At 38.0% G+C, this 57,671-nt stretch carries 60 protein-coding genes (1 of these 60 running past the window's edge); 43 read left to right on the top strand and 17 right to left on the bottom strand.

Features of this window, described 5'->3' with window-relative positions; translation table 11 throughout:
* Positions 1-674 carry the 5' portion of a sodium/glutamate symporter gene (gene gltS / locus BJK46_RS07005; RefSeq protein ID WP_063278985.1) on the bottom strand. It extends 538 nt beyond the left edge of the window, so 674 of the gene's 1,212 nt are visible here — the first part of the coding sequence; its start codon is at positions 672-674; the stop codon falls past the left edge of the window.
* Positions 675-845: 171 nt separating this feature from the next.
* Complete coding sequence (locus BJK46_RS07000; RefSeq protein ID WP_015729572.1) at positions 846-1,706, bottom strand: AraC family transcriptional regulator; 861 nt, start codon at positions 1,704-1,706, stop codon at positions 846-848.
* 134 nt (positions 1,707-1,840) lie between these two features.
* Here BJK46_RS07000 and BJK46_RS06995 point away from each other — a divergent pair, with 134 nt between their 5' ends.
* The 5 genes from BJK46_RS06995 (at position 1,841) to BJK46_RS06975 (ending at position 6,010) form a co-directional block, all read left to right on the top strand.
* Positions 1,841-2,626, top strand: a complete 786-nt coding sequence (locus tag BJK46_RS06995) for a hypothetical protein (RefSeq protein ID WP_063278984.1) — start codon at positions 1,841-1,843, stop codon at positions 2,624-2,626.
* Positions 2,627-2,817: 191 nt separating this feature from the next.
* Positions 2,818-3,138, top strand: coding sequence for a PadR family transcriptional regulator (locus BJK46_RS06990; protein ID WP_014613115.1), 321 nt, complete (start codon positions 2,818-2,820; stop codon positions 3,136-3,138).
* On the top strand, positions 3,135-3,692 hold the full coding sequence (locus BJK46_RS06985) for an HAAS signaling domain-containing protein (RefSeq protein ID WP_070407365.1): 558 nt from the start codon (positions 3,135-3,137) through the stop codon (positions 3,690-3,692). Before BJK46_RS06990 ends, BJK46_RS06985 begins: the two co-directional genes overlap by 4 nt.
* Positions 3,689-4,504 (top strand): DUF4097 family beta strand repeat-containing protein, encoded by an 816-nt coding sequence (locus BJK46_RS06980; RefSeq protein ID WP_096533459.1) that lies wholly within the window; start codon positions 3,689-3,691, stop codon positions 4,502-4,504. Before BJK46_RS06985 ends, BJK46_RS06980 begins: the two co-directional genes overlap by 4 nt.
* A 171-nt stretch (positions 4,505-4,675) precedes the next feature.
* Complete coding sequence (locus BJK46_RS06975; RefSeq protein ID WP_014613118.1) at positions 4,676-6,010, top strand: Na+/H+ antiporter NhaC family protein; 1,335 nt, start codon at positions 4,676-4,678, stop codon at positions 6,008-6,010.
* Positions 6,011-6,090: 80 nt separating this feature from the next.
* On the opposite strand, the gene BJK46_RS06970 is transcribed toward BJK46_RS06975, so the two are convergent.
* The gene (locus tag BJK46_RS06970; RefSeq protein WP_020219785.1) at positions 6,091-6,699 is read right to left on the bottom strand and encodes a DNA-3-methyladenine glycosylase; all 609 of its coding nucleotides are present in this window, start codon (positions 6,697-6,699) and stop codon (positions 6,091-6,093) included.
* A 179-nt stretch (positions 6,700-6,878) separates the two neighbouring features.
* Here BJK46_RS06970 and BJK46_RS06965 point away from each other — a divergent pair, with 179 nt between their 5' ends.
* The 5 genes from BJK46_RS06965 (at position 6,879) to BJK46_RS06945 (ending at position 11,505) form a co-directional block, all read left to right on the top strand.
* A complete protein-coding gene (locus BJK46_RS06965; RefSeq protein ID WP_100006710.1) occupies positions 6,879-7,565 on the top strand; it encodes a DUF805 domain-containing protein in 687 nt (228 codons plus the stop codon).
* Between the two features lie 258 nt (positions 7,566-7,823).
* Complete coding sequence (locus BJK46_RS06960; RefSeq protein ID WP_014613121.1) at positions 7,824-8,714, top strand: ABC transporter ATP-binding protein; 891 nt, start codon at positions 7,824-7,826, stop codon at positions 8,712-8,714.
* 1 nt (position 8,715) lies between these two features.
* Positions 8,716-9,960, top strand: coding sequence for an ABC transporter permease (locus tag BJK46_RS06955; RefSeq protein ID WP_014613122.1), 1,245 nt, complete (start codon positions 8,716-8,718; stop codon positions 9,958-9,960).
* Positions 9,961-10,112: 152 nt separating this feature from the next.
* Entirely contained in the window at positions 10,113-10,445 is a 333-nt protein-coding gene (locus tag BJK46_RS06950; RefSeq protein WP_015729565.1) for a YnfA family protein, read from the top strand.
* A gap of 34 nt (positions 10,446-10,479) precedes the next feature.
* Complete coding sequence (locus tag BJK46_RS06945; protein WP_014613124.1) at positions 10,480-11,505, top strand: aldose epimerase family protein; 1,026 nt, start codon at positions 10,480-10,482, stop codon at positions 11,503-11,505.
* A 71-nt stretch (positions 11,506-11,576) separates the two neighbouring features.
* Here BJK46_RS06945 and BJK46_RS06940 read toward each other — a convergent pair whose 3' ends face one another.
* Positions 11,577-12,236 carry an MOSC domain-containing protein gene (locus BJK46_RS06940; protein WP_014613125.1) on the bottom strand — a complete coding sequence of 220 codons (660 nt, stop codon included), beginning with the start codon at positions 12,234-12,236 and terminating at the stop codon, positions 11,577-11,579.
* Positions 12,237-12,361: 125 nt separating this feature from the next.
* Here BJK46_RS06940 and rpiA point away from each other — a divergent pair, with 125 nt between their 5' ends.
* Complete coding sequence (rpiA, locus tag BJK46_RS06935) at positions 12,362-13,057, top strand: ribose 5-phosphate isomerase A (RefSeq protein ID WP_014613126.1); 696 nt, start codon at positions 12,362-12,364, stop codon at positions 13,055-13,057.
* A 109-nt stretch (positions 13,058-13,166) separates the two neighbouring features.
* Here the strand turns inward: rpiA and hutG are convergent, their stop codons facing one another.
* Positions 13,167-14,096, bottom strand: coding sequence for a formimidoylglutamase (gene hutG / locus BJK46_RS06930; RefSeq protein WP_014613127.1), 930 nt, complete (start codon positions 14,094-14,096; stop codon positions 13,167-13,169).
* A 405-nt stretch (positions 14,097-14,501) separates the two neighbouring features.
* On the opposite strand from hutG, the gene sdpC reads away from it, so the two are divergent.
* Positions 14,502-15,386, top strand: a complete 885-nt coding sequence (sdpC, locus tag BJK46_RS06925) for a peptidoglycan release complex CPBP-like subunit SdpC (RefSeq protein WP_014613128.1) — start codon at positions 14,502-14,504, stop codon at positions 15,384-15,386.
* Between the two features lie 188 nt (positions 15,387-15,574).
* Here sdpC and BJK46_RS06920 read toward each other — a convergent pair whose 3' ends face one another.
* Positions 15,575-16,456, bottom strand: a complete 882-nt coding sequence (locus BJK46_RS06920) for a LysR family transcriptional regulator (protein ID WP_037542368.1) — start codon at positions 16,454-16,456, stop codon at positions 15,575-15,577.
* A 199-nt stretch (positions 16,457-16,655) separates the two neighbouring features.
* On the opposite strand from BJK46_RS06920, the gene BJK46_RS06915 reads away from it, so the two are divergent.
* The 7 genes from BJK46_RS06915 (at position 16,656) to BJK46_RS06885 (ending at position 25,813) form a co-directional block, all read left to right on the top strand.
* Positions 16,656-17,960, top strand: coding sequence for a YjiH family protein (locus BJK46_RS06915; protein ID WP_014613130.1), 1,305 nt, complete (start codon positions 16,656-16,658; stop codon positions 17,958-17,960).
* 21 nt (positions 17,961-17,981) lie between these two features.
* A complete protein-coding gene (gene hutU, locus BJK46_RS06910; RefSeq protein ID WP_161193175.1) occupies positions 17,982-19,646 on the top strand; it encodes a urocanate hydratase in 1,665 nt (554 codons plus the stop codon).
* Positions 19,643-20,884, top strand: a complete 1,242-nt coding sequence (gene hutI, locus BJK46_RS06905) for an imidazolonepropionase (RefSeq protein WP_103263454.1) — start codon at positions 19,643-19,645, stop codon at positions 20,882-20,884. Before hutU ends, hutI begins: the two co-directional genes overlap by 4 nt.
* Before the next feature lie 534 nt (positions 20,885-21,418).
* Positions 21,419-22,609 carry a SulP family inorganic anion transporter gene (locus tag BJK46_RS06900; RefSeq protein ID WP_240621150.1) on the top strand — a complete coding sequence of 397 codons (1,191 nt, stop codon included), beginning with the start codon at positions 21,419-21,421 and terminating at the stop codon, positions 22,607-22,609.
* Entirely contained in the window at positions 22,599-23,735 is a 1,137-nt protein-coding gene (locus tag BJK46_RS06895) for a M20 peptidase aminoacylase family protein (protein WP_014613134.1), read from the top strand. Before BJK46_RS06900 ends, BJK46_RS06895 begins: the two co-directional genes overlap by 11 nt.
* A 162-nt stretch (positions 23,736-23,897) precedes the next feature.
* Entirely contained in the window at positions 23,898-25,199 is a 1,302-nt protein-coding gene (locus BJK46_RS06890; protein WP_100006708.1) for a Na+/H+ antiporter NhaC family protein, read from the top strand.
* 104 nt (positions 25,200-25,303) lie between these two features.
* The gene (locus BJK46_RS06885) at positions 25,304-25,813 is read left to right on the top strand and encodes an SRPBCC family protein (RefSeq protein ID WP_020219778.1); all 510 of its coding nucleotides are present in this window, start codon (positions 25,304-25,306) and stop codon (positions 25,811-25,813) included.
* A gap of 115 nt (positions 25,814-25,928) precedes the next feature.
* On the opposite strand, the gene BJK46_RS06880 is transcribed toward BJK46_RS06885, so the two are convergent.
* Positions 25,929-26,456: a hypothetical protein gene (locus tag BJK46_RS06880; RefSeq protein WP_015729557.1), complete on the bottom strand. Its 528-nt coding sequence runs from the start codon at positions 26,454-26,456 to the stop codon at positions 25,929-25,931.
* Positions 26,457-26,645: 189 nt separating this feature from the next.
* Here BJK46_RS06880 and BJK46_RS06875 point away from each other — a divergent pair, with 189 nt between their 5' ends.
* From BJK46_RS06875 to BJK46_RS06855, 5 genes are all read left to right on the top strand, one after another.
* Positions 26,646-27,566: a bile acid:sodium symporter family protein gene (locus tag BJK46_RS06875; RefSeq protein ID WP_015729556.1), complete on the top strand. Its 921-nt coding sequence runs from the start codon at positions 26,646-26,648 to the stop codon at positions 27,564-27,566.
* Between the two features lie 178 nt (positions 27,567-27,744).
* Positions 27,745-28,023, top strand: a complete 279-nt coding sequence (locus BJK46_RS06870; protein WP_014613139.1) for a hypothetical protein — start codon at positions 27,745-27,747, stop codon at positions 28,021-28,023.
* Between the two features lie 79 nt (positions 28,024-28,102).
* The gene (locus BJK46_RS06865; RefSeq protein WP_015729555.1) at positions 28,103-28,933 is read left to right on the top strand and encodes a VOC family protein; all 831 of its coding nucleotides are present in this window, start codon (positions 28,103-28,105) and stop codon (positions 28,931-28,933) included.
* 45 nt (positions 28,934-28,978) lie between these two features.
* Complete coding sequence (locus tag BJK46_RS06860; RefSeq protein ID WP_014613141.1) at positions 28,979-29,623, top strand: HAD family hydrolase; 645 nt, start codon at positions 28,979-28,981, stop codon at positions 29,621-29,623.
* Positions 29,620-29,811: a hypothetical protein gene (locus BJK46_RS06855; RefSeq protein ID WP_014613142.1), complete on the top strand. Its 192-nt coding sequence runs from the start codon at positions 29,620-29,622 to the stop codon at positions 29,809-29,811. Before BJK46_RS06860 ends, BJK46_RS06855 begins: the two co-directional genes overlap by 4 nt.
* Positions 29,812-30,025: 214 nt before the next feature.
* On the opposite strand, the gene BJK46_RS06850 is transcribed toward BJK46_RS06855, so the two are convergent.
* The 3 genes from BJK46_RS06850 to BJK46_RS06840 all read right to left on the bottom strand — a co-directional run bounded on the left by BJK46_RS06850 (position 30,026) and on the right by BJK46_RS06840 (position 31,480).
* Positions 30,026-30,208, bottom strand: coding sequence for a hypothetical protein (locus BJK46_RS06850; protein WP_014613143.1), 183 nt, complete (start codon positions 30,206-30,208; stop codon positions 30,026-30,028).
* A gap of 6 nt (positions 30,209-30,214) precedes the next feature.
* Entirely contained in the window at positions 30,215-30,550 is a 336-nt protein-coding gene (locus BJK46_RS06845) for a hypothetical protein (RefSeq protein ID WP_015729553.1), read from the bottom strand.
* Between the two features lie 87 nt (positions 30,551-30,637).
* Positions 30,638-31,480, bottom strand: a complete 843-nt coding sequence (locus tag BJK46_RS06840) for a formate/nitrite transporter family protein (protein ID WP_037542374.1) — start codon at positions 31,478-31,480, stop codon at positions 30,638-30,640.
* Positions 31,481-31,846: 366 nt separating this feature from the next.
* On the opposite strand from BJK46_RS06840, the gene BJK46_RS06835 reads away from it, so the two are divergent.
* Positions 31,847-33,235, top strand: a complete 1,389-nt coding sequence (locus BJK46_RS06835) for an amino acid permease (RefSeq protein ID WP_014613146.1) — start codon at positions 31,847-31,849, stop codon at positions 33,233-33,235.
* A gap of 195 nt (positions 33,236-33,430) precedes the next feature.
* Here the strand turns inward: BJK46_RS06835 and BJK46_RS06830 are convergent, their stop codons facing one another.
* Complete coding sequence (locus tag BJK46_RS06830; RefSeq protein WP_031253762.1) at positions 33,431-33,784, bottom strand: hypothetical protein; 354 nt, start codon at positions 33,782-33,784, stop codon at positions 33,431-33,433.
* A gap of 143 nt (positions 33,785-33,927) precedes the next feature.
* On the opposite strand from BJK46_RS06830, the gene BJK46_RS06825 reads away from it, so the two are divergent.
* On the top strand, positions 33,928-34,659 hold the full coding sequence (locus tag BJK46_RS06825) for a CPBP family intramembrane glutamic endopeptidase (RefSeq protein WP_014613148.1): 732 nt from the start codon (positions 33,928-33,930) through the stop codon (positions 34,657-34,659).
* Positions 34,660-34,712: 53 nt separating this feature from the next.
* On the opposite strand, the gene BJK46_RS06820 is transcribed toward BJK46_RS06825, so the two are convergent.
* Positions 34,713-35,414 (bottom strand): helix-turn-helix transcriptional regulator, encoded by a 702-nt coding sequence (locus BJK46_RS06820; RefSeq protein WP_014613149.1) that lies wholly within the window; start codon positions 35,412-35,414, stop codon positions 34,713-34,715.
* A gap of 452 nt (positions 35,415-35,866) precedes the next feature.
* Here BJK46_RS06820 and BJK46_RS06815 point away from each other — a divergent pair, with 452 nt between their 5' ends.
* The 10 genes from BJK46_RS06815 to BJK46_RS06770 all read left to right on the top strand — a co-directional run bounded on the left by BJK46_RS06815 (position 35,867) and on the right by BJK46_RS06770 (position 46,803).
* A complete protein-coding gene (locus tag BJK46_RS06815; RefSeq protein WP_065520375.1) occupies positions 35,867-36,661 on the top strand; it encodes an inositol monophosphatase family protein in 795 nt (264 codons plus the stop codon).
* A 127-nt stretch (positions 36,662-36,788) separates the two neighbouring features.
* Complete coding sequence (locus BJK46_RS06810; protein ID WP_014613151.1) at positions 36,789-37,742, top strand: LCP family glycopolymer transferase; 954 nt, start codon at positions 36,789-36,791, stop codon at positions 37,740-37,742.
* 229 nt (positions 37,743-37,971) lie between these two features.
* Positions 37,972-38,679, top strand: coding sequence for a DUF969 domain-containing protein (locus tag BJK46_RS06805; protein ID WP_014613152.1), 708 nt, complete (start codon positions 37,972-37,974; stop codon positions 38,677-38,679).
* A complete protein-coding gene (locus BJK46_RS06800) occupies positions 38,660-39,586 on the top strand; it encodes a DUF979 domain-containing protein (protein WP_037542383.1) in 927 nt (308 codons plus the stop codon). Before BJK46_RS06805 ends, BJK46_RS06800 begins: the two co-directional genes overlap by 20 nt.
* 24 nt (positions 39,587-39,610) lie before the next feature.
* A complete protein-coding gene (pcp, locus tag BJK46_RS06795; protein ID WP_014613153.1) occupies positions 39,611-40,252 on the top strand; it encodes a pyroglutamyl-peptidase I in 642 nt (213 codons plus the stop codon).
* 196 nt (positions 40,253-40,448) lie between these two features.
* The gene (gene fdhF, locus BJK46_RS06790) at positions 40,449-43,385 is read left to right on the top strand and encodes a formate dehydrogenase subunit alpha (RefSeq protein ID WP_014613154.1); all 2,937 of its coding nucleotides are present in this window, start codon (positions 40,449-40,451) and stop codon (positions 43,383-43,385) included.
* On the top strand, positions 43,385-43,852 hold the full coding sequence (locus tag BJK46_RS06785; protein ID WP_014613155.1) for a helical membrane plugin domain-containing protein: 468 nt from the start codon (positions 43,385-43,387) through the stop codon (positions 43,850-43,852). The genes fdhF and BJK46_RS06785 overlap by 1 nt, the downstream gene beginning before the upstream one ends.
* A gap of 754 nt (positions 43,853-44,606) precedes the next feature.
* Positions 44,607-44,849, top strand: a complete 243-nt coding sequence (locus BJK46_RS06780) for a hypothetical protein (protein WP_015729544.1) — start codon at positions 44,607-44,609, stop codon at positions 44,847-44,849.
* A 27-nt stretch (positions 44,850-44,876) separates the two neighbouring features.
* Positions 44,877-45,656: an N-acetylglucosaminidase gene (locus BJK46_RS06775; RefSeq protein ID WP_015729543.1), complete on the top strand. Its 780-nt coding sequence runs from the start codon at positions 44,877-44,879 to the stop codon at positions 45,654-45,656.
* 19 nt (positions 45,657-45,675) lie between these two features.
* Positions 45,676-46,803 carry an FAD-dependent monooxygenase gene (locus BJK46_RS06770; RefSeq protein ID WP_103263586.1) on the top strand — a complete coding sequence of 376 codons (1,128 nt, stop codon included), beginning with the start codon at positions 45,676-45,678 and terminating at the stop codon, positions 46,801-46,803.
* Between the two features lie 200 nt (positions 46,804-47,003).
* On the opposite strand, the gene BJK46_RS06765 is transcribed toward BJK46_RS06770, so the two are convergent.
* The 4 genes from BJK46_RS06765 to BJK46_RS06750 all read right to left on the bottom strand — a co-directional run bounded on the left by BJK46_RS06765 (position 47,004) and on the right by BJK46_RS06750 (position 49,563).
* A complete protein-coding gene (locus BJK46_RS06765) occupies positions 47,004-47,966 on the bottom strand; it encodes a 2-hydroxyacid dehydrogenase family protein (RefSeq protein WP_099986782.1) in 963 nt (320 codons plus the stop codon).
* A 63-nt stretch (positions 47,967-48,029) separates the two neighbouring features.
* Positions 48,030-48,344, bottom strand: coding sequence for a DMT family transporter (locus BJK46_RS06760; protein ID WP_014613160.1), 315 nt, complete (start codon positions 48,342-48,344; stop codon positions 48,030-48,032).
* Positions 48,341-48,667, bottom strand: a complete 327-nt coding sequence (locus BJK46_RS06755) for a DMT family transporter (RefSeq protein WP_015729540.1) — start codon at positions 48,665-48,667, stop codon at positions 48,341-48,343. Before BJK46_RS06755 ends, BJK46_RS06760 begins: the two co-directional genes overlap by 4 nt.
* 317 nt (positions 48,668-48,984) lie before the next feature.
* Entirely contained in the window at positions 48,985-49,563 is a 579-nt protein-coding gene (locus tag BJK46_RS06750) for a CHAP domain-containing protein (protein WP_014613162.1), read from the bottom strand.
* Between the two features lie 670 nt (positions 49,564-50,233).
* On the opposite strand from BJK46_RS06750, the gene BJK46_RS06745 reads away from it, so the two are divergent.
* From BJK46_RS06745 to BJK46_RS06735, 3 genes are all read left to right on the top strand, one after another.
* Positions 50,234-51,310, top strand: coding sequence for an NAD/NADP-dependent octopine/nopaline dehydrogenase family protein (locus BJK46_RS06745; protein ID WP_014613163.1), 1,077 nt, complete (start codon positions 50,234-50,236; stop codon positions 51,308-51,310).
* Between the two features lie 25 nt (positions 51,311-51,335).
* On the top strand, positions 51,336-52,733 hold the full coding sequence (gene nhaC / locus BJK46_RS06740; protein ID WP_103263585.1) for a Na+/H+ antiporter NhaC: 1,398 nt from the start codon (positions 51,336-51,338) through the stop codon (positions 52,731-52,733).
* A 271-nt stretch (positions 52,734-53,004) separates the two neighbouring features.
* Entirely contained in the window at positions 53,005-53,481 is a 477-nt protein-coding gene (locus tag BJK46_RS06735) for a hypothetical protein (protein ID WP_014613165.1), read from the top strand.
* 163 nt (positions 53,482-53,644) lie between these two features.
* Here BJK46_RS06735 and BJK46_RS06730 read toward each other — a convergent pair whose 3' ends face one another.
* Positions 53,645-54,373 (bottom strand): CHAP domain-containing protein, encoded by a 729-nt coding sequence (locus BJK46_RS06730; RefSeq protein WP_015729537.1) that lies wholly within the window; start codon positions 54,371-54,373, stop codon positions 53,645-53,647.
* 704 nt (positions 54,374-55,077) lie between these two features.
* On the opposite strand from BJK46_RS06730, the gene BJK46_RS06725 reads away from it, so the two are divergent.
* From BJK46_RS06725 to BJK46_RS12180, 4 genes are all read left to right on the top strand, one after another.
* Positions 55,078-56,130, top strand: coding sequence for an LLM class flavin-dependent oxidoreductase (locus tag BJK46_RS06725; protein WP_014613167.1), 1,053 nt, complete (start codon positions 55,078-55,080; stop codon positions 56,128-56,130).
* A gap of 13 nt (positions 56,131-56,143) precedes the next feature.
* Positions 56,144-56,497 carry a DoxX family protein gene (locus BJK46_RS06720; protein WP_014613168.1) on the top strand — a complete coding sequence of 118 codons (354 nt, stop codon included), beginning with the start codon at positions 56,144-56,146 and terminating at the stop codon, positions 56,495-56,497.
* 462 nt (positions 56,498-56,959) lie between these two features.
* Positions 56,960-57,307, top strand: coding sequence for a transcriptional regulator, SarA/Rot family (locus BJK46_RS06715; protein WP_014613169.1), 348 nt, complete (start codon positions 56,960-56,962; stop codon positions 57,305-57,307).
* Between the two features lie 49 nt (positions 57,308-57,356).
* Positions 57,357-57,521 carry a hypothetical protein gene (locus tag BJK46_RS12180; RefSeq protein ID WP_180946499.1) on the top strand — a complete coding sequence of 55 codons (165 nt, stop codon included), beginning with the start codon at positions 57,357-57,359 and terminating at the stop codon, positions 57,519-57,521.
* The last annotated feature ends 150 nt before the right edge of the window (positions 57,522-57,671 follow it).

Genomic DNA, 57,671 nt, shown 5'->3' with positions numbered 1-57,671 from the left:
GTTGCTTGAATAAAGAATACTTCATTCACAGTAAAGTTTTTATGAAGACGACGGTTTAATTCTACATTTGAATAGTCTTTTTGAATCGTTTCTGTATTACTAGGTGTTAAGTCATGTTTTTTAATTAAGTAACGTACGACTGGTCCACCTAATAGGCCGCCCGCTACAAGACCTAACGTTGCCGCTGCAAGTGCGGCTGTCACAGCTGAGTCAATACCATAATTTTGAATCGTTTGACCATACGCTGCTGCATTCCCGTGTCCACCTTCCATTGACATCGCACCCGCTGTTAAACCTAATAGCGGATCAATGTTCAACACTTTTGCCATGGACACACCAATGACGTTTTGGAAGGTCGCTAATACACCACAGAGAACCCAGTAGACAATTAACACTTTGCCACCGAGTTTTAATAATTTAAATGACGCCCCTAATCCAATTGTTGTGAAAAAGGCTAACATAAAAAAGTCTTGGAAAAATTTGCCATCGATTTTGATGTGTAATACCCCGGTAGAAGTTAATATTGCAGAGATAATCGCAAAGATGAGTCCACCTATGACGGGAGATGGAATGCTGAGTCGATTAAATATTTCTACTTTATTCACAATAGCTTGCCCCACAATTAATAATAGACAGGCAAGAAACAATGTTGTAATACTGTTAAGCTCTAACATTGTTACACTCCCCCCTTTGAGTTAGTAAAATAGAAAGGGCTTTCAATCCCATACTAAACTATTATACTTTTTTTAAAGGCAAAAATCTATATAAAAATCAAATCGAGTATGATTGTTCGAAGTGAGTAGATATATACCTTTAAATAGTGAGTAGTTGATCATTGGGTTGTATCACCGTTTTTGATTGTCCAATGTACTTTCAATTCTTAACTGCTGTTCTTCCCGATATTGGGTCGCCGTGACACCAAAATGTTTTTTAAATGCTCTCGAAAATAGTAATGGATCTTTATATCCTACACGATCTGCAATTTCTTGACTTTGCAAATCTGTTTCCTTGAATAATTGTGATGCGTGATACATCCGAATATGAATTAAATAATGTTGCGGGGATTGATCGATGTGCTTTTTAAACATTTTATATAGGTAACTACGGCTGACATTGACGTGCTTGGCGACATCATTAATCGAAATCGCATGCATATAATTGTCATTAATATAACGAATCGCTTCTCTAACGTTAGAATATCTTTCATTTTTAACGACATGAAACGGTTTGGGAAAATGTTGATGCAGTTCATATAGGAGTTCGTATAAATCGCGCATATGTTGAATATCATCAGAGTTTTCTGTGGCGTATTCAATAGAACGCTGACACATCCGATATATGATTTGGCGAATGGTGTTCGTTGGTTGATTTTGAATGACGCGTGTTTCATATAAAGATGTACGGTTTAAATAATCAAAAACGAGTTTTCCGCTAAAACCTACCCAATAATATGTCCACGGCTCGTCCAAAGTGGATTCATAGTGGACGTTCATGCCACGACAAAGTAAGAAGAGATCACCCGGTTTCAATGTATACTTCTTTTGATTGTATGTGAGCGTACCCGTTCCAGACATGACAATATGGAGCACTGCTGGTTTGGTCACCTCATATTGATAACCCCCATGTGGTGTTCCGATTTCAATGCCACATTCATCAATATTGGCTTCAAATTGATTCTTTTTAAACATCTTCCAGAGTAATTGCATTTATCCCACCCATTTAACTTTAAATATGGAAACATTTTAACATATACAGTGACGATTGGTATATATTCTCTTTAAGTCTAAAGTGTTAAATTAAAAGCACAAAAAAATATATATTTTAACACTGGGGTGATGAGATGAACCAGCATTTGAAAAAGATAGAGATGCGAATTAATCAATATCAATTAACGAAAAGAACGCGTTATATTCCGTACATGAGTCGTCATGTATTTGCGATACCATATATCAAATTTTTAAGTCATGCGGTAATACCTTTAAATCAACAATGGCACTATGAAACTGAAACTGGCATCATACATTCATTTACGGATAAAAATGAAATGTCGGACTTGCACTATGTACGTTCTTTTATTATTGAAGATTTTGATGACAGTAAAGATTATCATTTAAATATTGAAGGGGTACAGCAATCTTTTATGATTTATTTGAATCAAAGTGATGTTGGAACGGTAGAGGGCAATGAAGGGCATATCGAGTTTGATATAACACATGCTGTTCATGGTGAAATGAATGTCATTGAACTGGTGCCAACAGAAACGATGATGTCCCCACAACAAAATCTGTTTAACGATATGTACGTACTCGAAAGGGCGAACGATCGAATTGTGGATTATTCTGTCGATGTGAGCCAAAATGCGCGTGGTGATATGAGTGTGCGTATTCAAATTCAAGATATCGAGGGGGCCCCATTAATCAGCTATTTATTGCAAAACGAAGAACACGACACATTTGCTAAAGGGGTAATGGACATTGATAGCAGTTACCATTTAGTGATTCCGGCACATTTAGTAGAGCAACAAGGGAAACATTTCACGTTGTTTTTAGAGACAGAAGATGAAACGATTGCACATTATATTGGAGCGAATGGCGAACATGAGCCGGTCAATGTCAAAACAGTTTAAAATACCATTTGAAAGCGTATCTAGGTGATGAAAGCCCCTGGTACGCATTTTTTATTGGTTTTGAGCAGAGACCTATAGCCGTTCAAATGAATTTTACACAGTACCTTGCAATGTATAATAGTGTTTGGTATTTTATATTTGAGTATTATACATTGGTTAGTACTGATTAATGTATTGATGGAGGTGCAACAATGAACATCCAATTCAAAAAAGGTGCATTAGAAATGATTGTACTGTTGATTATTAAAAAGGAGCCACAGTATGGCTACTCACTCGTACAAAATATTTCTAAGCATATGATGATTGCTGAAGGTACGGTTTATCCGTTATTACGTCGACTTGTTAAAGAAAGTTGTTTGACGACCTATTACGAACCATCAATGGAAGGACCTGCGCGTAAATATTATGAACTCACACGTGTAGGGAATCAGCGGTTACAACAATTGAAATCAGAATGGCATGAATTTGTCAGTATCGTGAAAATTTTTATCGAGGAGAGTGAATGCGAATGACGAAATCAGAATACTTGAATAGCCTTTATCAATACTTAAAGGGCATGCCAGAATCAGAAAAACGTGACATTGTGGCTGAATATGAAAATCATTTTATTGAAGGCTTACGTGATGGTAAATCTGAACAAGAAATTATTGGGATGTTAGGTGCACCGAAAGAGATGGCACGTGCTATCAATGCAGAAAGTGCGGTGAACCAGGCTGAAGAGAGTCAAAAAACATCGAATATCACACAAGCCCTTGCCACTGTGATAGGACTCAGTGTACTGAATTTTATATTAATTACAGGTCCATTGATGATTGCCCTCGGTATCCTTTTCAGTATCGTCCTGACGAGCATTGCATTTCTCCTGACACCATTCGCCTTAGTGTTTAAATATTACGTTTTATCAGAAGTCATCCTCATTGAAGATGTGTTTGCGGTGATGGGTTGGTTCGGATTGGGACTCATCTTGATTGTGTTATTATTTTTTATCCTCAAATGGAGCTATATCGGATTTGTAAAATATTTGAAATGGAACGTTAAACTGGTGAAAAGAGGTGTAAGTGCATGAAACGTGCATTGTTCATTGTGTTTTTAATCGGATGTGTGATGTTTGTAGTTGGACTTGCTGGCACGGTTTATTACACATTTTTTCATGACCAACGAGATCATGAGATAACACAAAAAACTTATAAGACGGATGACATAAAAAAGTTAGCGCTAGAAATAAAAGGTAGAGATGTAACATTTGTCAAAGGTGATACATTGAAAATTAAAGGTGACATCTTAAATGAAGATCACCTTAAAGTTAAGAAAAACGGGACTCAAATGAACGTCTCCATTTCTAGTGAGAGACGTCAACCCATCTCGATTCATCTCAATCCGCTTCGTCCTTTAGATAGAAAGCAACTCATCATTACGTTGCCTAGTTCACAAGTGGATCAAGTGGCGTTAAATGGGACAGATACAACTATGACTGTAGATGCGTTTGAACTAGCGCATTTAACTTTGAACTTAACAAGAGCAGATTTGTATATGGATGACAGTCATATTCAACAACTCGCTACGGCTATGAAAGACAGTGCTTTATATACGGAACATACTGACTTTAAAAAAATGACTGCTAAAGTAGATGCTAGTGATGTTACTTTAGAGGATGTCTCACTAGATATTCCGATGTCTTGGGAGATTAATAATGGTATTGTGGATGTCAATTATAAGGGTCAACTTTCGAATACAGCCTTTCATATCGATGGGGATGAAGGAGCGGTCGACTTAGATGGTGTTGAAGGACTGAACAATAATCAAGTCGGTCGTGGTGAGCATCAAGTCGATATTAAAGTTACAAATTATGGTGATGCGACATTTTCAGCATATGAATAGCTGTTCATACATTGGAAAAGATGAAACGATATGATGATTTATAAAAGTAAAAAGCAGATGACTATGCATAAAAAACGTATCTATTCATAAAAAAATAATACGCGAGACTTGTCAAAGTGAGATAAAAGTGTATAATCCTTATCATGATAATAAGATATTGAGGAGAAAGACATGTCTAATGAATTAAGAAGTCAAAAACAATATGGTGCACTCGCGTTATTACCATTAGTCATCTTTTTAGTATTGTACATTGGTGTGGGGCTTGTGTTTACAATGCTCGGCACAAAAGATGCATTTCAACTATTACCGAGACATGTGGCGATTTTTATTGCGATTGTCATTGCATGGACGTGCTACGATCGTAAAACGCCCATCACGCAAAAAGTTAAAATATTTACGGAAAATGCAGGTTCTTCGGGTATTGCAGAACTTGGCCTGATTTTACTATTAGCAGGTGGTTTTGCTAGCGCGGCGTCAGCAATGGGTGGTCAAGAGGCGATGGTCAACTTGGGCTTATCTATTATTCCGCCAAGTTTGTTGATCCCTGGTATTTTTGTGATGAGTGCTTTCGTCGCAACATCAATAGGGACATCAACGGGTACACAAGCCGCTTTTATTCCGATTGGGGTTGCTGTTGCTCAAGCGGCAGACTTAAATGTAGCTGCGGCGGCTGCGGCGGTCATTGCAGGGGCTTACTTCGGAGATAACTTATCTATTATTTCTGATACGACAATTGCAGCAACAACAGGTGTAGGTGCGAAGATGAAAGATAAGTTTAAAGCGAATTTTCTTATCGCACTGCCAGCAGCGATCATCACTTTTATTATTTATGCTATTGTTGGTGGCACAGGGCATATTAAAGGTGATTTAAGTTTTAATTTTATTGATGTGATTCCATATTTATTCGTCCTCATTGCGGCTATTGCTGGAATGAATGTCATGCTCGTGCTCATTTCGGGGACGGTTTTAACAGGCATTATTGGTGTCGCACGAGGAAATATAGGGGTCTTTGAGTGGACTTCTAAAATTGGGGAAGGAATGGAAGGCACGTTCTCCATTTTTCTTATCGCTTTCTTAATTTCAGGTTTAGTCGCTTTAATTCGATACTATGGCGGTATTGACTGGATTGTAGAAACAATGAAAAAACGTGCAAATGGGCCGAAAAGTGCTGAATATGCGATGAGCTTTTTATCGGGACTATTGTCTGCAGCTTTAGTGCATAATGTGGTCGCAATTATTATTTCAGCACCTATCGCTAAAGAACTCGGTCAAATGTATAAAATTGCGCCGAAAAGAATGGCCAGCTTGTTAGACATTTTTGCTGCGAGTGCATTGATGGTGTTGCCACATGACAGCGGGATGTTAATGGCTGAACAGTTCGGCCATGTTTCTTATTTTGAAGTATTGAAGTTTTCGTATTATCCACTCATTTTAATTTTATGTGCGGTCATTTCAATTCATATTGGTATGTTTAGAAAACAAAAGAACAATGCTGTTGATGAATAAGCATAACGGTGTCGTGTCGTTGTAATGATGCGCATAGTAAGAGGTTAGGACATTTTGTGTCTTAGCCTCTTCTTTAAATTTTACCGCCACGTCTCTTCAATAGGCGACATCTCACTTTTTCGTCGATGTGATACATACGGGTTCCCTTTAACACTATAACGTAAATGGGCGGCTGTCCAATCGCCTTTATTCGGAATGCCGATACGTGGTCCAATTTCGATTTCTCGCGGAAACTTTCTATTTTTCGTATCAATCTTTAAACGCCCCGTATTCAATTGACTGCCATCAATAGAACGAGGAATTTGCATTGCAGCGGTTAACTTTCCTGGGCCATTCGTTAACGCGTAGCCTTGTCGACCGCGATTACGTTGCATCATTTCAATGCCTGCTTCAGGTTGAATAGCACGGATAAGTACGCCTTCTGGAATACCTTGTTCTTGTGTAACAAAATTGATGAGCAAGTGACGGTGCATGACATGTGCATAAATGGTCCCGCCCTGTTGATAAAGTGATTCGACTTTTGGTGTGCGACGTCCCTGATAGCCATGTGCAGCTTGATCTTTAAAACCTAAATAGGCTTCTGTTTCAACAATATAGCCACTGTAGGTGCTTTCTGGTGCTTCATAAATCAATTGAACCCCAAGTAAGTTTTGAGCGGTTTGAATTGTCGGTGGGTGAATAAAATCCATAGTTGCCTCCATTTTATTTAATTATATGATGCTATTTTACCGGAAATCGCTATAACATTCCAAACGGATCATACGATTTAACTTGGCGGATAAAATGATAAAAAATGATTAATATACTATAGCAATAAAAGTAGAGTATGGTAGACTAGAAGAGAACTACAACTTATTTAAGGAGGTCAATGAATTTGGAGACACCTAAAGTAGGATTTGTTGAAGCATTTAAATTATATTGGACAAACTATGTGAATTTTAAAGGGAGAAGTCGTCGGAGTGAGTATTGGTGGGTCATGTTATGGCATCTCATCATTACGATACCAGCGTTATTTTTAGGTGTGGTTTTAATGTTTATTCCGGTTTTAGGTTGGATTGTTGCAGTCATTTTGTTTCTCGCTATTGGCCTATATGGACTCGCAACAATTATTCCGAATCTCGCATTAACAGTGAGACGGTTTCATGACGTCGGATTTTCGATGTTGATTCCAATTTTATCGTTTATTGTTGGTATTATTTATAATATCGCTAGTGCTTTCACGCAAAAAGAGATGTTGTACCAAAACACATCCACAGGAACTGATGTGAGTATTATTAGTGAATTTGCATTTCTTCCAAACTGGATTGCATACACGTTGATGGCGATCAGTATCATTTTAAGCTTAGTGACGTTTATTGTTTGTTTATTGGATAGTAAAGAACAAGACAATCAATATGGTCCTTCACCGAAATATGGTCGTCAATATGTAGGTGATGATAGAAATCTTGGCAGCATGGCGTATCAACAAAGTCATCGCAATGACACAATGACGCGACAAGGTGAACCGCGTGATATTGAAGAAACAGAAAAGAAAGATGACCCATATCTTTATTAACGAACTGAGTATAAAGACTTTTGCAGTGTTGGTGCTGTAAAAGTCTTTTATTATATTGTTAAAGGTCATGATGATTGAAGGTATGCTGATAAAAGAAAAAAGGTTGAGACATCGAATTTTTCATGTCACATCTCTATTACGTCATTTGTCACATCGATACTTTGTAATTTAAATACGTCATTTTGACAAATATACTTGTCATATTGTAAAGAATAAGTTATATTCAATGTAAGCCAAGTAAAGAAGGAGTGTGTAGCAATGTCATTGAAAATCGAGCAAGTCACGAAGAAATTTGGTCAATTTACCGCAGTGAATCAGATTTCTTTTGAACTTGAAAAAGGGAAAATGTTAGGATTTCTAGGACGCAATGGGGCGGGGAAAACAACAACTTTCCGTATGATTTTAGGATTGTCTGAGCCAACTGAAGGACGTATTACATATAACGGTCGGGTGATTAATCATACCATGTACAATCATATCGGCTATTTACCAGAAGAACGTGGCTTACATCCGAAATTAACAGTGACTGAAGAGTTGACGTATTTAGCGACATTAAAAGGCATGGATAAACCCGCGATTCGTAAAGCGATTGATTATTGGTTGGAACGCTTTAAAATTACTGAAAATCGTCATAAAAAAATTGAAGCACTTTCAAAAGGGAATCAGCAAAAAGTACAATTGTTAGCGAGTATGTTGCATGAACCTGAATTGTTGATTTTAGACGAACCCTTTAGTGGACTCGATCCAGTGAACGTTGAGTTGTTGAAGCAAGCGGTAAAAGATTTGAATGCGCAAGGGACAACAATCATTTTTAGTTCACATCGTATGGAGCATATTGAAGAACTGTGTGATGCGTTGTGCATTTTAAAACGTGGTGAGATGGTCGTTCAAGGTGACATTCCATCTGTCAAAGCAAGTGTCGGCTATAAACGTGTCGTTGTGGATGCACCGTATGATTTATCAGAAGTTGCGTCATTACCAGGTGTATTACATCATAAAGTGGTTAAAACTGAAAACTCCTTCACGGTAACGGATGAAACGGTGGCAGAAGCTATTTTTGAAGTCGTACAACAAAAAGGTTACGCGAAGAGATTTCAATTGATGGAACCGACGATGAACGAAATCTTTATCGAGAAAGTGGGGGATTGAGATGCGTAAGTTTGCTGCTACGTTTAAATTGACGTATTTTAAAAAGTTAAAAGCAAGGTCGTTTATTGTCTCAACTCTCATTATGATGTTGATTATCACAGGCGCGGCGAATTTCGATAAAATTATAAAGCAATTCGATGGTGGCAGTGAAAATGTCGCGATTGTCACACAAGACAACACATTGTATCAACAAGTTAAAGAACAAATGGCGACCATTAATAAAGATGTCCATTATGAAAAACTGTCAGAAGATGAGGCTAAAAAGCAAATCAAACAAGAAAAAATTGATCAAGCGTATGTGATTCATGAAGATAAACAACATGCATTAACAGGGACGATTTTAAGTACATCGTCACCTTCTGACAGTGATAAAGGGACATTACAAGCTATATTGACGCAACTTCAAACGCAAAAAATAGCACAAGATCTCGGTTTACAAGGAGATGACTTGCAAAGGTTACAAAGTCAAAGTCAAATCGACAATACAATCATTCAAAAAGCAGGACAAGAAAATAGTAGTGCGTCTGAGGATGAACAAGATTTCGCAAAAATTATTGCGATGTTAGGCACATTTTTAATGTTCTTTATCGTCTTTAACTATGCACAGCAAATCGCTACAGAAGTGGCTACGGAAAAAACGTCACGTGTGTCAGAAATGATTATTACTAGTGTGAAACCGACAACACATATTATGGCAAAAATTGCAGGCGTATTAGCACTTGCATTTACACAAATCGTTATTTTAGCCCTAACATTTGTAGCAAATTACATTATTTTTGATTTGCAATCGATGTTCGGTTCAGTGAATTTAACGCTCACATCACACTTAACAAGATTGATTGTTTTCGGTGTTATTTTCTTAATTTTGGGCATTTTGAGTTTTGTTATTTTAGCAGCGATACTCGGTAATTTAACTGCCCGTATTGAAGATTTAGCACAATCGTTAATGCCAATGACGTTCTTAATCTTGGCAGCGTTCTATGCAGGTTATTTTGGCTCATTCAATCCTGACAACGTTTTTATTCACATTATGAGTTATGTGCCATTCTTTTCGCCATTCGTGACTTTCTCAAGATTAGCGTTAACGACGACACCAACGTTTGAAGCGATTATCGCAGTTATTATCCATATTGTACTTATCGGTGTATTACTTTTCCTTGCAGCTAAATCATATAAAAATGCAGTATTATCGTTTGAAAAAGGTTGGAAAAATGTATTAAAGCGTGCGTTTCAACGTGAACAGTAAAATTTGAAGTGATGAAGGACTATCGATGCAACTTGTGTCGGTAGTCTTTTTTAATGGTTAGAAATAGGGGTTGCGTGACACATTAAGAAATAATTACCCACTTGTTATTCGGAAACTGATACAATAGAGTAAAAGTAATATGAGGTGAAGAAGTGAACTTTTTATATTCCACAGCAATTTTTATCATAGCGGGGTTGTGTGAAATTGGCGGTGGGTATCTCATATGGCTATGGCTACGTGCGGATCGTCCATTTTGGCTTGGATGGATAGGGGGAATCGTATTGATTTTATACGGTATCGTTGCGACTTTCCAAACATTTCCTACTTTTGGACGTGTGTATGCAGCTTATGGTGGCGTTTTTATCGTCATGAGTCTATTATGGGCGTATTGGATTGATAAAGAGCCACCAGATAAATTTGATATCATCGGCGGCGTGGTTTGTATCATAGGGGTTTTAATCATGGTGTTGCCGGCAAGAGGGTAAACCTTGGGAGAGCGTAAAGGAGTAAAGAATCGCAATGAATATTAACATTGAACAACAATCTAACGGAATTGAACTCATTAAGATTGAAAATAAGGAAAGTAAAATTGTTTTCATGAATTATGGGGCGCGCATTGTCAGTTGGAAAATTGGAGATAATAACATTGTACTGGGGAATGAAGTGGAAGCGGATGAATTTTATCCTCACAATCCATTTTATTTCGGTGCAACGGTTGGACGTTTTGGGGGACGTATTGCGAAAGGTCAATTTGAATTAAATGGACAAACATATCAATTAGAACAAAATGATGGTGACAATCATTTACATGGCGGACTACAAGGATTATCTAACCGCTTATTTGATTATGAAATCATTGAAAGCGAAACTGAAGAAAGCGCGCAAGTTTATTTTACGACTACAGTGAAGCAGGATGAAGATCATTACCCGGGAAATATAGACATTAAAGTCGTGTTTACGTATGATGCTTCGAAAACGTGGACAGTTGAATATTTTGCGGAGTCTGATGCGGATACATTGTTCAACCCGATGAACCACGTTTACTTTAATTTGAATCGTGACAACAAAGTTGTGGATAATCACGTCATTGCAAGTGAAAAACTACAGATGTTTCCTTTGGACGCGTCGGGTATGCCAGTGTTAGAGCCGGTTGATTTAGCAGCAATAATGGGCAGTCATGAAATTGAACTTGCGACATTATTCAATACCGGAGATGTCCATATTCAACAACAAGTCACAACGCGTGGTGGTCTCGATCATCCATTTGAAGTGAAGGATGGCAAGATGACGATTTCAAACCGTGACTTAGTATTACATGTTGAGACAGATGCACCACAAATTGTGATGTACACGTTAAATGATTCTGAAGATTGGAAAAGCCGTATGAATATTTTTAAACCACATTCAGGGATTACGATAGAAACACAAAGCATACCGAACGATATTAATCTTTTAGGTACATCAGCACATTCAGTGTTAAAAGCGCATACACCTTTTTACTCTAAAACAAGTTATCATGTGGAATTAAAGCCAAGAAACGCATAGACTTTTTATGAATAAGCATGAAAAAGTTGGGCAACTTCATTGTGACCCAGCTTTTTTCATACATCTTTCATTTATTTCATTGTGGCTTGTGCGAGCATTTTTTCTAATACGCTTTTTCGTTTTTCTGTGAGGTAAGGGTTGTTGAGTGCATAAGCAATACGTTCTTTGTTTTTTCTATCATTGTAGTAAATGTCATTTAACTCTTGCACAGATAAACGCGTAGGTTCAGGTGCATGTTGGACTAACGATAAATTACTGTTTGGAGAAACGAAGCCTTCTTTAATCACACGGAAATAACAGCCAGTTTTTCCTGATTTTGACATGTCTTTAACGAGTTGAGAATAGCCATATTTGCTTTGAAGTTTCCAGCATGGCTCGCGAATTTCTGACACTTCGATAATCGCTTCACCTAAACGATATTGATCACCGAAAAAGAGTTCTGTTTCATCAATAGCGTACACAGTAATGTTCTCGCCAAATAGCGCTGAATCAGGTAAGGGTTGAATCACGTCTTGCCACATGGCATAGTTCGATTTACTGTATAAACAAACCGCTTTGTCGGGACCGCCATGATCTTTGTACTCTTGTTCATCTTCTAAAAATCCTGTCCGAGAAAGCCACATTTTTTCTTGGATGGGCTTTTTATTCAAAGCACTTTTCATAGGACGTCTGTCTTCGTATTGCAATGATTCGATTTTGCCAGTCGATATCGCATAAATTGCATAATTCATTGAAATCACCCTCAATCCTAGTCTTACTTTAATTTTAGCCTAATTTGTTGCGTTCGTCATGGTTTTTCGGCGTAAATGTTGTACAATAATGTTAATATAATAAGTCACAATGAAGGAGTGGGCTCATGAGTAATAAGCAGCTTAAATTAATGACGCTAGATGAAGCTGTTAGTCGTATTGAAGACGGCATGACGGTTGGGATTGGCACAGGCAGTACAGTAGAGTTACTTGTGCCTAAAATTGCGGGATTGATTCATGAAAAGGGGTACCAATTGATTGGCGTGTGTACATCAGAACGCACAGAAAATCAAGCAAAATCATTGAACATTCCAATTGCACATATTAATGACGTACAACATATCGATATCGCGATAGACGGTGCTGACGAAATCGATCCAAAACTGAACTTGATTAAAGGTGGCGGTGGTGCATTGTTCCGTGAAAAAGTCGTGGATACTTTCGCTGACCGATTTATCGTCATTGCTGACCAATCGAAACTGGTTGATTATTTAGGTCAAACTTTTAAATTGCCAGTTGAAGTAGACCGCTTTAATTGGAAACAAGTGGCACAGTTAATTGAAAAAAAATATGAAATTGAAGTGACACGTCGAATGATGGAACATACACCGTTTATTACAGATAACGGTAACTATATTTTAGATTGTGCTTTAAATCGAGAAATTGATCCGTATCAAGTGCATGAGTTTTTAATCCATCTCGTTGGTGTATTGGAGACAGGTTACTTTTTAGATACAGTAGAAGAAGCGATTGTGGGAACGGAACAAGGCGTGAAACTCATTAAACTGTCAGATATTAAATAAAAATTATAGGAGGAGGCTGGGATTCAGGTGAAGTTATCCCAGCCTTTACTATATATCATCAACGTTACAAAAACACATAGTATTCAACAACGATGACTTCATCTTTTCATTAACAGTGGATGAAATGTCCTAAAAAGTGTGCTGCCAACTTTGCTGTACGTTGATCGATATCATATTTTGGATTAGTTTCTGCAATACTGATTGAAGTGACTTTGTCAGATTGTAAAATACGGCGTCCAAGCTCTAAAACAGTGTAAGGTGTGAGTCCAAGAACCGCATTCGCACTGACACCTGGGGCATAAGCACTATCAATGACATCCATACAAATTGTAAATAAAATGACGTCGTGTTGGTTGATGAAATGATCGAGTTTATCTTTGACTGGCGGACAAATTTGACCCATTAATTCTTCTGCAAGGACATATTGCGTATTTGTTTTGTCAGCGTAATCGAACAAGGCTTGTGTATTGCTTGTACGCTGAATGCCTAACACGAAATAGTCTAAATGCTCATCTTCTGTTAACATTTGATGAAAACTTGTCCCAGATGTAGAATAACCTTCTTGTCGATTGTCAAAATGCGCATCGATGTTAATCACACCGATCGATTGTTCTGGATAAGCTTCACGAACACCAAGATATTGTGCGTACGCAATATCATGTCCGCCTCCGAGTAGAAATGTGCGGTGATGATGACGTAATAATTGTGCAACATAATGACCGTACGCTTGTTGAGAGGTGATTAAATCTTCGGCCGAGTGTGTCCAGTTGCCATATTCGATTATGTTTAAATCTGTTGAAGCGGGCAAACCTGCAAATGCACTTTTAATCGCATCCGGGCCTTCACTTGCGCCCACACGACCTTTATTTAAGCGCACACCTTCATCGATTGCATATCCCAATAACGCAATGTCTCCATCTTGAGGTGCTTCATGTTCAAGGTCGACAAATTGGACAGTTTGAAAATGACGGAATGCTTGGCGGTCTATCTCACTGTCTAGACGACCTGTCCACAACTTTTGATTTGGTTTTTGATACATAAATCGGACCCCTTTCATATTCACTAACAATTAGTGATAACCCATGTGTCACTTCCATGCTACTATTTTTAAAACATAAATTCCAAGAAAAAAGTAAGCGCTTTAAATCAAAGGGATGATAGAAAAGGGCAAGTTAAACAAAATACTATATCAATAGCATCTAAAATTTCTATGTCCCATTCGGTCACTGTTATTCTTGAAAACTTTGAACAAATCATCTCGCTTATATTACAATTCAATGATATTTAACAGCTACTAATTTATTTCTTTTCCATAAATGGTTATAATGTACCTTAGATTCTATGACTTGATATTCGTCCAACAGACATTAGTAATAAGAACCTTAACTGGACTACCTCATGCATACGAACATTAATAGTGATTGTTTAATATGGAGGATTAATTATGAATCGAACGCGTATCTCTGGCTTTCAGTGGGCATTGACGATTTTTGTGTTTTTTATCTTATCCTATGCAACGCCTATCATATTACAGGATTTTCAAAAAGCGTCGGGATTCAAATCATTTGTATTTTCTCTAAATTCATTGGGCCCATTTATCGCAGCAGTATTATGTATATTAATATTTAAAAATAAAAAAGAACAAGTCGCTGGTTTAAAACTTACAATCAATTTAAAAGTGATCGAGCGATTGTTGATTGCTTTTACGTTACCGCTCATTATTTTTATGATTGGCATGTATGTTTTTAACACGTATGCCGACAGCTTTATTTTATTACAGTCTAAAGATTTATCCGAAACGATTTGGACGATTTTAATTGGTCATATACTCATGGCTTTTTTCATTGAATTTGGATTTCGTTCTTATCTTTTAAATATGGTTGAAATCAAATTACCGCACTTTTTCTCAAATATTGTAGTGAGTGTGTTGTATTTAATTTGGGATGTCAATACGGCTTTCGGTATGCCTTACACGATGTACAGTGCCATTTACGTCTTTGCGTTTTCGATGATCGCAGGTGAATTAGTGCGTGGTACAGGTGGTCGTTCGATTTACGTGGCAACATTGTTTCATGCAAGTATGACATTCGCAAAAGTGTTCTTTTTCAGCGAAGAAATTGGCGATGTCTTCTCCATGAAAGTATTGGCTTATTCAACGGCTAGTGTCGCAATTGTCGTTGTTGTATTAGGTTTAATCATGCGTTTATTCTCTCCTCGCAAAAAAGGGGAAGACGATGATACACCCATGTTAATGGATACGACGACAGAAGGTGAAAAAGTAGAAACTGAGCAAGAAGTTGAAGTAGCATCAACAAAAGAAGAGAAATAACTTTTTGAAGAACACCTCTTAATATAGGGGTGTTTTTTATTTGGGGAGCTGTCCAAAAATTTCCTATGCAACAAAAATTTCGTCGTACTGTCCCTGCAAGACTGACTCGACTTCTCATGTGTCCGTTTCGTCTGCCACCTTGTTCTTCTCCACTGATTGATTTCAATTAAATTCCCGCTACCACTATTTTATACTTTTCTTTCGATGTTCCAATATTCACAACATGCATCGACTAAATTAAAGACGTGTTGATTGTATTCGCGTTTTTTTGAGTAATTCAGATAAATCGTTCTTTTAATGTTAGGACGAATTTTAATCGCACTCAGTTGAAATGTTGAATATGACTGATAATACATTTGTGGGATAACTGCATAGCCCATACCTTGATGTACAAAATTGGTCGCTGTTTCAAAACGGTCCACTTCCATGATGATATGGGGGCGTTCATCTAAACGTGTAAAATAGTCATCGATATGCTTGCGAACTTGATAGCCACGGTTAGGAACGATGAGAGGTAAGTTTTTAATCGACACTGATTTTTGATTTCCAAAGGCATTCTGTGGCGTGAGCACAACATAATCTTCTTGATATAACGGGAGTGAGATGATTCCGTCGTGACGAATTTGGTCGTTCGATAAGCCTAAGTGAACATCAAAGTTAATCAATTTTTGTGCCAATTGGTTAGGATCTAATATTTCCGTGATTTGATAATGTTGCTCTGGATGAGCATTTTGATGTGTTTGTATAACCGTCGATACCCAACGCGCAGTGGATTCAATGATGGCCATTTTAATTTTAGGGGTTTGACTCATTTTTAAATCATACATTTTTTCAATGGACTGATGATAATGTTTCACAAGTTCCACTGCTTCGTTATAAAACTGAATGCCTTTTTCGGTGATTGAAATTTCTTTCGTTGTTCTTTTTAACAGTTGATACCCTAAATCACGTTCCATTTTTTTAATCGTTGCGGTCAATGAAGGTTGGCTAATGTGTAAAGCTTGCGCAGCTTTTGTGAAGCTATTTTGATGCACGATTTCGATAAAGTATTCTAACTGGATTACTTTCATTATGGCCTCCTTATTATAGTTTGAAGCTATAAGTGATTAGTTTATTTATATTAGTTATTAATAGCTTAGCATATTACAATAGAGTTAGTCAGTAACAGCGCATAATCAAATGACAGAATAATGAAAAATAAAGCAAGACTAAGGGGAGAGGTCGTTATTTTGTGTAGGATTCACAACGCAAAGGGGGAGAAATGTTGGGATGAAACATCAAACTGTTAAGGGTAACCAGATGTGGCGTTTTTGGGTTTTAAGTTCGATAGGTGTGATTTGTTTCTTTGTACCTTTTCAAATTAACGGGGTACAAACGATTATTGTCGATCATGTTCATTTAGCAATACGCGCAGGCCTCAAAAGTGTGATGCCTTATATTGCTCTAACCATGATTTTAATTGGCGCAATTTTACCAATCTATCGTAAGGATTATCGGAAAACGAAGACCGATTTTGTCATTGTTTTGGCTAAAGTTTTAGGGGCTGTGATCGGCGTTATGTACGTGTTTCATATTGGACCGAAAATTTTGTTTGAAGTACAATATGGACCGTTTTTGTTCGATAAATTGATGTTGCCACTAAGCATTTTAATTCCAGTCGGTGCCATCGCTTTATCATTGTTAGTAGGATATGGCTTGCTGGAGTTTATCGGTGTGTTAATGCAACCCATCATGCGCAAAGTGTTTAACACACCAGGTGAATCCGCGATTGATGCGGTCGCGTCGTTTGTAGGGAGTTATTCGCTCGGTCTGTTAATTACAAATCGTGTGTACAAACAAGGTGTTTACAACTACCGAGAAGCATTAATCATTGCGACAGGATTTTCGACAGTATCGGCAACATTTATGGTCATCGTGGCACGTACACTTGATTTAATGGCACATTGGAATTTGTATTTCTGGAGCTGTTTAGTCATCACATTCGTTGTGACAGCTATTTCGACATATTTGCCGCCGATTTCAAAAGCGTCGAAAGCCTACTATAACAATCAACAGCCACCTACAAAACCTAAAGAAGAAGGCACACGTATTCAACAAGCATGGCTCGCAGTGAAAAGACAATCACATCAAGCGACACCATTGTTTAAAAATATGTGGACTCATTTTGCTGAAGGGCTCGAAATGACAGTCGCGATATTACCGTCCATTTTATCGATTGGTTTTATTGGTTTATTGTTAGCGAACTTTACACCGGTTATTGACATACTGAGTTACATTTTTTATCCATTTATTTATATTTTTCCGATTGCAGAAAAAGCATTATTAGCGAAGGCGTCTGCAATATCGGTCATTGAAATGTTTTTACCATCGTTACTTGTCGTTAAAGCAACGATTGAAGTTAAATTTGTAGTGGCAATTACGAGTGTATCAGCAATTATATTCTTTTCAGCGCTTGTACCGTGTATTTTAGCTACAGAAATTAAAGTTCCGATTTGGCAATTGTTATTGATTTGGTTTGTGCGTGTGACAATAACTTTATTAATTACTATTCCGTTAAGTCTAATTATTTTTTAAATGAAAGGGAGAAGTCTTATGGTGAGAAATATTCAAGCAAAAAAAGGTTTAGAAATCGAATGTAAAGGTTGGGAACAAGAAGCAGTTTTACGAATGTTGTACAACAACTTAGATCCGGAAGTAGCTGAACATCCGGAACGTCTTGTCGTTTATGGTGGCATTGGTAAAGCAGCGCGTAACTGGGAAGCATTTGATGCGATTGTCGATACATTACGTCGCTTAGAAAATGATGAGACAATGTTAGTGCAATCTGGTAAACCTGTTGCTGTATTTAAAACGCATGAAGAAGCACCACGTGTACTTTTATCAAACTCTGTGCTCGTACCAAAATGGGCAACTTGGGATCATTTCCATGAATTAGATAAAAAGGGCTTAATGATGTACGGCCAAATGACAGCGGGTAGTTGGATTTACATTGGTTCACAAGGTATTGTGCAAGGTACGTACGAAACTTTTGCGGAATTAGCGAATCAACATTTCAATGGCTCATTAAAAGGTACAATTACATTAACTGCTGGATTAGGCGGTATGGGTGGAGCACAACCGCTTGCTGTTACGATGAATGGCGGTGTCGTTATTGGCGTAGATGTTGACCCAACACGTATTCAAAAACGTATCGACACGCGTTACTGTGACACGATTACACATTCATTAGATGAAGCTTTAGAAAAAGCTGAGAAAGCGAAAAAAGAAGGGCGTGCCATTGCAATTGGATTAGTCGGTAACGCGGCGGAAGTCCATCACGAAATTTTAAAACGTGGCTTCAAAATTGATATTGTGACGGACCAAACATCTGCTCACGATCCACTTAATGGTTATGTGCCTGAAGGGTATAGTTTAGAAGAAGCGGCAGCATTAAGAGATAGTGATCCTGCAAAGTATGTCACATTATCAAAACGATCTATGAAAAAACACGTTGAAGCAATGTTACAATTCCAAAAAAATGGTGCGATTGCATTCGACTATGGTAACAATATTCGCCAAGTCGCATTTGATGAAGGCTTAGAAAACGCATTTGATTTCCCAGGTTTCGTACCGGCATATATTCGCCCGTTATTCTGTGAAGGTAAAGGACCATTCCGTTTCGCAGCATTATCTGGAGATCCAAAAGATATTGAACGTGCGGACCAATTAATGCGTGAATTATTCCCAGAAGATGAAAAATTAATGCGTTGGCTAGATATGGCAAGTGAAAAAATCGCATTCCAAGGGCTGCCGTCAAGAATCGCATGGCTCGGTTATGGCGAACGTGCAAAAATGGGCTTAGCCTTAAATGAACTTGTGCGTACTGGCGAAATTTCTGCACCAATCGTTATCGGTCGTGACCATTTAGATTCAGGTTCAGTAGCATCACCAAACCGTGAAACTGAAGCGATGTTAGACGGTTCAGATGCTGTAGGGGACTGGGCAATTTTAAATGCATTAATTAACACAGCAGCTGGAGGTTCATGGATTTCAGTTCACCATGGGGGCGGCGTAGGTATGGGCTATTCATTACACGCAGGCATGGTAGTTGTTGCAGATGGTTCAGAACGTGCAGACAGAAGATTAGGACGTGTATTAACGACAGATCCGGGTATGGGTGTAGTGCGACATGCAGATGCGGGCTATGAAAAAGCGATTGAAACTGCCAAAACTCGTGGCGTTGATATGCCTATGATCACTAAGGAGGTAGAAACAGAATGACTTATGATTTACTGATTCAAAATATTAAAGAATTGATTTTACCAGTAACGACAGAGCGCCCTTTAAAAGGTAAAGATTTGGATGAATTAAATGTTGTCAAGCACGGTACAGTCGTGGTACATGAAGGGAAAATTGTCTATGCAGGGCCTTATACTGAAGGCTACGAAGCACGCAACACAATTGATGCTTCTGACCGCGTTGTTTCACCCGCGCTTGTTGACGCACACACACATTTAGTTCATGGTGGCTCACGTGAACACGAAATGGCGTTAAAACGTCAAGGCAAATCATATTTAGAAATACTTGAATCAGGTGGCGGTATTTTATCAACAGTAGAAGCGACACGCCAAGCGACCGAAGATGAACTATTTAAAAAGGCTGAATATGATTTATTAACGATGGTGCATCATGGTGTATTAGCTGTAGAAAGTAAAAGTGGATACGGCTTAAACAAAGAAAACGAATTGAAACAATTGCGCGTTTCTAAACGTTTAGAAGAAAAATATGGTTTGAAAATGCGTCATACTTTTTTAGGACCACATGCTATTCCAAAAGAAGCATCGTCACAAGCAGACTTCTTACAAGAAATGATTGATTTATTACCAGAAGCGAAAAAATACGCAGACTTTGCAGATATTTTCTGTGAAACGGGTGTATTTACGTTAGAAGAATCAAAACGTTATATGGAAGCAGCGAAAGAACTGGGCTTAAGAGTGAAAATTCATGCAGATGAAATCGATCCACTCGGTGGTTTAGGCTTAGCGATTGAAGAAGATGCCATTTCTGCAGATCACCTCGTTGCATCAAGTGATAAAGACAAAGCGAACTTAAAAGATTCTGACACAGTAGCGGTATTATTACCAGGCACAACGTTCTACTTGGACAAAGAAAGTTATGCAGACGCTCGCGGCATGTTAGACAATAACGGTGCCATTGCGATTGCGACAGACTACAACCCAGGTAGCTGTGTCACAAACAATTTACAAATGGTGATGGCGATTGCATCATTAAAATTAAAATTATCACCAGCCGAAATTTGGAACGCAGTCACAGTCAATGCAGCAAAAGCCATCGATGTGGACGCGGGTACGATTAACGAAGGCGACGATGCGAATATCGTCATTTGGCGCGCACCTAACCATGAATACATTCCGTATCATTACGGTGTGAACCATGTTGAAAAAGTCATTCAAAACGGACGTGTCATCGTTGACCGCCAACCACAACTATTAACATAAGCATAATGACAATAAACGAAGCGGATAAATACCTTGTATAAGAGGTTGCCATCCGCTTCATCTTTTTGTGAAATGCAGCACGCGCTGAATATGATAGGAACAGAAACGACGCCGTTGACTCCTCCCAAAATCCAATTTGGCTACCATCAAGTGTACATTTTAATCAAGCCAAATTGAGTTGAGGCAAGTCCAATCTCACTCTTTCCCATAAAGCGTGAAGTGTTTTTGGAACGCTGAATAACAATACTGTAGCGATACGATTGCCGAAATCGTGCGAGACTCCTGAGGCATCAGCTGAAACGGAAAATTCAATTCGGCTTCCACCAGGTGCTCATCCCAATCGAGCCGAATTGAGTTGGAGTTTCAGCGCCTCGGAAAGCGCAGCACGGTTTAAGCAATCGTTAGATTATGCTCAACGCAATTGTAAACATAACAACCATGTATCAAAACCATCACCCAAAACCTAAAATAATCAACAAATCCCGATTGCTTTGATATAATATAATGCAATATAAGGGAGTCGGGGGGATGGAGATGCATCACACAATCCAAAATTACCTCACAAGCTGGAGAGAACACACTTTCCAAAACATCACAGCAGGCTTACTGGTTGCTCTAGCTATGGTGGCAGGTGCTATCGCATTTTCATTTATCGCTGGCGTTGGCCCAACAGTCGGCATATTCAGTACCGCACTCATGCTCATCGGAATCAGTTTTTTAGGTTCCCGCACATTAATGGTTTCTTCGCCGAGTAGTGGGGTCTCCATTGTCGCTGTGTTAATCACCTCAATGTATGGCCAGCAGATGCTCGTTGCAGCGATGCTCATCATGGGCATATTTCAAATCATATTCGCATTTTGTCGTGTGGATAAAGCGATACATAAAATTCCAGTACCGGTCGTTGTTGGATTTATGAATGCGTTAGCTTATTTATTATTTACCTCGCAACTAAAACATATTTTGGGTCACAATCTATCGACATACCTCTTTGCAGTGCTCAGTTTAATCATGATATTTTTCATTCCGCATATCACAGAACGTATCCCTGCTGCACTCATTATGATTGTCGTTTTATCCATCGCGGCCAAAATGTTTCATGTCGACTTAATGGTCGTACAAGATTTAGCGTATATCCAATTCGAAATGCCAACGCTCGGGTTACCTCAAGTTGATTTAACAGGGTGGATAGTTGTAGAACTCATCATTTTTGGCCTAATGTTAGCAATTGTCGCAACAATTCAAACGAGTTTAACAGCGCGAATGGTCGATCAGCTAACAAAAACCGCTAGCAGTCTCAATCGTGAATCATTTGGTCAAGGGCTTACAAATTTCATCATTTGTTTATTTGGGGGGCTTGCGGGAAGTGCGTTAGTGGGACAGTCGAAATATAACCTTAAATTAGGTGCAACGTCACGACTTTCAACTTTGGCAGCAGGTATCGTGATGTTGTTATTTTTAGTGTTATTAAGTCCACTCGTCGGCAACATTCCTATGGTCGTGTTAGCTATCGTTTTGACACGTATTGCGATGAACGCTTTTGACCGTCAAACATTGCGGTATATTGTCGAGCGACGTTGGACAGAATTCATGATTATGCTCATTACTTTTTTATTGATTGTCACCGCGCATAATTTAGCACTCGGGGTAGTCGTCGGCACAGCGGTTTATTATAGTTATCAACGGATTCAAAAATTTCGAAAAGGAAGGGATCAACATGGCAGCTGATTTAAAACAATTAATTGAATGGAGAAGATGGTTTCATCAAAATCCAGAACTTTCCAATGAAGAATTTCAAACAACAGCACGGTTACGAGAAATTTTAGAAAGTTACGATATTCGAATACTCGACTTACCGTTAAAGGTCGGGCTTATCGCAGAAGTAGGGCAAGGGGAAGAAATGATTGCGATTCGCTCAGACATTGACGCGTTACCCATTAATGAAAAAACAAACTTAGCGTATCAATCACAAAATGATAATGTGATGCATGCGTGTGGTCACGATATTCATATGGCTTCTATTCTCGGTACAGCAGTGAAATTGAAAGAGATGGAATCAGAATTGCCGGGACGTGTCCGTATTATTTTCCAATCTGCTGAAGAAACAGGTGATGGGGCACCCGCTGTCGTTCAGACAGGCGCATTAGATGGGGCGTTAGCGATTCTTGGCTTCCACAATGCACCAATGATAAAAGTCGGTGAATGGCGTGCAAAATCGGGGCATTTAACGTCAAATGTCGATCGTTTCAACATTCGTATTCAAGGTCGAGGCGCGCACGCAGCAATGCCTCAAGATTCAGTAGACCCGCAAATCGTCTTAGGACAACTTATTTTAAGCTTACAAACGATCGTGAGTCGCAACATTGCGCCTTATGAGGAAGCGGTCGTCACGATAGGTCAAATTCATAGCGGTCATACGTGGAATGTTATCCCTCAAGAAGCGATGGTAGAAGGGACAGTTCGCAGTTTTAAAGCAGATATTCGTGACCAAGTTGAAGACAGAATGACCCAAATTTGTGAAGGATTAGAAAAACAGTTTAATGTGAAGATTGATTTGGATTATCACCGTTTAACTGCCTCTGTCATCAATGATGAAACGTTACAAAATTTAGCGTTGGAAGTGGCACAATCAGTCGGTTATGAGACAGAAGTGTTACCGCGCGCACTAACGATAGGTGAAGATTTCTCAGGTTATCAAGCTGTGGCACCTGTTCATTTTGCGATGATTGGCTCAGACAGTGAATACCCACTGCATCACGAACAATTCCAGCCGAACGAACAAATTTTAGATAAAGTACCTGATTATTTTATTGCGTTCATTCAGCGTTTATGGGATGAACATTTAAGACGTTGACGGTCACAATGTTTTCATGTATTGTTTAACAGTAAAATTCAATTTTTCAAATGTCATTAAAAATGATTTTTTGCTTTTATAAAAGATATAAAAATAAAGTGAAGGACAAGTAGATCACACATATTCAAACAGGTGATTTGCTTTTCGTTAAGGAGATTTTTTATGTTAGAACAAGAGCATGAGCACAGTAGTCCATGGGCGCTCATTCCGTTAGTCGTATTTATTAGTATCTTTTTAGGTGCAGGTATCATCACGAAAGACTTTACTTTTATGCCGTTAAATGTTGCCGCGATTATCGGTGTCGTTGTGGCGTTAATGATGAACCGACGCGAAACATTTATGTCAAAGGTAGAAGTTTTTGCACGTCAAGCAGGACACGCTAATATTGTGTTGATGATGTTTATCTTTTTGCTTGCAGGGGCCTTTTCAAAAACAACTGAAGCGATGGGCGGTGTGACTTCCATTGTCAATTTAGGGTTATCATTTATCCCGCAAAATTTCTTGATCGTCGGACTTTTTATCATTTGTATGTTTATTTCTATTTCGATGGGGACGTCGGTAGGGACTGTAGCAGCGATTGCACCTGTGGGATTCGGTATTAGTGAAGCAACAGAAATCCCTGCTGCATTTGCGATGGCGACAGTGGTTGGTGGTGCAATGTTTGGCGATAACTTGTCCATGATTTCAGATACAACGATTGCCGCAGTCCGCACGCAAAAGACGCAAATGAGCGATAAATTTAAAGTGAACTTTCGTATCGTTGTGCCGGGTGCTATCGTCACGATTTTCGTTTTATGGTGGCTTTCTCACGGTTATGATGTGACACAAACGAAAACGTACGACTTCGAATGGGTTAAAGTGGTTCCGTACTTACTCGTATTAATTTTGGCGGTTATCGGTATTAACGTTGTGTTAGTGTTGTTAGGAGGCATTTTGTTATCGTCTCTAATTGGCTTGATTGATGGTTCATTTGACTTAGGAGGCCTATTGAAAGCAGCGTCAGAAGGCGTTCTTGGTATGCAAGACATTGCGATGATTGCATTACTCATCGGTGGTATGATAGGTCTCGTTGAACATCACGGGGGGATTACATGGCTGTTAAATTTCGTTAAACAACGCGTTAAAACACGACGTGGTGCAGAACTAGGTATCGCGAGCCTTGTCAGTGTTGCTGATATTTCGACAGCGAATAATACGATTTCGATTATTATGGCAGGTCCACTTGCGAAGGACATTGCGGAAGAATATGATATTGATCCGAGAAAATCGGCGAGTTTGTTAGATATATTTGGCAGTGCATTTCAAGGCTTTGTTCCTTATAGTCCACAGCTCATTGCAGCAGCCGGTGTAGCGAGCATTTCACCTGTGACGTTGTTGCCGTATTCCATTTACCCTGTGATGCTTGCGATTTGTGGGATTATCGCCATTCTGTTTAATCTACCGCGCTTACGTTCTCATCGCTAATTGGTTTTAGAGTGAATCACAGTCATAAAAACACACCTTCATTTAGTTCTTGATAGATTTAAGTTACAATAGAGGTCATCCGAAATGAATAAAAAGTAAGGAGAATGGAAGTGAAGCATATGCAAAATGAATGGGTAGAAATAGAGCTTGTCCGTTTGATGAAAACGACACCTTTGAATGCGTATCATGCGTGGCTAGACCCTAATCAATTAATACATTGGTTTATGACTTCACGCCGAACAAACCAAGTTATCGAAAATGATCCTGTTGAAGGAGGTCATTACCAAATTGTCGATTTACGTAAAGGGAAACGTATTGAAGTCATCGGCACGTATAAAACGTTAAAAGAAGGCGAGCAAATTGTGAAAACGATTCAGATGCCGGAATTGAGTGAACATGTTGATGAGATTGAAGTCTATTTTGAAGAACGATCACCGGGGATGACTGAGATGACGTTTCATTATAGAGGTATGTTGCCTAAAGAACGCCGATTGACCAACCTTGAATATAAGCAACAAAAGAAAGCTTATCACGACCATACAGCACATGGTTTTGAATTGATGTTTGATGTGTTGCAACGTGAATTAGAAGCAGAATTTGAATTGAATGAATAAGAATAGATGAAGAATAAACGGTACAGGCAAGTGCGCTGTGCCGTTTTTTTAATGCATTGAATCAAGCAGTGGATGACATCGACGTCATGCTACTGAAAGAGAGATGATGCATAGCCTATGAAATACGCATTTTATGGAAACAGCGTGCAGCTGTGTTCGCATGATAAATATCAATATTGCGCGTTGCTAAAGTGCCAACTAACGCACTCATCACTTCTGCAGTTGTCGTCACCTTCAAAATGTCTTTTGCAAAACTGTAAATGATACGTTCACTTTGGAAACCATTTAAAATATCAATCACTTTATCTTTAATAAACGGGTCGTCTAGACCGTCAATCATCATTTCAAAGCGATGTTCCTCGTGGGGGCGTTGGTGTAATGGTTTTATAGCATCAAGTAATTGGAAAGGCACAATTTGGTAAATGCGATAATGATGGAAGCTCAAAAAACTAATCAAATAGGGCAAAGCTTGTTTCGGTAAATGAATTTTGAGTAGGTAATTTTGCTGATGTTTCAACCATTCTATTTGAATTGTGGCATGGAGGTTCATCCCATTTAATAACTTTAATAGTTTTCGTCTGGCAAAGCGACTTGTCATTTGATCTATATTTAAAATAAATGTCTCTATTTTATCGATTATCATTCTAATTCCCCATTTTAAATATTGTTGCATTCATTGTATCACGAGTCATTTGTATTTTCAGTAAGACTATAGATGTAAAGTGACCATGATATTTATGTATTTAAACTAAATATTTTTGTAAAAAGAATTGTACACCGCATTTATTTGTGATAATATTCTGCTTATTAATTGCATTGGGGAGTGAATGCCATGTTACAACGATTAGGTCGATTTGCATCTAAAACATTTTTATTATGGATGTTATTGGCGAGTATTACCGGGTTTTTAATTCCGGATATTTTTAAAGGATTCGGAACGTTTGTACCGTATTTATTAGGTATTGTTATGTTAGGGATGGGTTTAACTGTTACAGTTGATGACTTTAAATTAATATTGAAGGAACCGAAAGCTGTCTTAATTGGGATCGTTTTACAATATACGATTATGCCGCTTTCTGCATATGCGGTTGTGAAGTTATTTCAATTACCAGCTGATATTGCGATTGGTGTACTGTTAGTAGGATGTTGTCCAGGAGGTACGTCGAGCAATGTTATTAGTTATTTGGCAAAAGGGAATGTGCCATTATCTGTAACGATTACAACAATTTCAACCATACTTGCGTCGTTCATGACACCATTTTTAATGTTTGTATTAGCACAAGAATGGATGGACGTTTCGTTTATCGCGATGTTTATTTCAGTCGTTAAAGTCGTCCTCGTACCTTTAGTGTTAGGTATTTTAATTCAAAGATTTCTTAAACCTGTGGCACATGTGGGGGAAGACATCTTGCCAATTATTTCAGTTATTGCGATTTCAGTGATTTTAGGTGCGGTTGTAGCGGGCAGTGGTGAGCTCATTATTCAAACAGGATTGCTCATCTTTTTAGTCGTAGTGATACATAATGCGATCGGTTATTTGTTAGGTTTTTGGTTTTCGCATTTGTTTAAATTAAATTATACAGACCAAAAAACAGTTTCGATTGAAGTCGGCATGCAAAACTCTGGCTTAGCTGCATCATTAGCGACAGTCCATTTTAATCCTTTAGCTGCAGTACCAGGTGCAATATTTAGTGTGGTTCATTTAGTGACAGGACCGATATTAGCGAAATACTGGGCAGCAAAATCAAAATAATTTTTTAGAAAGAATAGGCGTATCATGTCGTTAAAGGCGATAGGATAGGGGCTATTCTTTTTCTTTTCATGATTCGCTATTGTAGGATTGCTAGCGGTTTTACTTTTTTATTAGGTTGTGCGAAAATAATGTTTAAATATATAAAATAATGAAGCCTTAAAAAGGGTGTGATGTAAAAATGATGATGAAAGTGCTACAAAATTACTTTATCACGGTCTCCATATTGTTTATGATGCTCGTGCTGTCAGTCGGCTTTTTGATGAATTTTCAGAATGGCTTGACGTTATTACTTTCATTGACTGCGATATTGACTATGATCAACTTTACCATTGAAACTTGGCTCTTACGCACAACATTATCAGAACGAAAAGTACGCTTTATTCAAACGCTTGTTTTTCCATTATCTATCATCATTATTGGTGTTGTCTGTTTCATACTCCTGCCAACTGTATCCTAATCATATCTATTGCAATCTCTAGATATAAAAAATATACTTTATTTAAATCATACTTGAATAACACTTGGAGGGGTGTATCGTGAACATTACTGGACATCATCATATCTCAATGTACACTAAAGATTTGGATCAAAACAAAGCATTTTATACGGAAACATTAGGCTTACACTTAACGAAAGAAACGGTCAACCAAGATGATCATGGCATGGTACACATTTTTTACGGTGACCAACAAAATTCACCAGGCACATTACTGACATTTTTTGAAATTCCAAATGCGGGTGCAATGCGTAAAGGAACAAACATGATTGCGAGAATTGGGCTACTCGTACCAAATGAAGCAGCACTCGATTTCTTTGAAGCACGCTTACAAGAAAAAGCGACGAACATTTCAAGAGGCACTTACATGGAACAACCGGCACTGTATTTTGACGATCCAGATACATTGTCATATGTCATGATGGTGAATGGCGATGCAGTAATTCCAAATGGATGGCAAAATCCAGTCGATAATGACATTCCTGCAGAGTATCAAATTTTAGGACTAGGACCGATTGAAATCCACGTTGCAGATGCACAGAAAACGTTAGACTATTTACGCGACACACTAGATTTTAAAGATAAAGCGCAATTTGGTGAGCAGTCAGTCGTTGCGATTGATGATCAAGGGTATTATTCAGACCTCGTAATCATCGAAAAAGACGGTCCTAATGTTCGACCAGGGCGCGGTTATGTTCACCATCACGCACTTGCAACAGAAAATGATGACACATTAAATCAACTCGTTTCACTACATGATCATTTAGCGGGCAAACATTCAGGTGTTATTGATCGTATTTGGTTTAAATCACTGTACTATCGTCAAAATAAAATTATGTATGAATTTGCAACGTTAGCACCTGGATTTTAACAATGAATGAAGAAACCGGAACCAAGAATTTAGGAGGAAGCAAGCATGTATCGCGCAGTCATTTTTGATTTTGATGGTACGATTATCGATACCGAACAACATTTATATGAAACAGTGAATCGTTATTTGAATGAGGCAGGTCATGCCAATATGAGCGCAGACTTTTATCGTTCGAATATTGGCGGACGAGCGCTAGGGATTCACCAACATTTACTTACTCATTTAGGAGAAATGTTAACAGATCAAGTCTATCAAGAACATTATGAGACAGCTGGACAACTGCCTTTAAGACCTGGTGTGTTAGAACTGATGCAACAACTGCATCAACGTCACATTCCGATGGGGATTGCTTCAAGTAGTACAAGACATCACATTGAGTCATTAGTTCAGAAGTTAGGTATCGAAAAGTATATTTCAGTGATTAAAGGTCGAGAAGATGTTGAAACAGTAAAACCTGCCCCTGATTTATATTTAGCTGCGGTACAAGCACTGAATTATAGTCCGACGCATTGTTTAGCAATTGAGGATTCAGTGAATGGTGCGACAGGTGCGATTTGTGCAGGACTTGATGTTATCGTGAACTCAAATCAATTCACGGCTCAGAGCGATTTTTCAGAATTGGACTTGCTTGCTAAAGATGTCGATTTGAGCCAAGTCGTCGCACAATATTTTGATGGAGTACAACGATGAGTTTAGAAATGATTTTATTTTTCATTGTGGCACCTTTGATTATTTTAGTCGGCAATTTAGTATTAGCGCCACGTTTTCAAAAGCATATTCCGATGCGCGTTCATCTGTTATCCGCTGCAACAGGACTCATCGTATACGCAGTGCTTGCTTCAATCATTTATTATTTTTTCTTACAAGGTAAAATTTAACGTTAAACGTAGGTGTCATACTCATTTGAGTGGGTGGTATCTGCGTTTTTCTTTTGGACTATGGCATGTGGCATTTGTTGCAAAAGAGATGGTGATAATGTGGAGCAGCGTAGTAACTAGGGATGTTTTTATCTCTCTGGAGTAACAAAGAGAAAGTTCATGACACCACAAGTTAAGTTCAACAATGATTCTGTTGTGATGTCATGAGGGTGGTTTAGGTTAATAGTAAGATGGCAGCAATAATTAACACTAATAGCATGGCGTCTACACCGACCATTAATTTATAACGTGTGTTTTCAGTGCCTTCTTTTGAAGTTTTATATAACATATAGGCGTTAGGAAGAAAACTAATTAAAAGAATTACGATGACAATGATACCAATCGTTTGTGTTGACATATTTCATCACTCCTTGAAAAAACGTTGTCGTATTGCACCGACGATTAAGCCAACTGCAACCCCGAGTGCAAGGCCTACTATAGCATGCTCTAACCATTGCCCCACTAGTATACCTAAGATGATGCCAATAAGTAGGGGAGGTCCATAAATGCGTCTTCGTGTGTCGTGGCTTAAAATCGTGAAGACAACGAAGTATAATACCGCAAAGACAATGGCAACGAGTACTGAACGTAACAATAACTCGGTTGTCGTATATGTGGATTGTGTTTGATTTAGGAAGAAAAAGAGTAGACCTAAAATAATTGAGATGAGGACACCTCTAATGATACGTGTGCGATCCATAATATGCTCCTTAGTCTTTGAATTGTCCTTATTATAACATAGACCGCAATCAATGATGACGTGTACTTATCTATCACAAACGATGCATTAGTTCTTTTTGTTTTCCTTTTTGATCGCTTTGAATTGACCGTGATCATTCAGATAAGCATAAAATAGCCCGATGATTAGTCCACCGCCGATATAGTTTCCAAGCAAAGCCCCGATAATGTTTTTAGCCATATGCAGCATATTGAAAGCGTCTGTTTGATAAATGGCACTGGCAATAAACAAACAAGCATTATAAACAACGTGTTCATAGCCCATAAACGCGAAAATCGTTACACCGAACATCATGACAAACATTTTGGCCAACACATCATCAATTTGCATGGCAATGACTAATGCAATGTTAATAAAGAAGTTCGCGAAAATAGCACGGACTAAAATGTTTTGAAAACTATAATCATGAATTTTGACTTGTACGGTATGGTCAAGCATTTGTAGCATATCCGGTGTCATGACATTGGAAAACCGGAGTAAACTAAACAAAATGACAGCACCAATCATATTCCCAACAAAACATAGTGTGAATATTTTAATTACACGTGTTGGACGAATCAAATGATAATACAAACCCACCGTAAAATACATGAAATTACTCGTTAGAAGTTCAGAGTTTGTGAACAGAATTAACACGAGGGCAAAACTAAAAGTAAATGCACCCGCCATATTCACGAGACCGGGCGCTACGTCAGGCGCAAATGTTGTTTTAACTGTTAATACAAAAACGGTTATGATGCTAATAATAAATCCTGCCATCATTGCTCTTAATAAATAACGCCTTAGATAAAAGCTCTGAAGTACATCTTTCTTTTGAATCGTCTCAATAATATTTGAAACCCACTGGCGACCATAAAAAATTGTATCCCATTTGATATTAGTATCTTTCATAAATTAGATTCCTTTCTTAAATAATAAACCTAGTATAAGCAATTCGTAAGCCAATGTGAATATATTCACAATAGTTTAATGTGACAATATTTCGACGGTCGATGGTGTAAACGTCAACATATCTAAATGCGATTTTTAGTAGGATAAGATTACTGTGTATAGGATGGTCGATATATCAATGGTTAAAGGTGTAACGGATATACAGGTAGCAGGGCTGTTTGGAGATGAAAATAGGAATGTAAATGAATGGGTTAACATTTTTAATTTTTTCTTCAAATTCTGATAGTTTATAGTATAATAGCGACATGCACGGTTCAACATCAATTTTATATGAGTAGGGGTTACAAAAGGAGATGGAACGTTGTCATGGAAGATAATCAATTACACAGAGGATTAAGTTCTCGACAGATTCAAATGATCGCACTCGGTGGTACTATCGGTGTCGGATTATTCATGGGGGCATCAAGTACAATTGCGTGGACAGGTCCCTCTGTTATTTTTGCATATTTAGTTGCGGGTTTATTTTTATTTTTAATCATGCGTGCAATGGGAGAGATGGTCTATCTTGATCCATCAACTGGTTCGTTTGCAAACTTTGCTACAGATTATATCCACCCTGTTGCAGGTTACGTGACTGCATGGGCCAACATCTTTCAATGGATTGTTGTAGGGATGTCGGAAGTCATTGCAGTCGGCGCATATATGAAGTTTTGGTTTCCAGAATTACCAACATGGATTCCAGGACTGATTGTCATTGTTCTGTTAACAGCTGCCAATGCGGTGTCTGTAAAAGCGTTTGGTGAATTTGAATTTTGGTTTGCGATGATTAAAATCGTGACAATTATTTTGATGATTATTGCTGGTTTCGGTTTGATCTTCTTCGGTATAGGGAACGGAGGCAATCCAATCGGTCTTAGCAATCTTACAGCACATGGCGGTTTTATGCCGAATGGTTGGCTAGGATTTTTCTTTGCTTTATCTATTGTTATCGGTTCATATCAAGGGGTTGAGTTGATCGGTATTACAGCAGGTGAAACAAAGGATCCTCAAAAAAATATTAAAAAAGCAGTCAACGGCGTCATTTGGCGTATTTTAATCTTTTATATCGGTGCCATCTTTGTTATTGTAACGATTTATCCTTGGAATGAATTGCATGACATTGGTAGCCCATTTGTTGCAACATTCGCAAAAATCGGAATTACGATAGCGGCAGGTTTAATTAACTTCGTTGTGATTACGGCAGCGATGTCAGGCTGTAACTCGGGTATTTTCAGCTCAAGTCGTATGATTTTTACTTTAGCACAACATCGTCAATTACCAGCGATATTTACAAAAGTCATGAGAAACGGTGTACCATTTTATACAGTTTTAGCTGTATCTATTGGTATTTTAATCGGTGTCATTTTAAATGTTGTATTACCACAGTTTATCGATGGTTCTGAAAATATTTTCGTTTATGTTTATAGTGCATCTATTTTACCTGGAATGATTCCATGGTTTATGATTTTATTTAGCCATATTCAATTTAGAAAGAAATTTCCAGAAAAATTAGAAAACCATCCTTTCAAAATGCCACTTGCACCAGTGACAAATTATCTGTCAATCGCATTTTTATTAATGGTGTTAGTTGCAATGTTAATTAATAACGAAACACGTGTATCTGTGATTATCGGTTTCTTATTCTTAGGTTTTATGGCCGTATTTTTCTTCTTACGCGGTTATCATAAACGCGATAAAGAAGACTTTAAATTATAAAAGTAACAAGCATCGTATTGTATTTTGGGAAAGAGATACATAGCGATATTATAATGATCGGGCTTATATTCGCATAGTTGAGATGAATCCGTGCTTCAATATGCGTGTCGATTTTTAATTGTAAAGCGTGTTTAAAGTGGGATGGCACATGTCATTCCGCTTTTTAAATTTGCTGAAAATCGCACAAACTGTGTTTTAAAATGTGCCCGTACACATTTGAAAATAAGCGCGTGTTCGTGTAATTTGTTGGATATAACTTTGATTCAATTTACGTTGACTGCCAAAATTGATAGAGACTAATGGATTGTGATACAAGTTGTAAAGACAACAATAGTAAAGGTCGTAGGGATAGGGACTGTATGCATGTGTATGAACAGGTTGAGGTGACTGTAGATAATGCGATTGGACTTTCGCTTTCAAATTGGTCAATATGTCTTGTGCGTATTCGGGATCTCGTGCGTAGGTTAAATCGTAAGTTGTGGTTAAGTCTAACAGTTCATTCAAAACCTCGAGTGCTTGTATCAAATTGGGCATTTCATAACCGTTCATCAGTAGCGTCCTTTCATGAAATAATATATAGTATAACAAGAATCATTCACGTGCGTAAGTGTTATATCAAACTGTAAAAAAGTCACAGGTCTGTGATATATATACAACCGTTCGTGCATTTTTAAAGGAAAGAGAGTATTCAAATGTCAAAATATAAATGGAAAGATATTGCTTGGCGGGACTTATTATTAGTTCCTATTGTTATCGTTGCAACGTTCGTTTTCGGAATACTTGCCGCTATCATTAGCTTTGTGTTTTTCAATGTGAGTGAAGCGGCGTTATTGTCTGACTCAAATGCACTCGTCGCACAAGTCATTGCTACAGTCGTTGCTTACTTGATTGTCATCCTCAGTTTTTACTTGTTACATTATAAAACGATGGGGCAACGCTTTATGAAGGGGCTTCAAGGGATACGCCAATACATATTTTGGATTGTAGGGGCATACCTCGTTGCACAAGCCGCTTCAACCCTCTATGGTTATCTACAACAGTTTTTGCCCGAACGATTTCAATATGATACGACGCAAAACGAGATGCTGATTGACCAACTTTTCGCTATTCCGTGGTTTACGCCAATCAATTTCATGATGATTGTGATATTAGCACCAGTCGTTGAAGAAATTTTCTTCCGTCATATTTTAATTGGGGAATTAGGTAAGAAATTGAACTTTAAAGTCATGGCCGTTATTTCAGCCTTGTTGTTTGCGGGGGTACACGTGCTTCAAGCGACCTCCCCATTTGAAATGATCGATTACTTAATTTTAGCCGTACCACTTGTGTTCTTATATATCAAAAGTGGCCGTAATTTAGGTGTGTCGATCGCTTTTCATATGTTAAATAATTTTATTTCGTTCGTGGTCACAATCATACAATAGTGACATCCCACATAGAAAAAACCAATGTTACGCTTTTAGGCATGACATTGGTTTTATTGATGTTTTGAATCTTTTAAATAGGTTTCGTAGTTTTCAAGTGTAATATCGTTCGTTTGTATTGATTTTTGGAAAGAATACGAAATGTCTTCAATCGTAGAGATATCAACATATTGTGTATAATCGCCGCCAATATGATAAACAATCGCTTGCCAACCGTCGTGACGTGCAATCAAGCCAATAAAAATGACATTTTCAAAGCGTTGTTCACCATTTGCATCGCTTTTATAGTCAATGCCCATCACTTTGCGCTCTTGGCAATATATTAAAATGTCACTGAATTGAACGGGCAAGCGTGGTTGCTGACGTGTTTCGTATAAAACGTATTGATCCAGTTGACGTAATGTACGTCGAATATGTGTGTAAGGTTGTTTTAATATTTTTTGAATGAGATGATTCGTTGCTGCTTCATAAGGTAATGTCGACTGTGCTTGGCTTTCTTTTAATATTAAATAGAGCGCTTGTAATTCTGTTTGCGTCAAGTTCAATTGATAGTAATGTTGATTCGCTTGAAGTTGGTAGCCACCATACATCCCCGCATGTGCGACTATTTGAACGCCTTTACCTTCTAATTCTTGCATGTCACGTAAAATAGTCCGTTTAGAAACGTTGAGAGCTTGCGCTAATTCAAGGGCAGTCATCGGTTTGTCTTGTTGAATCAAGGCCAACAGCTTCTTTTGCCGTGTTTCTTTATTCATACGAACCCCTCCCAAACATGTTTAACAATATTATAGCATATCGATTAAATAATTATAGTGAAAGACTTTTTCCATCTCAATTGCACAACAAAGTGAAAAATGTAAACAAAAAGTGCGCAAAAAAATTTAGAAAACGCTTACATTTATGTTAGAAATATGTTATAGTGTAGTTAGCTACTAGGGGGATGGTACAAGAAATGTTCAAATAAAGGGGGAGCTATCACTATTGATAGTATTGTTTGAATGGTATATTGTACTAATTCTAGTTTAACATCTTCAATATTTATTACTTACTTTCCTTTCTATGCCGGTTGGTTCACGCCAACCGGTTTTTTCGCGTATCAATCAGATGTTGTATGCCATGATGATTTCAATACGTATCTTTTGAAGAACCCCCAAAAACTCTTTTTCTTCTGTATAATGGAACTAACATAGATAAAGAGGTGATACATATGTTATCTGAATCAGAGCGTCATAAAATAGATCAACATCTCCAACAATGGATTCAACAGATGACAGAAGAAATCCCTAATCTGATTCATCAAATTCAAACCGACACGAAATCCAGTCGTTACGATCTTGTAACGAATGTTGATCAAACGATCGAATCAAGATTTGAACAATTTTTAAAAACGTATTATCCACACCACCGCTTGTATGGAGAAGAAGCACATCATGAAACGCAGCATTTAAAAGAGGGACATACGTGGTTGATTGATCCGATAGATGGGACAGCAAATTTAGTCAAACAACAAGATGACTTTTGCATGATTATAGGCTATTTTGTTGAAGGGGAGCCACAACTTTCCTATATCTATGATTATCCAAGACAAAAACTGTATCGCGCTGTGAAAGGAAGCGGTGCATTTTTAAATGACAAACCGTTGCTTCCCATTACGTCACAACCGTTGAAAGATCAGATTATTTCATTTAACAATCGTGTATTGAATGATGAAACGATCCATGACTTATTAGATGTATCATTTGGCTATCGTTTAATCGGTGCTTGTGGCCTTGATTCAGCACGTGTAATTACAGGGCAGTTCGGTGCACATATTCATACGAATGCGAAACCTTGGGACATCGCCGCTCAATTTTTATTTGCACAAGAACTTGGTTTAAAGATGACAGACTTCCACCAACAGCCCATCGATTTTGTTCGTGGTGGTCCATTTATTATTAGTAATCCAGGGTGTTACGAAACAATTTTAGACATATTGTTATCTAATGGTGGATATCAAAAGTAGACTTGCGTCTAAAGACCGATTTCGTTCGATAAACTTTACTGTAAAATAACACTTAATATGTGACGGGATCATATTTTCATGTATCTCCATAAAGCTTGACCAATACATTCGGAAAGAAGTGACTTTGTTGGAGTATAAAAGAACGCAAAAACGTAAAAACCCAGTATTAAGATTTTTATTATGGTTTGTAGGTATTTTATTCATTTTAGCCGTTATTGCTGTAGCTTATCTGGCATTTAAAATTTTTGCAGTAGGGGGGGCCATTCATAATCCTTTAGATAGAAATCATTCAGAATTGAGATCAGGTAAGGTGGATTTGAGTAAGGGAGAACCTTTTTCTATTGCATTATTTGGTATAGATTCAGATGCGCAACGTGAAAGTGCGGGAGGCGGCGAACGAAGCGATACCATTATGATTTTATCAGTGAATCCAGAAAAGAAAACGACAGAAATGATCAGTATTCCTCGTGATACACAAGCGGAAATCGTTGGACGTGATACAACAGAAAAAATCAACCACGCCTATGCCTATGGTGGACCAGATATGGCAGTGAAATCTATTGAAAAATTAATGGGTGTGCCAATCGATCATTATGCAACAGTTAATATGGATGGTTTGAAAGATACAATCGATACGGTCGGCGGCATCGATGTGACAAGTAATGCGACATTTAATGCAGGGGGGCATCAATTCACTAAAGGTCAACGTACGCATCTTGATGGTGATACCGCCATGTCATTTATTCGAAGCCGTAAAGAAGAAGGGGCAGGTGGAGATTTCGGTAGACAAGAAAGACAACAACTGGTGCTTCAAGGTTTAGCTGACAAGTTAACAGGTATTTCTTCGCTTACGAATTTTAATGCCTTGATGAATCAATTGAGTGACAACGTAAAGACAGATTTAACGATTGGTGAACTGAACCAAATTCGTAGTAACTACAGTGATGCTAATGATCATGTTAAGCGTCATCAATTAGACGGTTCTGGTGGTATTCAAAGCGATGGTCTTTATTACTTCATTCCCGACGAAACACAAAAGCAATCACTAGTACAGCAGTATAAGCAAAATTTAAACTTATAAATGTACTGTTGATTTGAAAGCAGCCTTTGAACCATCACCCATACAATTGAATCGCGGAGTGGAGTTCAATAGGTTCAATTATTAATATGCCTTGCAATGTATAACGTTAACTGCGTACACATTGTAGGGCATTTTTAATTCTTTAGGGAGATAGCTTTCCGATGCTTATTTGAAACAATATTCAGATAACGATAAAATAAAGTGACTATCTACATAAAGGAGGAATTTGATGGAATGGCTTAAACTGATAGGCATCCTCATCATCGTTTTAGGTTTTTATTTTAAATGGGACACGATTGGTACAGTACTTATTGCAGCAATTGTGACTGGCCTTGTTTCTCATATGGATGTGATGACTATTCTAGAAACACTTGGTAAAGCATTTGTGGATAATCGGATGGTGTCATTATTTATTTTAACGTTGCCTATGGTCGGGATGATTGAAAGGTTTGGTTTAAAAACACAAGCGACACGGTTAATCAATCGTATCCAAGGCATCACTTCGGGGCGGATCATGTCCGTTTACTTATTCATTCGTGAAGTTGCAGGCCTTGCTTCAATTCGAATTGGTGGACATCCACAATTTGTACGTCCGCTCATGAATCCAATGGTCCAAGCAGCGGCGAAAGCGAAATATAAACAAAAAATAGAGCCTGTAGACGAAGAAAAACTGAAAGCCCATATTGCTGCAATGGAAAATTATGGCAACTTTTTCGGGCAAAATTTATTTGTCGGCGCATCAGGTGTACTGTTGATTGTTGCAACGTTTCATTCATTACATATGGAAGTAAAGGCCGTCGAGATTGCGTTATATTCTGCCCCTATCGCGATTGTTGTGCTGATTGTTGGTGTGATTCAAAATGTCTTGTTTGATCGAAAAATGAACCGTAAGTATGGTGAGAAAGGGGGGACACAAGATGAGTCCTCAAATGATTAGTCAAATTCTAGAAATCTTCTATGTGCTTATCGGTTTACAGTTTGTTTATACAGCTTATCGTGTGTATCGTGAACCGAGCAATATGAAAAGAATCGGAACAGCAATGTTTTGGTGTATTTTAGGTTTATTATTTATGGTAGGACCTTATTTTCCGAATTGGCTCAATGGTCTGCTCGTATTGTTAATGGGTTTTTTAACGATAACGAAAAATGTAACAATCGGGAAAGTGGTTGGGGTCGAGCATCAAGAAGAAGAACAAGGGGCGACTCGCTTTGGAAATTTATTATTTATCCCAGCTGTCGTGTTAGCGATTGTTGCTGTCATTGTGTCGACTTGGACGCCATTAGGTGGTGCAATAGGGATAAGTATTTCTTCTATTGTCGGACTGATTGTTGCGTACTTGATTATCCGTCCGAAAGCGAAAGTCGGCTTATATGATAGTGATCGTTTAGTGCAACAAATTGGGACAGTCGGCATTCTTCCACAATTTTTAGCAGCACTTGGTATTTTGTTTACAGTGAGTGGGGTAGGGACGACGATTTCAAAAGGGATATCGAGCTTTTTACCTCAAGATAATGCCTTACTCGGTGTGATCGCGTACATTTTAGGCATGGTGCTCTTTACGATGTTAATGGGGAATGCATTTGCAGCGTTTACAGTCATCACCGCGAGCATTGGCTTACCGTTTGTGATTCAAAACGGGGGTGACCCAACGATTGTCGGTGCATTGGCGATGACGGGCGGTTTTTGTGGAACCTTACTTACTCCTATGGCTGCAAACTTCAATACGTTACCTGTTGCATTATTAGAAATGAAAGACGAATTAGCTGTGATTAAAGCACAAGCTCCAATGGCTATAATGCTCATCGTCGTGCATATCATTTTGATGTATATACTGGCTTTTTAAATGAATAAAGGAGGCTTTAAGTCAATGAAAGTTTTAGTCACTGCATTTGATCCATTCGCTGGTGAAAAGGTGAATCCAGCATTGCAAGCGGTACAACGGTTACCTGATACCATTGAAGGACACGTTATTGATAAGTTAGAAATTCCGACCGTGTTTTACCAAAGTATTGAAGTCGTTCGAGAAAAGCTTGCGGAAACAGAGTATGACATTGTGCTTGCTATAGGACAGGCGGGTGGACGCTATGAAATCACACCAGAACGCGTCGCCATTAACGTTGATGATGCACGTATTCCGGATAATGATGGACAACAACCGATTGATCAGCGCATTCAACAAGATGGGCCGCCAGCGTATTTCACCCCATTACCTGTAAAACGTATGGTAGAAGCGATGCAAGCTGAAGGTGTGCCTGCAAGTCTATCGAATAGTGCCGGTACATTTGTGTGTAATCATATTATGTACCAACTTGCCTATGAAGCAGAACGATATTATCCAAAGTTGAAAACAGGATTTATACACGTGCCATTTGCGCCTGCACAAGTGATTGATAAGCCGGGAAAACCATCGATGTCGATAGAGATGATGGTAAAAGGATTAACAGCTGCGATTCGCGTGTGTCTCAACTATGATACAGATGTTGCAACAGTTCACGGCACGACGCATTAAAGTTTGAAATATATTGCACATGTCTGCACTTTAGAAGCGTTTAGAAATTATTTTAGTATTTTTAAAATGAGTTTGCGATATATAACTTTTGGAAATGTGTTAACTTTTGGTTACTAAAGGTATAAAATGGAAATAACTAAGTATGTGGGGGCATCTTAGGCATATAAAATAAACAATCATTTCAGGGGGGATATTGATGCAAGAACATCTTATTGTAACTTTAGATGGTAAAGATTATCTTGTAGAACCGGGCAAAAATCTGCTTGAATTCATAAAAGAGCAACAAACGTTTGTACCCTCAATTTGTTATAACGAATCACTAGGACCAATTCAAACATGTGATACGTGTGCCGTTGAAATTGACGGCAAAATCGAACGTGCATGTGGGACGACGGTACAACGCTCAATGGTTGTGAACACGACAACACAACCGGTACAAGATAGCCAAAAGGAAGCATTAGATCGCATTTTAGAAAAACACCAACTTTATTGTACAGTTTGTGATTACAATAACGGTAACTGTGAGATTCATAATACGATGGACCAATGGGGATTGGAACATCAAACGTATGAATATAAACCGAAACCTTATGAAGTGGATTTTGGTCCATTTTATCGTTATGATCCGAATCAATGTATTTTATGTGGACGTTGTGTCGAAGTGTGTCAAGACGTTCAAGTGAATGAAACGTTGTCCATTGACTGGGATCGTGAACATCCACGTGTCATTTGGGATAACGATGTCTCAATTAATGACTCTTCATGTGTCGGCTGTGGTCAATGTGCAACAGTGTGTCCATGTAATGCAATGATGGAGAACAACATGGTCGGTAATGCAGGCTACATGACAGATATTGAGCCAGGTTCACTGGCTTCGATGATTGATTTAACGAAGAAAGCAGAAACAGGCTATGGTCCTTTGTTTGCAGTGTCTGATTCCGAAGCGGCTATGCGTGAAGAACGTATTAAAAAGACGAAAACAGTATGTACATATTGTGGTGTTGGTTGTAGCTTCGAAGTATGGACGAAAGACCGTGAAATCTTAAAAGTACAACCTTCTCATGATTCACCGGCAAACAAAATTTCTTCATGTGTGAAAGGGAAATTCGGTTGGGATTACGTCAATTCAGAAGAGCGTTTAACGAAACCATTAATCCGCCGTGGTGATCAATTTGAAGAAGTCGAATGGGATGAAGCGATTAAACATGTCGCAACACGTATGCAAGAAATTAAAGCGCAATACGGTCCAGATGCATTGTCATTCATTTCATCTTCAAAAGCGACAAATGAAGAATCCTACTTAATGCAAAAACTTGCACGCCAAGTGATCGGTACGAACAATATCGACAACTGTTCAAGATATTGCCAAGCACCAGCGACAAAAGGTTTATTCCGCACGGTCGGTCATGGTGGGGATTCAGGTTCAATTGAAGATATCGGTAAAGCAGAAATGGTTATTACGATCGGTACGAATACAGCAGAAGCACATCCTGTTATCGCATCTCGTATTAAACGTTCACACAAATTATTCGGTACCAAATTGCATGTATTCGACATTCGTAAACATGAAATGGCACAACGCGCAGATGAATTTTACCAACCTTATCCAGGTACGGACTTAGTATGGTTATCTGCTGTGACTAAATACATCATTGATCAAGGATGGCATGCACAGTCATTTATTGATGAATGGGTCGACCATTTTGATGAATACTATCAATCACTCGAACCGTATACAATGGACTTTGCAGAAGAACATACAGGCATTTCAAAAGAGCGCCTCATCCACCTTGCCAAAGAAATTGTGAGTGTTAATTCAGTTTCAATTTGTTGGGCGATGGGTGTGACACAACAAGAAACAGGTTCAGATACAAGTACAGCGATTTCTAACTTGTTATTAGCAACAGGTAACTACATGAAACCAGGCGCAGGTTCTTATCCATTGCGTGGTCATAATAACGTTCAAGGCTGTTCTGACTTTGGTAGTATGCCGGATAAATTCCCTGGTTACCAAGGTGTTGAAGATGATGAAGCGCGTGGCCGTTATGAAGCAAGTTGGGGTGTGAAATTACCAAGTCATCCAGGTTACGACAACCACCAAATGATGGATCATATTCATGCAGGTGACGTACACAGTTTATTCATTTTAGGGGAAGATACCGGCATTGTGGACTCAAACATTAACTATGTTCAAGCTGCACTTGAAAAAGTAGACTTCCTTGTCGTCCAAGATGAATTTTTAACATTTACAGCTGAATATGCAGACGTGATTTTACCTGCAAGCCCGTCATTAGAAAAAGATGGTACATTCACAAACACTGAACGTCGTTTCCAACGTTTATATCAAGTGTTAGAACCGCTTGGTGACTCTAAACCAGACTGGCAAATCACACAAATGATTGCGAAAGAACTTGGTTTTGATTGGGGTTACAAACACCCAGCTGAAATTATGGATGAAGCATCAGACTTAACACCTATGTTTGCTGGCGTGAAATATCATCGTTTAGAAGGTTATAACAGTTTACAATGGCCAGTCGCTGCAGATGGTACCGATTCACCATTATTGTTTACTGAACGTTTTAACTTTGATAATGGTAAGGCGAAATTCTTTGCACTAGATTTCAATAACTTCTATAAAACAAATGAAACATACGACTTACATGTGAATAATGGACGTGTCCTCGAACATTTCCATGAAGGTAACATGACATACAAAGTACCAGGATTAAAATACAAAATGCCGACTGCGTTTGTTGAAGTATCGCCAGAATTGGCAAAAGAACGTGGTATCCATGAAGGGGCAGCAGTTAAATTAATTTCTGAACATGGTGAAGCGACAATGCACGTGCACATTACAGATCGCGTGTCCGGTAAACAAATTTATTTACCGTTGAATGACAACAGTGCAGCAGCGATTAACTATTTAACAAGTAGTGTGACAGACCCAGAAACACATACTCCGGCTTATAAATCTACAAGCTGTCGTATGGAAATCTTGAGTAAACGCGGAAAATCACCGCTTAATCCAACCAACTTTCGTAATCAAACAAGAAATCCACAGTACAGCGTACGTGTTGACAAAAAATGGGCAAGATCGGATTATGTCTTCCCAGGGGATCAGGTGATGAAATAATGGCTGAACGTATTAGAAAAATTAAACGTCTTGAAAAAAGTGAAGCAGCAATCAAAGCAGAAAGTTTATCACAAGTTACGGATGCCATTGCTGAAAATAAAGATAGTATCTTAAAAGCCATTGACCTTATTCGTACATTAGATGAGGCTAAAATATTAGATGCATTAAATGGTGCCGTGAAACAACGTGGTGTCATTACAGAAAAAATTACCGCTGAATTGAATAAAGATCAATATACAGGTGTCATTCATAATATGGGCCAAATGTTGTTCTTATTAGGTGATTTGCAGACTGATGAACTGCGCGTATTGTTGAATAAAGTGAATCGCGGTATTCGTGTAGCAAATCAGGCGAGTCCTCATGCACGTACTTCTGTGACAGGTTTGATGCGTGTGTTGAAGGATGATGAGATGAATCAAAGTTTGACTTACTTTTTGAATTTGTTGAAGGGGATGTCTCGCGATTAGTTTTTGGACATTTCGGAGTGGAGTGGCAATTGATGTCATTCCACTTTTTGTTTTGTGCAGTTTTAGTACATTTCAAGAACATTGGATAGTACGTATCTTTCAGATTGCTGTGAACGATTTTGCATGAATGGTTGTTTGACTGATTGAATGGACGCTATGGTCTCGCGTTCTTAGGGGCCTTGCCTCAACTCAATTCGACTTGATTGAAGTATACATTTGAAGGGTGCCGAATTGGATTTTGGGAGCAGTACAGAAATCTCATGTGCAACAAAGATTTCGTCGTACTGCCCCCGCAAGGCTGACTAGACTTCTCAAAAGCGTATGCATTGAGAAGTCAGACAGCTACTGCGTTAAACGGTAGCCACTTTTAAAGTTAAATGACGTTGTTTAGCCTTTAACTGATCCCTCAAGCGTCTCGGCCAGCGTTACAAATCAATCAGTCAATTTTGATTAAATGTGTAGCATCGTTCATGCAACCTTAGAAAGAGAGCGATTGATAAAATGTGACATCCATCACAAAGATAAAAAGTAAGAGAGAAAACAATACTCTGAAATATGCATTTCTTCAAAAATGAATCGGTGCTATTCTTCTAAAAAAGGGTGTGGGATGGGTATGCATTTTCAGTTTACATAAAGTTTTAAAGCTCGCTCTACGTGTATCAGGTCGTTTTATGCAACGTGCTAAGAATGAATGCTGTGTCGCGATGATGTTCGTTTCATGATAAAATAATACAGGTATGAAAGAGGTGGGAAAATGGATACAAAAAAGATTAAAATATTAGGTATTGTTTCCAATGTATTTTTAATTTTGGGATTGATTTTACTTGTTTTTGTCAGTGCATGGATTGCGCTCGTTTGCTTTTTAATTTCGTTAGGTTTGAGTCTCGTGTTATTCAATATGCTTTTTCACGGTAAGCGTGCGGTAAAGATTATTGTTAATATCGCGTATTTTGTAGTTTTATGTGCTGTAGGTGTGATGATTTATATGTCGAGGTAACATCAATCATGTAAAGGAGTCTATGAGATGAATCGGTCGCGTAAAGTGAAACCTTTGAAAGCTATTATTATTGTATTATTTGTGTTATTTGTCGTTTTATTTGTGGTCAATGAAACGTCTCTTTTTAAAAATGATAAAACACATACATTTGATGAAGCTTTTGCCAAACAAATGCAAGGGGATGCGTTACATACAAAATCTAAAGGTAACCAGTTTGTCAATGCTTCTAAGCAAGACATCAAAGCTGCGATGACTGTTGACCACAAAGATTCAGATTTGATGTATATGGATTTATCTGAACCGATTGAAATGTCGGAAGATGAAGTGAATGACATGTTAAAGGGGAACGGCATTTTAGAAGGGCATGGGAAAGCTTTTTTAGAGGCACAAAAGGAAAATGATGTCAATGTCATTTATTTAGTGAGCCATGCGCAGTTAGAAACAGGAGAAGGTCGGTCTGCTTTGGCGAAAGGTTTACGCAAAGGTGACGCTCGTTATTACAATTTTTTTGGTATCGGTGCGTTTGATCGTAAAGCTGTCAAAACAGGCGCAAGTTATGCTCAAAAAGCGGGATGGACTTCACCTGATAAAGCGATTAAAGGTGGTGCGTCTTTTGTAAGAACGCAATATTTTGAAAATGGCCAGCTCAACTTGTATCAAATGCGATGGAATCCGCAAAGCCCTGCGACGAATCAGTATGCGAGCGACATCGATTGGCCGGCTAAAATTGCTGCACGTATGGAAGTTTACTACCAAAAATATGGTATTAAAAAAGATGATATTCGAAAAGATTTTTACAAGAAATGATCAATGACGGGGTGATGATATGAAAATCGGCATTGTGGGTGCAGGCATTGGTGGTCTTACAGCTGCAATAATGCTTCGAGCACAAGGACACGATATCTCAATTTATGAAAAGCAAGGCACTATTAGTGAGGTAGGTGCGGGCATTGGTATTGGAGACAATGTGATTCAAATGCTCGGCGAACATGATCTCGCTAAAGGAATCAAAAATGCCGGTCAAGTCTTGACAGCGATGCGTATTTTTGACGAGCAAGGCCACATATTAAATACATTGCCATTAAGCGATAAAAACACGAATGTAACGTTAGAACGTCAAACATTAGTGGACCTTTTAAAATCCTATTTAGATGATGAATTGTTTCATTTTAACCACAAAGTGACGCATGTCGAAAGTAATGGGACTACTGGGACGATTCATTTTAAAGAGCAAAGTGCAGTACAAGTCGATATGATTATTGGTGCTGATGGGATTCGTTCACAAGTGAGACAATCTGTTCAACCTAAAAATAAAGTTCAATATCAAGGATATACATGCTTTAGAGGAATAGTTGACGATATGGACATGTTAAAACCGATAGCCGATGAATATTGGGGACAAAAAGGACGTTTCGGCATTGTTCCATTATTAGATGGTCGGGCATATTGGTTTGCGACGATGAATGCGAAAGAGAATGATATGCACTTTAAAAAGTTTAATAAACCTTATTTACAAGCGTATTTTAATCATTTTCCAGAACCAGTGCGTAAAGTATTAGATTTACAAGCTGAAACTGCGATTTTGCATCATGATATTTATGATTTGAAGTCATTGTCGACATTTGTGTATGAAAAGAATATCGTGCTATTAGGTGATGCAGCACATGCGACAACACCGAATATGGGTCAAGGTGCAGGTCAATCGATGGAAGATGCGATCGTTTTATCAAATGTGTTGAAAAAATATGACACGCTCGAAAGTGCACTGAAACGCTACAATCGATTACGTGTGAAACATACCCGACAAATCACGAAGCGTTCGCGTCAAATTGGAAAAGTGGCGCAAAAAGCGAATGGACTTAGTATTAAAATGCGAAATCGATTCATGCGATTGTTGCCAACATGGGTCATGAAACGACAAACACAACTTTTATATCGTACGAAAAGTGAATAATAAAAGTAAAAACAGAGACTTGGAGATTATGTTTTCTCAGTCTCTGTTTCTGTTTCTATTTTTTAAATTGCTATCGATTAAGTCGTCGAAAATTAAGAATGAATTGGGAGAAGGGACATAGAAAAATTTTACGTACGCCCCATCTCACTCCTTTATTTTACATGTAGTTCAATAGATAAAGGCAAGGGGTGTGGCATCGATTATTTTGGCAAGTTAACGATAAAATCAGGTGTTTCCCCATTAGCTTTTTTAACTAAGTTATTCGCAACGATTTCTGCCATCATATCACGTGCTTCAAATGTTGCATTACCGATATGCGGTGTAATGACCACATTATCTAATGATTTGAGACCTTCCGTAATTTTTGGCTCAAATTCATAAACGTCAAGTGCAGCCCCTTCAATCGTTTTGTTTTGGAGGGCTTCTAATAATGCTGCTTCATGCACGATAGGTCCGCGAGAAGCGTTAATCAGATAACTTGTTGGTTTCATCATTTCTAGCTGAGGTGTATCTATCATATGACGCATAGACGGTTGATATGCAGCGTTAATAGCAACAAAATCTGCTGTTTGAAGTAACGTGTCTAAATCTAAATATTTCGCGCCTAATTCACGTTCTTTGTCTGGTTTTTGGTGTGGCCCTGTGTAAAGAATATCCATATCAAATCCTTTCGCACGACGCGCAACGGCTGTACCAATTTCACCTAAGCCGATAATACCTAATTTTTTACCAGATACTTCACGACCACGGAAAAATAACGGTGCCCACCCATTGAAGCCTTCATTACGCATTAGACGATCACCTTCTGCAACACGACGTGCTGCAGCAAGTAAAATCGCCATCGTTAATTCAGCCGTTGAATTTGTAGAGGCTTTAGGTGTGTTTGAAACATCGATATTTTTTGAACGTGCATAATCGACATCGACATTATTGAAACCTGCACCATAATTGGCGATAAATTGTAAATTTGAACCACTATCAATCACTTCTTGGCCCACTTCTGTAGATAATAAACTGACGAGTCCGAAAGCGTCTTTAACGCCAGTTTTAAGCGTTTCTTTATCAATAATTCCTTCACCTTCGTACATCTCAACTTCAAAATGAGCTTTTAATATTTCAAGTCCTTTTTCTGGGATAGGACCTGCAATAAATACTTTTTTCATATGCGATTCCCACCTTTCTTCTCTAGTATATGAAACCCCTTTCTAGATTACAAGAAATGCCGGTTATACAACTAATTTCAATCCAACTGCAGAAATGATAATCAAGAAAATGAAAAAGATTCTTATAAATTGTTTGGATTCATGATAAACGACCATTCCTAAAATCGTACCACCTGCTGTGCCGATTCCTGTCCAAATGGCATAAGCGGTTCCCATTGGTATGTCTGCCATTGCCCAAGAAAGACTGGCTAAGCTCAAAGCAAAGGTGATAGCAAGTAATACAATAAAACGTTTTTGATGTTGGCGTGCATATTCGTTTAACCAAAGCACGCCTAATACTTCAAATAAGCCTGCTAATAAAAGTGCGAACCAACTCATTGCTGTTCACCTGCCTGATCTGTTGTTAATTTGAGACCGATAACGCCGATAAGTAATGTGAGGATGAAGCACAGTTTGATGAAACTCACTGACTCATTGAAAAACAGCATGCCGACAATGACTGTGCCTAACGTGCCAATACCGACGAATACAGCATATACTGTGCCTACAGGTAAGATGCGTGAAGCAGATATCATCATCCAAAAACTTAAACTGATCAGCGCAATGGTCAATATCCATTGGTAAAGGAGATGAGAATGCGTTAAGCCAATAACCCAGACCACTTCCATTAAACCAGCGAAAATCACTTTCGTCCATTGCATGTGAAATGCCTCCTTGAAATCATATAATGCCATCATATAATGAATATTCATTTGTCGGCAAGATGAAGATGAGCCATACAAATTTTTGATGCAATATTTTTGTTAAACTCGTCCTATTCTTAAGATTTCTGCGTTTGATTATCCACACGATAGCATCCAATTTTTACGTCTAGTTGATCCTCATTTTTTGCCGTTGTTATGATCAATAAGATAGGGGGTTGGAAAACTCAATGTTCTAATCTCATATACACAATAAAAAACCATTGCTGTATGCTGTAACAACAATGGTTATTTTAAATTTAATGATTCATGTCATCCTATACGTGAATGTAGTTGTATGAACTAGCTTCAGATGCAGAGATTGTACGTGTACTTATGTTGAATGGACCGCCGTCATAGTTCATTTCTGATACTGTAATTGAACCATCTTCATTGACAGATTCAACGTATGCTACGTGCCCCATAGGACCTGCATTTGATTGTAAGATTGAACCTTCTTCAGGATTGTTGTCTACAGTGAAACCTGCAGCTGATGCTGAGCTTGCCCAGTTGTTTGCGTTACCCCAAGTTGAACCAATTTCACCACCAACTTTGTCATACACATACCAAGTACATTGACCAGGTGTATATAAGTTTCCAGCACTTGTTACGCCAGTTGATTGTGTTGAAGTAGATATGCTTGTTGTATTTTGACCGTATGTGTATGTTTGGTTGCTGTTTGCATTGTAGTTGTAGTTTGTGTTACCTTGTGCATTTGTGTTGTAACCGTAGTTGTAGCTGTATGAATAGCTGTAATTACCTTCAGCAGCGTCAGCGTTATCGTGTTGTAAGCCCACCGCAGCGGCAGCACCTAATCCAGCAGTTAATGTAGTTGTAGTAGCGAATTTTTTTAACATAATAAAAGTCCTCCTAAAGTTTTTGATTGTTTATTTTAATTTGAGAATTGTAAAAGTTGGTTTGTTTAATTGAATCGTTCTTTTAACGACAATATGAACTTTATCAAAAATTGAGCCGTCTGTGTGGAATGTTACAGTTTTGTAATTGAATTAAAACTCGAATGGGATACGATGTAATCTCATGACAGCGACACTTTTCCTTATCAAATGTAGATTTAACGCGCTATTTAGTTTTGTTTTTAAACCTTTTATCATTCAAGATGTTACAGTGAATGTAATATTTAGAGCAATGACTTAATTTGTTTTAGACTTTAAAAATGCAACGTCATTAATTGGAAAAAATGAACTAAAACGAAACGTACAAAAATGAATTGTTTTATATCAAGAGTTAATTGAAGGTGTTGAAAAAGTTCGATTAAAGTAAATGCTACATGGGAAGCAGGCTATGAGGATGGGCAACGAGCAGTCTATCAATATGTGTAGCACTAAAATAAAAAAATCAGCAACATAATTGTGCGCATAAAGGGTATAACTAAGCAACAACGCGATGAGAATGCAACGATATTCAAAAAATTGTTTTCTTTTGATAATCGTTCTGTTACGATTCATGTTGAGTCACAATTCGATGACACGACATCAAACAGAAAAAAACAGAAAGAAGGGTAAATAAATGAAAATAGCAATTGTAGGATCAGGTAACGGGGCAGTGACAGCAGCGGTTGATATGATGAATCAAGGGCATCACGTCAAACTGTATTGTCGTAACCAATCCATCAGTAAATTTGATTATGCCATTGAACAAGGTGGTTTTAATTTTAATAATGAGGGCACAGAAAGTTTTGTACCGTTCACAAATATTAGTGACGACATGGGCTATGTCTTAGAGGGTGCTGAAATTGTTATGTTATGTATCCCTTCGTCATTTATCGAATATTATGCGGAATTAATGTCATCGCATATTAATAATGATCAAATTATTTTCTTTAATATGGCAGCAGCAATGGGGTCAGCACGTTTTATTAAAGTTTTAGAAGAATACAAAATAGAGACACGTCCCATCTTTGCAGAAGCGAACACATTAACGTATGGGACACGCGTCAACTTTGAAACAGCTTCAGTCGATTTATCATTAAATGTACGAAAAGTTTATTTCTCTACATTAAATGAAAAGGATTTAACAAAAACCTTTAAAAAAGTGGAATCGCTCTATCCATATATTGTTAAAGAAGAAAGTTTATGGCGTACAAACTTAGAAAACGGTAATCCAGAAGTACATCCTGGACCAACGTTATTGAATGTGGGACGTATTGATTACAGTGGAGATTTTGCGCTTTATAAAGAAGGAATTACAAATCATACGGTGCGCTTGTTACATGCAGTCGAAGTCGAGCGTTTAACGTTAGGACGTAAGTTAGGTTTTGAATTGGAAACGGCGAAAGAAGCCCGTATTGCACGTGGTTATTTAGAGCGTGAGATGGAAGATGAACCACTCAACAAACTGTTCAATCATAGCCCGGTCTTTTCACGAATTCCAGGGCCGAATAAAGTAAACAACCGTTATTTAACTGAAGATATCGCTTATGGCCTCGTCTTATGGTCGAGCTTAGGTAGGGAAATAGGGGTGCCTACACCGAATATTGATGCGATTATTGTAATAGCGTCAACAATTTTAGAGCGTGATTTCTTCAATGAGGGCTTAACAATTGAATACTTAGGAAGAGAAAATGTAGGGTTAGCTTCTTACTAAAAATACAAAGGGGAGTGTGTTGTGTATGAAAAGAAAACCTACTTTATTAGAGTCACTGTCAACCATTTTCGTGATGATGATTGTGGTTTGTGTAGGCTTTATCTTTTTTGAAATACCTGTACAACCTTTATTAATTATCTCAGCAGCGTATGCGTCATGGATTGCATGGCGTGTCGGCTTACGTTGGAAAGATTTAGAAGAAGGGATTACGGATCGTTTAGCGACAGCGATGCCTGCGATATTCATTATTTTGACAGTCGGTATGATCGTTGGTTCGTGGATGTATTCAGGCACTGTACCTGCACTGATTTATTATGGTTTGAAATTTTTAAGTCCGAGTTACTTTCTCATTTCGGCATTTCTCATTTCAGCCATCACTTCAGTAGCAACAGGGACGGCATGGGGGTCAGCATCCACTGCAGGTATAGCTTTAATGGCAATCGGCTTACATATGGATATTCCAGCAGGCATGGCAGCCGGTGCAATTATTTCAGGTGCAGTATTTGGAGATAAAATGTCACCATTATCGGATACGACCAATTTGGCATCATTAGTGACACGTGTGAACATTTTCAGCCATATTAAACATATGATTTGGACGACTGTACCGGCATCTATGATTGGCCTCATCGTTTGGCATATCGCATCAAGAAGATTTTCAGTTCAGACGAATACAGAGCAAATTGACGCATTGTTAAAAGACATTGCTACAATGTACGATATTAACTATTTCATTTGGCTTCCGTTAATTGTCATTGTCGTGTGTCTCTTAGCTAAAATTTCAACTGTACCATCGATGCTCATTTCAAGTGTCGTAGCCATTTTCGTTGGTTGGTTAAACAACGGATTTCAACTTAAAAATGGCTTCATTGCGACATTTAGTGGTTTTACACCAAAAATGTTACTTGGTCAAGAAGGCTTGTCTCAAAAAGCGTTGTCATTGATTGAGCAAGGTGGCATGATGAGTATGACGCAAGTATTAGTGACGATTTTTTGTGGCTATGCTTTCGCAGGAATTGTCGAAAAAGCGGGCTGTTTAGACGTAATTTTGCATAGCATTTCTAAAAATATTAATTCACGCGGTCAGCTCATTCTCGTGACGGTTATCGGAAGTTTAATGATGGTGCTCGCTGCAGGGGTGGCGTCAGTTGTGATTATTATGGTCGGCGTCTTACTCATGCAAATGTATGACAAAATGGACCTGGATCGGGTGAATTTATCGCGAACATTAGAAGACTCTGGTACGATGATTATCCCACTCATTCCATGGGGGACCTCAGGCATTTATTATACGCAACAACTGGGTGTCGGTGTCGGTCAATTTTTCATTTGGGCTGTACCATGTTATCTTTGCGTACTTTTCGCATTGTTCTATGGCTTTACCGGCATCGGCATTAAAAAGAAAGCATCTGCTTCATTATAAAAAGGATAACGACGCATGATTAAAAGTATATATTCTGAAATCAAAAACAACTGATTTTAGGTATATGCTTTTTTTATAAGTTAAATAAATCAGTACGATAGGAGTGAGAAATGAAGTGATTGCAAAGTCTTATCGTAAAAGGGGATATGGGTATCAAAATAAAAAGAAAATTTTAAATAATTGAATCATATATGTTTTAGCTAGATAGAAAACGGTTATAGTATAAACATGAAGAGGTGATTCCATCTTATACTTAATAGTTCTAGTAGCGATGATTCTATTATGGTTTGGGATTCACCGATACATCAATCACGATGAAAAACAACTTAAAAGTCCTTCTGTAATATTATGGGCTATCAGCCTGTTACTGTATTTTGTAGCGATTGTACTGTATCAGACTGATGCCCTTCATTTATATGAGCGAATCCATGAAATTGCACTTGTCACAGTTTTTGGTTTCATTGTGGTTTGGACTTATTCACATCTTTATCGCTCTATAGATACTATCGTTTATACAGTGATGATTGTATTGTTCACACTTGTTATTTTTGCCACAAGTGGCCCAAGCCTGTTGGTTTCTGATGCCATAACGATGATGCTCGTCATACGCTTGATTTTGACAGCAGTGTTTGTAGGGATAGGTGTACACGTCGTCATTAAGCAACTGAAAACTAAAAACATGGAAAACTTCCCATTACTCTATTTCTTTGCATTTGGTTATTGGGTAACGATTGCTTATTGGTTGTAAAGCATGAAGTGGTTTAAAGTGATGAGTTGGCATGTATGGCGAGCGTAGCGATTTTCAACTTGTGAGATTGTAAAAGAGAAGTATGTGATTCAACTTAAAAATACACAAAAAAGAACCCTCTGCATATCAAAATGCGGAGGGTTTAATATATGAAAGATTCATGTTAGTGAATGTAGTTGTAAGATGCTGCTTGGCTAGCTGAGATTGTACGGCTTGTTACAACACCAGGACCGTAACCGTAGTTCATTTCTGATACGCGAATAGAACCATCAGAACCAACGCTTTCAACGTATGCTACGTGACCGAAAGCACCTTGAGTTGTTTGTAAAATCGCGCCTGCTGATGGGCGGTTGTTTACAGTGTAGCCTGCTGCAGCTGCTGCGCTTGCCCAGTTACTTGCGTTACCCCAAGTTGAACCGATTGTACCACCTACACGATCAAATACATAATAAGTACATTGTCCTACAGTGTATAGGTTCGCACTTGATCCACCTCTTGATACTGAACGTGTAGACGTTGTAGTTGTTGTATAAGATGATGCGTAATCACGTGAACTGTATGAGCTAGACGTGCTTGTCGTTTGTGTTGTGTATGATGGTGCGCTGTAAGTACGTGTTGGTTGCGTGTATGAAGAACCTGCTGTTGCATCGTAACCAGTGTAGTAAGAAGCTGATGCGTTACCACCGTTAAAGCGCTCTGGTGACCAGTTACCTTCCCATGTGAAGTGGTAGTTTCCTTGATTGTCGATTGTGTAAGAATAGCTATAAGACGTTGGGTCTTGTGGGTTATATCCACCGTTGTATTCTGCTGCTTGTGCATCGTGACCATGAGCTAATGTTAAAGCAGCAACTCCTGCTGTAGCGATTGAAGTTGTAGCGATTAATTTTTTCATTGTAAAAAATCCTCCTAGATAATTTGTTCAAGATTATAAAGTAATTCACTAAAGTGTGATTTGATTTTCTGTATAAGTATAAACCAACTGTTGTGGTTTAATAACGATATATACTGTATCAGAAAAAAAATCGCTTGTGTAGTACTTCTTTGTTTTGTAATGTTTAATCATTTTGATGGAATTTGATGTAATATTAGCGTGGGTTATAAAGCGCTTTGTTAAGGGGTTTTTAGACAAAAAAGAAAACTTTTGAAAGTATTTTAAAATATTTTGTTACATAATTGTAATATAGTTACAGAAACATTTCGCCGCAGATTTTTAAGCAGTTTTTGTGTTATGAAAACAAAAGAGAAAATATACATAAGGCATTGAATTGGGCATATTTATGCATCTTTAACTGCATATGTGGGTAAAGTATAGATGAATGTCACCTTTATTTTGCCTCAAAGCTAAAACATCACTTGAATGTATTTTTATTAATGAAGAAATAGATTTAATTGAAAGTTTGTGAACGTCTTTTTATCTATTATAATAGAAGAAAATAGAATAAAGCATGATTGTTTATCTATACATATAATAGAAGAAATGTGTTATTTTAAGGCGGGTACGCTATAAATTGAAATCGGAATCTTTCTTATTGACAAATCGTATAAGAGAGGGATATAATCTTAGTATAATTTTTATACTTGAAAGGTGGTGTTGAGATGAAAATTGAATTAGGATTAACATCTTTTGCAGATAACCAAGATATGCATACAGAAAATGGTGTATTACCAGCAATTTCAAACGGAGAACGTATTCGTAATGTTGTTGAAGAAATTAAATTAGCAGATGAAGTAGGCCTAGACGTCTATGGATTAGGGGAACATCACCGCCCTGACTACGCTGTATCTAGCCCAACAACAGTGCTTGCGGCAGCAGCGGCTGTAACTAAAAACATTAAATTGTCGTCTGCAGTAACGGTTTTATCATCAGATGATCCAATCCGTGTGTATCAACAATTTGCGACAATTGATGCATTATCTGATGGACGTGCAGAAATTATGGCAGGTCGTGGTTCATTTATTGAATCTTTCCCATTATTTGGTTACGACCTTAAAAACTACGAACAACTTTTTGATGAAAAATTAGAGCTATTATTGAAAATTAATCAAAATACGATTATACACTGGGAAGGTGCATTGACACCAAATATTGATGGACGTGGTGTATATCCACGTGCGGTACAAAAAGAATTACCAGTGTGGTTAGCAACAGGCGGCACACCTGAGTCATCATTAAAAGCAGGATCTTTAGGTTTACCGATTACTTATGCGATAATAGGTGGTGACCCAAAAAGATTTAGACGTAATATTGCGATGTACAAAGCTGTTGCTGAATCAAATGGTCATAATGGTGACACACTTCAAGTTGCTTCTCATTCTTGGGGTTACGTTGCAGATACGGATGAACAAGCGCAACGTGAGTTTTATCCTAGTGTAGAAGCACATCATAATGTATTGGCTAAAGAAAGAGGTTGGCCACCATTCTCTAATGAGCATTTCCAAAGAGAGATTGGTCCAAATGGTGCGATGTACGTTGGTAGTCCAGAAACAGTCGCACAAAAAATTATTGATACCATCGAGGCATTAGGTATTACACGATTTATGTTACACTTACCATTAGGTTCTATGCCACATGAAAGAACAATGCATGCAATTAGACTTTTTGGGGAAAAGGTAAAACCTATCGTCGATTCATATTTTGAAAACAAATAGGAGGAATTTAGAAATGATTTTACGTTACGTTACAAACTTAAAGGTAGCAAAGCAATTATATGATGCAGCTCAACCAAAATTGAAAGGTGACCAAGGTATGAAGGACGCTTTTAAAATGTTCAACTTACCTGAAAGTATGGTTAAAGTGATTGGAATTACTGAAGCTGTTGCTGCTGGTCTTTTCGCTATTAGTATTTTTGACAAACGTTTATCACAAGTTGCTTCAGTGTTAACACTTGGTGTATTAGTAGGTGCAATTTACAAACACATTGAAGCAGGTCAAGGTAAAGAAGGTGCACAACACGCAATCGACGTGGCATCTTTAGCAGGGTTAAGCTTAGTTGACAACTTAGTTAACAAAAAATAATTACAATAACATATTCATTTGATGTTTATTGTACTAGCTCTTTAGTTTGAAAATCTATTATTGATGACGATAACTTAAAAATGAATATTTAATAATTTAACCTACAAAGTATTTCGCTTTGTAGGTTATTATTTTTTTATTTCTTCTAGGAAATACTATTGATTGTTAATAAGACATTTGCACAAAACTCAATTGTTGTTCGATTAAAATCGAAGCTTAAAAATAATTTATTTATAATCTTTATTTTCCCTTATTTGAGGCATTTTAGTCCATCGCTTGTTTTTCTAAAGAAATAATAACAAAATTTTTTTCTGAAACAGTATACAGAAAGTAATTGAAAAAAAGACGGATTCGGTTTAAAATATAAACATTAAAATATTAAATTTCCGAGTTAATATAGTTATTAGAAAAATTAGAGAAGAAACCTATTAAACTTGGCACTTATCTATAGGGGGTAAGCGTATGGAAAAGTATAAAATCAAAAATATGAAAGAATTAATGACGATCAGCTTCACGACAAAAGGGATTTACACAGAAATTAAGAAAAAGTATAGCTTAACTTACGAGGAACTGTTCATTTTAACGTTTATTTTGGAACATCAACAAGAAACTTATAACGTGAAAGATATTATAAGATCTTCTAAGTTTAAGCCATATTACATTACGAAAGCGATGCAAAAGCTTAAAGACTTTGGTTTCTTAACTAAAAAGCGTAATGAACAAGATGAAAGAACAGTCATTATTGAAGTTTCAAAAGAGCAATACGAAAAAATTGCGAGTTTATTTAACGAAATCGAAACGTTACTTTAAGCATATCATTGACGGATTGACAGCATGTAGCATGAATGAGCAATAAACAATGAACAATATTGGATTAGCGGCAAGTAGTTTCGGATTGAAGGGCATATCATCTGTTTCTAGCAGCGACATATCCAAAGAAAACCGCTATCTAGATGGGGTCTTTAGTGCACTAAAGATAGTGAAAAAGAGATGGGGAATAAGCGACAAAAAGCGTACACCATAAGCTTTTTGTCGCTTTTTTAGTGCGCCCGGCATGGGTAACATCTTGACGGTGAAAGTCCGTTACAGGCTTGGTAGTAGGAACTGTTAGCGAAAGACAAGGGTGTCCATTGCGAAGTGGAATCTGAAGGAAGTCGGACGCAAACACTCGCAC

Origin of the sequence: Staphylococcus pseudintermedius, from assembly GCF_001792775.2 — a bacterium.
Classification (GTDB): domain Bacteria; phylum Bacillota; class Bacilli; order Staphylococcales; family Staphylococcaceae; genus Staphylococcus; species Staphylococcus pseudintermedius.
The sequence above is the reverse complement of the archived record's forward strand: the minus strand, read 5'-3'. Positions and strand labels throughout refer to the sequence as shown.

Bases quoted from the DNA above. Each gene is read 5' to 3' on its own strand.
- BJK46_RS06885 (WP_020219778.1), top strand. From the start codon at position 25,304: ATGGAAGTGAAGCATATGCAAAATGAATGGGTAGAAATAGAGCTTGTC.
- BJK46_RS06815 (WP_065520375.1), top strand. From the start codon at position 35,867: ATGTTATCTGAATCAGAGCGTCATAAAATAGATCAACATCTCCAACAA.
- BJK46_RS12180 (WP_180946499.1), top strand. From the start codon at position 57,357: ATGAACAATATTGGATTAGCGGCAAGTAGTTTCGGATTGAAGGGCATA.
- BJK46_RS06770 (WP_103263586.1), top strand. From the start codon at position 45,676: ATGAAAATCGGCATTGTGGGTGCAGGCATTGGTGGTCTTACAGCTGCA.
- BJK46_RS06975 (WP_014613118.1), top strand. From the start codon at position 4,676: ATGTCTAATGAATTAAGAAGTCAAAAACAATATGGTGCACTCGCGTTA.
- BJK46_RS06760 (WP_014613160.1), bottom strand. From the start codon at position 48,344: ATGAGTTGGTTCGCACTTTTATTAGCAGGCTTATTTGAAGTATTAGGC.
- BJK46_RS06985 (WP_070407365.1), top strand. From the start codon at position 3,135: ATGACGAAATCAGAATACTTGAATAGCCTTTATCAATACTTAAAGGGC.
- BJK46_RS06850 (WP_014613143.1), bottom strand. From the start codon at position 30,208: ATGTCAACACAAACGATTGGTATCATTGTCATCGTAATTCTTTTAATT.
- BJK46_RS06945 (WP_014613124.1), top strand. From the start codon at position 10,480: ATGAATATTAACATTGAACAACAATCTAACGGAATTGAACTCATTAAG.
- rpiA (WP_014613126.1), top strand. From the start codon at position 12,362: ATGAGTAATAAGCAGCTTAAATTAATGACGCTAGATGAAGCTGTTAGT.
- BJK46_RS06980 (WP_096533459.1), top strand. From the start codon at position 3,689: ATGAAACGTGCATTGTTCATTGTGTTTTTAATCGGATGTGTGATGTTT.
- sdpC (WP_014613128.1), top strand. From the start codon at position 14,502: ATGAATCGAACGCGTATCTCTGGCTTTCAGTGGGCATTGACGATTTTT.
- BJK46_RS06735 (WP_014613165.1), top strand. From the start codon at position 53,005: ATGATTCTATTATGGTTTGGGATTCACCGATACATCAATCACGATGAA.
- hutI (WP_103263454.1), top strand. From the start codon at position 19,643: ATGACTTATGATTTACTGATTCAAAATATTAAAGAATTGATTTTACCA.
- BJK46_RS06820 (WP_014613149.1), bottom strand. From the start codon at position 35,414: ATGAATAAAGAAACACGGCAAAAGAAGCTGTTGGCCTTGATTCAACAA.
- BJK46_RS06940 (WP_014613125.1), bottom strand. From the start codon at position 12,236: ATGAATTATGCAATTTATGCGATATCGACTGGCAAAATCGAATCATTG.
- BJK46_RS06840 (WP_037542374.1), bottom strand. From the start codon at position 31,480: ATGAAAGATACTAATATCAAATGGGATACAATTTTTTATGGTCGCCAG.
- BJK46_RS06805 (WP_014613152.1), top strand. From the start codon at position 37,972: ATGGAATGGCTTAAACTGATAGGCATCCTCATCATCGTTTTAGGTTTT.
- BJK46_RS06920 (WP_037542368.1), bottom strand. From the start codon at position 16,456: ATGAAAGTAATCCAGTTAGAATACTTTATCGAAATCGTGCATCAAAAT.
- pcp (WP_014613153.1), top strand. From the start codon at position 39,611: ATGAAAGTTTTAGTCACTGCATTTGATCCATTCGCTGGTGAAAAGGTG.
- BJK46_RS06845 (WP_015729553.1), bottom strand. From the start codon at position 30,550: ATGGATCGCACACGTATCATTAGAGGTGTCCTCATCTCAATTATTTTA.
- BJK46_RS06855 (WP_014613142.1), top strand. From the start codon at position 29,620: ATGAGTTTAGAAATGATTTTATTTTTCATTGTGGCACCTTTGATTATT.
- BJK46_RS06965 (WP_100006710.1), top strand. From the start codon at position 6,879: ATGAATTTGGAGACACCTAAAGTAGGATTTGTTGAAGCATTTAAATTA.
- BJK46_RS06990 (WP_014613115.1), top strand. From the start codon at position 2,818: ATGAACATCCAATTCAAAAAAGGTGCATTAGAAATGATTGTACTGTTG.
- BJK46_RS06720 (WP_014613168.1), top strand. From the start codon at position 56,144: ATGATTTTACGTTACGTTACAAACTTAAAGGTAGCAAAGCAATTATAT.
- BJK46_RS06835 (WP_014613146.1), top strand. From the start codon at position 31,847: ATGGAAGATAATCAATTACACAGAGGATTAAGTTCTCGACAGATTCAA.
- BJK46_RS06860 (WP_014613141.1), top strand. From the start codon at position 28,979: ATGTATCGCGCAGTCATTTTTGATTTTGATGGTACGATTATCGATACC.
- nhaC (WP_103263585.1), top strand. From the start codon at position 51,336: ATGAAAAGAAAACCTACTTTATTAGAGTCACTGTCAACCATTTTCGTG.
- BJK46_RS06875 (WP_015729556.1), top strand. From the start codon at position 26,646: ATGTTACAACGATTAGGTCGATTTGCATCTAAAACATTTTTATTATGG.
- BJK46_RS06955 (WP_014613122.1), top strand. From the start codon at position 8,716: ATGCGTAAGTTTGCTGCTACGTTTAAATTGACGTATTTTAAAAAGTTA.
- BJK46_RS06755 (WP_015729540.1), bottom strand. From the start codon at position 48,667: ATGCAATGGACGAAAGTGATTTTCGCTGGTTTAATGGAAGTGGTCTGG.
- BJK46_RS06725 (WP_014613167.1), top strand. From the start codon at position 55,078: ATGAAAATTGAATTAGGATTAACATCTTTTGCAGATAACCAAGATATG.
- BJK46_RS06915 (WP_014613130.1), top strand. From the start codon at position 16,656: ATGAAACATCAAACTGTTAAGGGTAACCAGATGTGGCGTTTTTGGGTT.
- BJK46_RS06895 (WP_014613134.1), top strand. From the start codon at position 22,599: ATGGCAGCTGATTTAAAACAATTAATTGAATGGAGAAGATGGTTTCAT.
- BJK46_RS06830 (WP_031253762.1), bottom strand. From the start codon at position 33,784: ATGAACGGTTATGAAATGCCCAATTTGATACAAGCACTCGAGGTTTTG.
- BJK46_RS06890 (WP_100006708.1), top strand. From the start codon at position 23,898: ATGTTAGAACAAGAGCATGAGCACAGTAGTCCATGGGCGCTCATTCCG.
- BJK46_RS06750 (WP_014613162.1), bottom strand. From the start codon at position 49,563: ATGTTAAAAAAATTCGCTACTACAACTACATTAACTGCTGGATTAGGT.
- BJK46_RS07000 (WP_015729572.1), bottom strand. From the start codon at position 1,706: ATGCAATTACTCTGGAAGATGTTTAAAAAGAATCAATTTGAAGCCAAT.
- BJK46_RS06780 (WP_015729544.1), top strand. From the start codon at position 44,607: ATGGATACAAAAAAGATTAAAATATTAGGTATTGTTTCCAATGTATTT.
- BJK46_RS06880 (WP_015729557.1), bottom strand. From the start codon at position 26,456: ATGATAATCGATAAAATAGAGACATTTATTTTAAATATAGATCAAATG.
- BJK46_RS06730 (WP_015729537.1), bottom strand. From the start codon at position 54,373: ATGAAAAAATTAATCGCTACAACTTCAATCGCTACAGCAGGAGTTGCT.
- BJK46_RS06765 (WP_099986782.1), bottom strand. From the start codon at position 47,966: ATGAAAAAAGTATTTATTGCAGGTCCTATCCCAGAAAAAGGACTTGAA.
- BJK46_RS06870 (WP_014613139.1), top strand. From the start codon at position 27,745: ATGATGATGAAAGTGCTACAAAATTACTTTATCACGGTCTCCATATTG.
- BJK46_RS06970 (WP_020219785.1), bottom strand. From the start codon at position 6,699: ATGGATTTTATTCACCCACCGACAATTCAAACCGCTCAAAACTTACTT.
- BJK46_RS06800 (WP_037542383.1), top strand. From the start codon at position 38,660: ATGAGTCCTCAAATGATTAGTCAAATTCTAGAAATCTTCTATGTGCTT.
- BJK46_RS06745 (WP_014613163.1), top strand. From the start codon at position 50,234: ATGAAAATAGCAATTGTAGGATCAGGTAACGGGGCAGTGACAGCAGCG.
- BJK46_RS06960 (WP_014613121.1), top strand. From the start codon at position 7,824: ATGTCATTGAAAATCGAGCAAGTCACGAAGAAATTTGGTCAATTTACC.
- fdhF (WP_014613154.1), top strand. From the start codon at position 40,449: ATGCAAGAACATCTTATTGTAACTTTAGATGGTAAAGATTATCTTGTA.
- BJK46_RS06785 (WP_014613155.1), top strand. From the start codon at position 43,385: ATGGCTGAACGTATTAGAAAAATTAAACGTCTTGAAAAAAGTGAAGCA.
- BJK46_RS06995 (WP_063278984.1), top strand. From the start codon at position 1,841: ATGAACCAGCATTTGAAAAAGATAGAGATGCGAATTAATCAATATCAA.
- hutG (WP_014613127.1), bottom strand. From the start codon at position 14,096: ATGTATCAAAAACCAAATCAAAAGTTGTGGACAGGTCGTCTAGACAGT.
- BJK46_RS06900 (WP_240621150.1), top strand. From the start codon at position 21,419: ATGCATCACACAATCCAAAATTACCTCACAAGCTGGAGAGAACACACT.
- BJK46_RS06825 (WP_014613148.1), top strand. From the start codon at position 33,928: ATGTCAAAATATAAATGGAAAGATATTGCTTGGCGGGACTTATTATTA.
- BJK46_RS06715 (WP_014613169.1), top strand. From the start codon at position 56,960: ATGGAAAAGTATAAAATCAAAAATATGAAAGAATTAATGACGATCAGC.
- BJK46_RS06775 (WP_015729543.1), top strand. From the start codon at position 44,877: ATGAATCGGTCGCGTAAAGTGAAACCTTTGAAAGCTATTATTATTGTA.